The 56,550-nt window shown below is 66.5% G+C and carries 58 protein-coding genes and 1 tRNA gene (1 of these 59 only partly in view); 32 read left to right on the top strand and 27 right to left on the bottom strand.

All coding sequences use genetic code 11. The features are described from left to right. Positions 1-828: the 3' portion of a hypothetical protein gene (locus NS4_RS26845; protein ID WP_063062271.1), read on the top strand. 201 nt of this gene lie to the left of the window's left edge; the window shows 828 of its 1,029 coding nt (coding positions 202-1,029); its start codon lies off the left edge, out of view; the stop codon is at positions 826-828. Between the two features lie 233 nt (positions 829-1,061). Here the strand turns inward: NS4_RS26845 and NS4_RS26840 are convergent, their stop codons facing one another. Both NS4_RS26840 and NS4_RS26835 read right to left on the bottom strand, forming a co-directional pair. Next, positions 1,062-1,478, bottom strand: a complete 417-nt coding sequence (locus NS4_RS26840) for a helix-turn-helix domain-containing protein (protein WP_011207048.1) — start codon at positions 1,476-1,478, stop codon at positions 1,062-1,064. A 435-nt stretch (positions 1,479-1,913) separates the two neighbouring features. Then, a complete protein-coding gene (locus NS4_RS26835; protein ID WP_063062283.1) occupies positions 1,914-3,077 on the bottom strand; it encodes a steroid 3-ketoacyl-CoA thiolase in 1,164 nt (387 codons plus the stop codon). A gap of 158 nt (positions 3,078-3,235) precedes the next feature. Between NS4_RS26835 and NS4_RS26830 the strand changes: the two genes are divergently transcribed. After that, a complete protein-coding gene (locus tag NS4_RS26830) occupies positions 3,236-4,492 on the top strand; it encodes a cytochrome P450 (protein ID WP_063062270.1) in 1,257 nt (418 codons plus the stop codon). A gap of 161 nt (positions 4,493-4,653) precedes the next feature. Here NS4_RS26830 and NS4_RS26825 read toward each other — a convergent pair whose 3' ends face one another. From NS4_RS26825 to NS4_RS26805, 5 genes are read right to left on the bottom strand one after another with little or no spacing between them, the layout of a single operon-like run. After that, entirely contained in the window at positions 4,654-5,070 is a 417-nt protein-coding gene (locus NS4_RS26825) for a nuclear transport factor 2 family protein (protein WP_063062269.1), read from the bottom strand. 26 nt (positions 5,071-5,096) lie between these two features. Further along, positions 5,097-5,972, bottom strand: coding sequence for a TIGR03619 family F420-dependent LLM class oxidoreductase (locus tag NS4_RS26820; RefSeq protein ID WP_063062282.1), 876 nt, complete (start codon positions 5,970-5,972; stop codon positions 5,097-5,099). 2 nt (positions 5,973-5,974) lie between these two features. Next, entirely contained in the window at positions 5,975-7,141 is a 1,167-nt protein-coding gene (locus tag NS4_RS26815; protein ID WP_063062268.1) for a thiolase family protein, read from the bottom strand. Next, a complete protein-coding gene (locus tag NS4_RS26810; RefSeq protein WP_245665754.1) occupies positions 7,138-8,205 on the bottom strand; it encodes a thiolase family protein in 1,068 nt (355 codons plus the stop codon). Before NS4_RS26810 ends, NS4_RS26815 begins: the two co-directional genes overlap by 4 nt. A 13-nt stretch (positions 8,206-8,218) precedes the next feature. Then, on the bottom strand, positions 8,219-9,232 hold the full coding sequence (locus NS4_RS26805) for a Zn-ribbon domain-containing OB-fold protein (protein WP_439955811.1): 1,014 nt from the start codon (positions 9,230-9,232) through the stop codon (positions 8,219-8,221). Between the two features lie 60 nt (positions 9,233-9,292). On the opposite strand from NS4_RS26805, the gene NS4_RS26800 reads away from it, so the two are divergent. The 5 genes from NS4_RS26800 (at position 9,293) to NS4_RS26780 (ending at position 13,951) form a co-directional block, all read left to right on the top strand. Next, positions 9,293-10,333 (top strand): LLM class F420-dependent oxidoreductase, encoded by a 1,041-nt coding sequence (locus NS4_RS26800; RefSeq protein ID WP_063062266.1) that lies wholly within the window; start codon positions 9,293-9,295, stop codon positions 10,331-10,333. Positions 10,334-10,827: 494 nt separating this feature from the next. Then, positions 10,828-11,349, top strand: a complete 522-nt coding sequence (locus NS4_RS26795; protein WP_169811819.1) for a DUF3558 domain-containing protein — start codon at positions 10,828-10,830, stop codon at positions 11,347-11,349. A gap of 69 nt (positions 11,350-11,418) precedes the next feature. After that, positions 11,419-11,847: a hypothetical protein gene (locus NS4_RS26790; protein ID WP_245665752.1), complete on the top strand. Its 429-nt coding sequence runs from the start codon at positions 11,419-11,421 to the stop codon at positions 11,845-11,847. Continuing rightward, positions 11,844-13,010 carry a hypothetical protein gene (locus tag NS4_RS26785; protein ID WP_063062263.1) on the top strand — a complete coding sequence of 389 codons (1,167 nt, stop codon included), beginning with the start codon at positions 11,844-11,846 and terminating at the stop codon, positions 13,008-13,010. Before NS4_RS26790 ends, NS4_RS26785 begins: the two co-directional genes overlap by 4 nt. A gap of 167 nt (positions 13,011-13,177) precedes the next feature. Then, entirely contained in the window at positions 13,178-13,951 is a 774-nt protein-coding gene (locus NS4_RS26780) for an ESX secretion-associated protein EspG (RefSeq protein ID WP_063062262.1), read from the top strand. A gap of 146 nt (positions 13,952-14,097) precedes the next feature. Here NS4_RS26780 and NS4_RS26775 read toward each other — a convergent pair whose 3' ends face one another. Both NS4_RS26775 and NS4_RS32475 read right to left on the bottom strand, forming a co-directional pair. Further along, the gene (locus NS4_RS26775; RefSeq protein ID WP_063062261.1) at positions 14,098-14,553 is read right to left on the bottom strand and encodes a hypothetical protein; all 456 of its coding nucleotides are present in this window, start codon (positions 14,551-14,553) and stop codon (positions 14,098-14,100) included. Continuing rightward, positions 14,543-14,806, bottom strand: a complete 264-nt coding sequence (locus tag NS4_RS32475; protein WP_157106270.1) for a hypothetical protein — start codon at positions 14,804-14,806, stop codon at positions 14,543-14,545. Before NS4_RS32475 ends, NS4_RS26775 begins: the two co-directional genes overlap by 11 nt. A gap of 516 nt (positions 14,807-15,322) precedes the next feature. Here NS4_RS32475 and NS4_RS26765 point away from each other — a divergent pair. After that, on the top strand, positions 15,323-16,201 hold the full coding sequence (locus tag NS4_RS26765) for a helix-turn-helix domain-containing protein (RefSeq protein ID WP_063062259.1): 879 nt from the start codon (positions 15,323-15,325) through the stop codon (positions 16,199-16,201). Beyond that, entirely contained in the window at positions 16,198-16,404 is a 207-nt protein-coding gene (locus tag NS4_RS26760; protein WP_063062258.1) for a DUF397 domain-containing protein, read from the top strand. Before NS4_RS26765 ends, NS4_RS26760 begins: the two co-directional genes overlap by 4 nt. Before the next feature lie 588 nt (positions 16,405-16,992). Here NS4_RS26760 and NS4_RS31755 read toward each other — a convergent pair. Genes NS4_RS31755 through NS4_RS26740 form a run of 5 tightly spaced genes read right to left on the bottom strand, consistent with a single transcriptional unit; the run spans position 16,993 to position 20,868 of the window. Beyond that, positions 16,993-17,655: a pentapeptide repeat-containing protein gene (locus NS4_RS31755; protein WP_084487760.1), complete on the bottom strand. Its 663-nt coding sequence runs from the start codon at positions 17,653-17,655 to the stop codon at positions 16,993-16,995. Beyond that, a complete protein-coding gene (locus NS4_RS26755) occupies positions 17,652-19,154 on the bottom strand; it encodes a hypothetical protein (RefSeq protein WP_063062257.1) in 1,503 nt (500 codons plus the stop codon). Before NS4_RS26755 ends, NS4_RS31755 begins: the two co-directional genes overlap by 4 nt. Beyond that, a complete protein-coding gene (locus NS4_RS26750) occupies positions 19,147-19,452 on the bottom strand; it encodes a WXG100 family type VII secretion target (RefSeq protein ID WP_245665750.1) in 306 nt (101 codons plus the stop codon). The genes NS4_RS26755 and NS4_RS26750 overlap by 8 nt, the downstream gene beginning before the upstream one ends. Beyond that, positions 19,449-19,775, bottom strand: coding sequence for a WXG100 family type VII secretion target (locus NS4_RS26745; RefSeq protein ID WP_063062256.1), 327 nt, complete (start codon positions 19,773-19,775; stop codon positions 19,449-19,451). The genes NS4_RS26750 and NS4_RS26745 overlap by 4 nt, the downstream gene beginning before the upstream one ends. A 58-nt stretch (positions 19,776-19,833) precedes the next feature. After that, positions 19,834-20,868 carry a sigma-70 family RNA polymerase sigma factor gene (locus tag NS4_RS26740; protein WP_281219968.1) on the bottom strand — a complete coding sequence of 345 codons (1,035 nt, stop codon included), beginning with the start codon at positions 20,866-20,868 and terminating at the stop codon, positions 19,834-19,836. A 271-nt stretch (positions 20,869-21,139) separates the two neighbouring features. On the opposite strand from NS4_RS26740, the gene NS4_RS26735 reads away from it, so the two are divergent. Both NS4_RS26735 and NS4_RS26730 read left to right on the top strand, forming a co-directional pair. Beyond that, positions 21,140-21,556, top strand: a complete 417-nt coding sequence (locus NS4_RS26735) for a VOC family protein (RefSeq protein WP_084487758.1) — start codon at positions 21,140-21,142, stop codon at positions 21,554-21,556. A gap of 357 nt (positions 21,557-21,913) precedes the next feature. After that, the gene (locus NS4_RS26730; RefSeq protein ID WP_063062254.1) at positions 21,914-23,299 is read left to right on the top strand and encodes a hypothetical protein; all 1,386 of its coding nucleotides are present in this window, start codon (positions 21,914-21,916) and stop codon (positions 23,297-23,299) included. A 105-nt stretch (positions 23,300-23,404) separates the two neighbouring features. Here NS4_RS26730 and NS4_RS26725 read toward each other — a convergent pair whose 3' ends face one another. Further along, positions 23,405-24,187 (bottom strand): crotonase/enoyl-CoA hydratase family protein, encoded by a 783-nt coding sequence (locus tag NS4_RS26725; RefSeq protein ID WP_063062253.1) that lies wholly within the window; start codon positions 24,185-24,187, stop codon positions 23,405-23,407. A gap of 62 nt (positions 24,188-24,249) precedes the next feature. On the opposite strand from NS4_RS26725, the gene NS4_RS26720 reads away from it, so the two are divergent. Next, positions 24,250-25,896 (top strand): acyl-CoA synthetase, encoded by a 1,647-nt coding sequence (locus NS4_RS26720; RefSeq protein ID WP_063062252.1) that lies wholly within the window; start codon positions 24,250-24,252, stop codon positions 25,894-25,896. Positions 25,897-26,135: 239 nt separating this feature from the next. Here the strand turns inward: NS4_RS26720 and NS4_RS26715 are convergent, their stop codons facing one another. The 4 genes from NS4_RS26715 to NS4_RS26700 form a co-directional block, all read right to left on the bottom strand. Continuing rightward, positions 26,136-26,573, bottom strand: a complete 438-nt coding sequence (locus tag NS4_RS26715) for a type II toxin-antitoxin system VapC family toxin (RefSeq protein ID WP_218020417.1) — start codon at positions 26,571-26,573, stop codon at positions 26,136-26,138. After that, positions 26,563-26,802, bottom strand: a complete 240-nt coding sequence (locus NS4_RS26710; RefSeq protein WP_039821900.1) for an AbrB/MazE/SpoVT family DNA-binding domain-containing protein — start codon at positions 26,800-26,802, stop codon at positions 26,563-26,565. The genes NS4_RS26715 and NS4_RS26710 overlap by 11 nt, the downstream gene beginning before the upstream one ends. Before the next feature lie 73 nt (positions 26,803-26,875). After that, complete coding sequence (locus tag NS4_RS26705) at positions 26,876-27,982, bottom strand: acyl-CoA dehydrogenase family protein (protein WP_063062251.1); 1,107 nt, start codon at positions 27,980-27,982, stop codon at positions 26,876-26,878. A 21-nt stretch (positions 27,983-28,003) separates the two neighbouring features. Next, positions 28,004-29,197 carry an acyl-CoA dehydrogenase family protein gene (locus NS4_RS26700; RefSeq protein WP_063062250.1) on the bottom strand — a complete coding sequence of 398 codons (1,194 nt, stop codon included), beginning with the start codon at positions 29,195-29,197 and terminating at the stop codon, positions 28,004-28,006. 226 nt (positions 29,198-29,423) lie between these two features. Here NS4_RS26700 and NS4_RS26695 point away from each other — a divergent pair, with 226 nt between their 5' ends. From NS4_RS26695 to NS4_RS26640, 12 genes are all read left to right on the top strand, one after another. Next, the gene (locus NS4_RS26695) at positions 29,424-29,612 is read left to right on the top strand and encodes a ferredoxin (protein WP_030522901.1); all 189 of its coding nucleotides are present in this window, start codon (positions 29,424-29,426) and stop codon (positions 29,610-29,612) included. Positions 29,613-29,656: 44 nt separating this feature from the next. Beyond that, entirely contained in the window at positions 29,657-30,562 is a 906-nt protein-coding gene (locus NS4_RS26690; RefSeq protein WP_084487757.1) for a 3-oxoacyl-ACP reductase, read from the top strand. A gap of 299 nt (positions 30,563-30,861) precedes the next feature. Then, the gene (locus NS4_RS26685) at positions 30,862-31,626 is read left to right on the top strand and encodes an MlaE family ABC transporter permease (protein WP_030522899.1); all 765 of its coding nucleotides are present in this window, start codon (positions 30,862-30,864) and stop codon (positions 31,624-31,626) included. Between the two features lies 1 nt (position 31,627). Then, entirely contained in the window at positions 31,628-32,485 is an 858-nt protein-coding gene (locus NS4_RS26680; protein WP_063062248.1) for an MlaE family ABC transporter permease, read from the top strand. 164 nt (positions 32,486-32,649) lie between these two features. Then, positions 32,650-33,783: an MCE family protein gene (locus NS4_RS26675; protein WP_063062277.1), complete on the top strand. Its 1,134-nt coding sequence runs from the start codon at positions 32,650-32,652 to the stop codon at positions 33,781-33,783. Further along, positions 33,780-34,805, top strand: a complete 1,026-nt coding sequence (locus NS4_RS26670) for an MCE family protein (protein ID WP_084487755.1) — start codon at positions 33,780-33,782, stop codon at positions 34,803-34,805. Before NS4_RS26675 ends, NS4_RS26670 begins: the two co-directional genes overlap by 4 nt. Next, a complete protein-coding gene (locus tag NS4_RS26665) occupies positions 34,802-35,863 on the top strand; it encodes an MCE family protein (protein ID WP_063062247.1) in 1,062 nt (353 codons plus the stop codon). Before NS4_RS26670 ends, NS4_RS26665 begins: the two co-directional genes overlap by 4 nt. 132 nt (positions 35,864-35,995) lie before the next feature. Beyond that, the gene (locus NS4_RS26660; protein ID WP_439955810.1) at positions 35,996-37,315 is read left to right on the top strand and encodes an MCE family protein; all 1,320 of its coding nucleotides are present in this window, start codon (positions 35,996-35,998) and stop codon (positions 37,313-37,315) included. Further along, positions 37,312-38,586, top strand: a complete 1,275-nt coding sequence (locus NS4_RS26655; protein ID WP_063062245.1) for an MCE family protein — start codon at positions 37,312-37,314, stop codon at positions 38,584-38,586. Before NS4_RS26660 ends, NS4_RS26655 begins: the two co-directional genes overlap by 4 nt. Beyond that, positions 38,583-40,049 (top strand): MCE family protein, encoded by a 1,467-nt coding sequence (locus NS4_RS26650; RefSeq protein ID WP_063062244.1) that lies wholly within the window; start codon positions 38,583-38,585, stop codon positions 40,047-40,049. Before NS4_RS26655 ends, NS4_RS26650 begins: the two co-directional genes overlap by 4 nt. Next, positions 40,046-41,026 (top strand): Rv1363c family protein, encoded by a 981-nt coding sequence (locus NS4_RS26645; protein ID WP_063062243.1) that lies wholly within the window; start codon positions 40,046-40,048, stop codon positions 41,024-41,026. Before NS4_RS26650 ends, NS4_RS26645 begins: the two co-directional genes overlap by 4 nt. Positions 41,027-41,151: 125 nt before the next feature. Continuing rightward, a complete protein-coding gene (locus tag NS4_RS26640; RefSeq protein WP_063062242.1) occupies positions 41,152-41,637 on the top strand; it encodes a hypothetical protein in 486 nt (161 codons plus the stop codon). Between the two features lie 26 nt (positions 41,638-41,663). Here the strand turns inward: NS4_RS26640 and NS4_RS26635 are convergent, their stop codons facing one another. The 4 genes from NS4_RS26635 to NS4_RS26620 all read right to left on the bottom strand — a co-directional run bounded on the left by NS4_RS26635 (position 41,664) and on the right by NS4_RS26620 (position 43,575). Next, the gene (locus NS4_RS26635; RefSeq protein ID WP_063062241.1) at positions 41,664-42,068 is read right to left on the bottom strand and encodes a hypothetical protein; all 405 of its coding nucleotides are present in this window, start codon (positions 42,066-42,068) and stop codon (positions 41,664-41,666) included. Positions 42,069-42,121: 53 nt separating this feature from the next. Continuing rightward, positions 42,122-42,194: transfer RNA gene (locus tag NS4_RS26630), tRNA-Thr, on the bottom strand. Between the two features lie 168 nt (positions 42,195-42,362). Beyond that, on the bottom strand, positions 42,363-42,593 hold the full coding sequence (locus NS4_RS26625; RefSeq protein WP_030522889.1) for an MbtH family protein: 231 nt from the start codon (positions 42,591-42,593) through the stop codon (positions 42,363-42,365). 148 nt (positions 42,594-42,741) lie between these two features. Continuing rightward, the gene (locus tag NS4_RS26620; RefSeq protein ID WP_063062240.1) at positions 42,742-43,575 is read right to left on the bottom strand and encodes an alpha/beta fold hydrolase; all 834 of its coding nucleotides are present in this window, start codon (positions 43,573-43,575) and stop codon (positions 42,742-42,744) included. Between the two features lie 146 nt (positions 43,576-43,721). On the opposite strand from NS4_RS26620, the gene NS4_RS32720 reads away from it, so the two are divergent. The 4 genes from NS4_RS32720 (at position 43,722) to NS4_RS26605 (ending at position 48,281) form a co-directional block, all read left to right on the top strand. Next, the gene (locus NS4_RS32720; protein ID WP_169333239.1) at positions 43,722-43,892 is read left to right on the top strand and encodes a hypothetical protein; all 171 of its coding nucleotides are present in this window, start codon (positions 43,722-43,724) and stop codon (positions 43,890-43,892) included. A gap of 91 nt (positions 43,893-43,983) precedes the next feature. Continuing rightward, the gene (locus NS4_RS26615) at positions 43,984-45,615 is read left to right on the top strand and encodes an alpha,alpha-trehalose-phosphate synthase (UDP-forming) (protein ID WP_245665756.1); all 1,632 of its coding nucleotides are present in this window, start codon (positions 43,984-43,986) and stop codon (positions 45,613-45,615) included. A gap of 411 nt (positions 45,616-46,026) precedes the next feature. After that, positions 46,027-46,758 (top strand): response regulator transcription factor, encoded by a 732-nt coding sequence (locus NS4_RS26610; protein ID WP_157106269.1) that lies wholly within the window; start codon positions 46,027-46,029, stop codon positions 46,756-46,758. Beyond that, positions 46,755-48,281, top strand: coding sequence for a sensor histidine kinase (locus tag NS4_RS26605; protein ID WP_084487754.1), 1,527 nt, complete (start codon positions 46,755-46,757; stop codon positions 48,279-48,281). The genes NS4_RS26610 and NS4_RS26605 overlap by 4 nt, the downstream gene beginning before the upstream one ends. 1 nt (position 48,282) lies before the next feature. On the opposite strand, the gene NS4_RS26600 is transcribed toward NS4_RS26605, so the two are convergent. Then, complete coding sequence (locus NS4_RS26600) at positions 48,283-48,708, bottom strand: HIT family protein (protein ID WP_039821919.1); 426 nt, start codon at positions 48,706-48,708, stop codon at positions 48,283-48,285. A gap of 37 nt (positions 48,709-48,745) precedes the next feature. After that, a complete protein-coding gene (locus NS4_RS26595; protein ID WP_030522883.1) occupies positions 48,746-49,123 on the bottom strand; it encodes a PH domain-containing protein in 378 nt (125 codons plus the stop codon). 187 nt (positions 49,124-49,310) lie between these two features. Here NS4_RS26595 and purD point away from each other — a divergent pair, with 187 nt between their 5' ends. Beyond that, positions 49,311-50,582, top strand: coding sequence for a phosphoribosylamine--glycine ligase (gene purD / locus NS4_RS26590; RefSeq protein WP_063062238.1), 1,272 nt, complete (start codon positions 49,311-49,313; stop codon positions 50,580-50,582). 68 nt (positions 50,583-50,650) lie between these two features. Here purD and NS4_RS26585 read toward each other — a convergent pair whose 3' ends face one another. Together NS4_RS26585 and NS4_RS33010 are read right to left on the bottom strand one after the other, a co-directional pair. Next, a complete protein-coding gene (locus NS4_RS26585) occupies positions 50,651-51,184 on the bottom strand; it encodes a transglycosylase SLT domain-containing protein (RefSeq protein ID WP_084487753.1) in 534 nt (177 codons plus the stop codon). Between the two features lie 393 nt (positions 51,185-51,577). Then, complete coding sequence (locus tag NS4_RS33010; RefSeq protein WP_218020416.1) at positions 51,578-53,029, bottom strand: peptidoglycan DD-metalloendopeptidase family protein; 1,452 nt, start codon at positions 53,027-53,029, stop codon at positions 51,578-51,580. Positions 53,030-53,083: 54 nt separating this feature from the next. On the opposite strand from NS4_RS33010, the gene NS4_RS26575 reads away from it, so the two are divergent. The 3 genes from NS4_RS26575 to purB all read left to right on the top strand — a co-directional run bounded on the left by NS4_RS26575 (position 53,084) and on the right by purB (position 56,453). Further along, the gene (locus tag NS4_RS26575) at positions 53,084-54,268 is read left to right on the top strand and encodes a pyridoxal phosphate-dependent aminotransferase (protein ID WP_157106268.1); all 1,185 of its coding nucleotides are present in this window, start codon (positions 53,084-53,086) and stop codon (positions 54,266-54,268) included. A gap of 112 nt (positions 54,269-54,380) precedes the next feature. Further along, positions 54,381-55,019 (top strand): TetR/AcrR family transcriptional regulator, encoded by a 639-nt coding sequence (locus NS4_RS26570; RefSeq protein WP_063062236.1) that lies wholly within the window; start codon positions 54,381-54,383, stop codon positions 55,017-55,019. 6 nt (positions 55,020-55,025) lie between these two features. Then, entirely contained in the window at positions 55,026-56,453 is a 1,428-nt protein-coding gene (purB, locus tag NS4_RS26565) for an adenylosuccinate lyase (RefSeq protein WP_174552138.1), read from the top strand. The last annotated feature ends 97 nt before the right edge of the window (positions 56,454-56,550 follow it).

Below are 56,550 nucleotides of genomic sequence, written 5' to 3'. Positions count from 1 at the left end.
CTGTCGGAGGGGCTGGTGGTCTCCGCCTGGCTGCTCTTCGCCGCCGCGACCTCGGTGGTCGCCTCGGCGGCCTGGCCGGTGGTCTCGCGCCGTAACCTGCGCCAGATCGCCGGGGGCATATACGGAACCGGGCTCTTCGCCGTCGCCGCCACCCTCAGCGCTTCGTTCACCGTGGGCTGGGTGGTCACCGCGGCGGCCGGTGTCTTCATCGTGGTGACCGGTCTGCGCAACCTGAGCTGGACCGCGCTCGGCCGGGGTATCGCCGTCTACGTCACGGGGACCGCACTGGTGGTCGCGCTGGCCGTCGGTCAGGTGCAGCGGGGGCTCACCGGAGCTCCCCATTCCGGGCCGGGCGAGCCGGCTTGGGCCTGGCCGCTATGGCAGCTGACCGCATTGCTCATCGCCTTCGGCGCGGTGTGGATCGTGGTGGAGATGTGGGTGCGGGCACGGTTGCTGTTGCGCCGGATACAGACGCTGCACCGGGTCCTGATCGAACGCTTCCCGGAGGTCGTCCAGGAGGAGACCGGGACATCGACCCAGCTCAAAGCGTCGGACCGGGTCGCGCAGATCATGGACGCGCTGTATCTCCAGTCGGGCGGCGGTGTCGAGATCGCCGCTGCCGGAGAACCTCCCGCCGCAGTGTCCGCCCGTGCGGAACGGGTGGCGCAGTGGGTCCGGAATCCGCTTGGCCGGGCCGTGGTGGACGCGCGCTGGATCGCACCGCCGGAGGGCATCAGTCCGCGCGGATGGGTGCAGGCGATCGCCGTGACCTTCGAAGCGCAGCCGCAGCCGGAACCGACCGAGCGCTCAGCGGTCACGGTTACGTAGTTGCCCGAGGTATGCGGTACACCCGTTACGTCACTGTGATTATCCCCGGCGGAGCTCGGTAATCATGCCGAGCGGTCGGTCTTCATTCTTCCGTGCCGCAGAACTTCGAGCGTGCGGAGAGCTTCGCCGAAGGAATTCTTCCCGTCCGCGGGAACATCCCGCGGGGATTTCCACGGCACAGGCGTCGGCGCGGTGCGACCCCGATGGGGATCGCACCGCGCCGACGATGTCTGCTATTCCGTGCCGTCCGGCGGAATTTCGGGCAAGCCCTCGCTCGCGCGGAGTTTTTCCGCCATGGAGGTGAGCAGGTTCTGCGACTCCTCCGACAGGTCGAAGGCCCGGCTGGACAGCCGGCGCAGACCGTAACCCTGTAGCTGCGATAGGAGTTCCAGGTCGTGGTCGATCTTCGCGGCGTAGATGTCGTTGAAGAAGTAGTCGGGCTTCACCTTGAAGAACTTCGCCAGCGCCGCAACCGTCTCATCGGAAGGATTCGTACGCTGGCCCGACCGTAACTGCGACAGATACGGTTTGGAGATCGGATGACCGGATGCCGTCAGGGCGGCCGCTACCTCTGCATTGGTATGCGGCTTTCGCCCCGGGGGATGCACGGTTTCGAACAGCTTGTTCAGCCGCGCCGCGAAATCAGCCATTGTGAGCCGCCCAATTCCCTTCACTGTACTAACAGACGTTATCTCGGATACCTATCATTGATATTAGCGGCTCAGTAACTGAAAACCTACGCCTGGATCAGGATTTCCTTGAAGCTTCCAGGCTCATATCAGGGGAAGTGGACCGTGGTACCGCGTTTGCGGGTTGCCCGCACCGGACTTGTGGACCTCTGATATGGCCAGGTAGCCGCCCGTCGCGGGGGTCTTCCCGGGCGGGCGGCCAGTAGCCTCTGGATAGCTGGTATCCCTTCCGTAGCTGCGCCGCGGCCATTGTGTGGCGTACGACACGTCTACCGAAAGCTGAGATGAACGTTCAACCTACCGGCTGAATTTTGTGATGGACACCGGGCCTGTGCGGGTGGGCCTGTGGTCCGTACGGGCTCGATGTCCTGTCGCAATAGGGAATTCGAGGAACCGCTACAGGCGTTCGATGATCGTTCCTGTCGCGAGTGCGCCACCGGCGCACATGAGAACCATTGCGATGTTCCGATCGGAACGCTCGAGTTCGTGCAGGGCCGTGGTGATCAAACGAGACCCGGTGGAGCCGACCGGATGGCCGAGCGCGATTGCGCCGCCGTTGACATTCACTCGGTCGAAATCGGGCTTGTGTACCTGCGCCCAGGACAATGCTACGGAGGCGAACGCCTCGTTGATCTCGAACAGATCGATGTCGCCGATGCTCATACCGGACCGCTCCAGCAGCCGGCTGCATGCCTGGACCGGACCGTCGAGGTGGAACTCCGGTTCGGAGCCGACCAGGCACTGGGTCACGATGCGGGCCCGCGGCCGCAGGCCTTCACGCTCGGCGGCCTTTTCCTCCATCAGCAGTACCGCCGCCGCGCCGTCGGATATCTGCGAAGACGTTCCGGCGGTGTGTATTCCGCCCTCCAGTACCGGCTTCAGCTTGGCGAGGCTCTCCGCGGAGGTCTCCCGCAGGCCCTGGTCCCGGCTGACTTCCTGCTTCTCTCCGGTCGGGTTGCCTTCCTTGTCGACCACCGGCGCGGTGACGGTGAGGACCTCGCGATCGAACCGGCCCTCCGCCCAGGCCTGTGCGGCCAGTCGCTGGGACCGCACGCCGAGTGCGTCCACATCCTCGCGAGTGATACCGCGCCGCTTCGCGATTCGCTCGGCGGCCTCGAACTGGTTGGGCATATCGATATCCCACGAGGCCGGCCGGCGCGGGCCTGCCTGGTCCCCGACATTGGCGCCCAGCGGTACCTGGCTCATCGCCTCCACGCCGCATGCCACCCCGATATCGATGGAGCCGGCGGCGATCAGGCCGGCGACCAGATGGTTGGCCTGCTGGGCCGAACCGCACTGGGCGTCGATGGTCGTGGCGCCCACCTGCCAGGGCAGACCGGCGGCGAGCCAGGCCGTGCGGGTGATGTTGTTGGACTGCGCACCGGCCTGGGTGACACAGCCGCCGATGATCTGTTCGACCTTGGCGGGGTCGAGGTGGGCGCGATCGAGCAGCCCGCGCTGGGCGAGGCCGAGGATCTCGGCGGCGTGCAGCCCGGACAGCCAGCCGTTGCGTTTGCCGATGGGGGTGCGAGCTGCCTCGACGATAACGGGTGTGCCCATCATGAACCTTTCGTTTCGGACATAAAACTGTAACGTGTTCCGCGCACGGCACGAGGCTTGATCAGTCCACTTTCTTTCCTCGTTCTCCCGCCTGTGCTTCAATGATTGTAGAACGTGTTTCAGTTTGTCGAAGGAGACATCTGGTGGTGGATACGCGCATGGCCCGGCCGAACCTGCCGGACGGGTTCGACGTCACGGACCCCGACATGTACGTGCAGCGGATTCCGGTCGAGGAGTTCGCCGAACTCCGGCGCACCGCCCCGATCTGGTGGCAGGAGAAATCACCGGAGGTCGGCGGATTCCACGACGACGGATTCTGGGTCGTCACCAAGCACGCCGATATCAAGGAGGTATCGCGGCGCAGCGATGTGTTCTCGACCTACGAGAACACGGCGCTGCCGCGCTTCAACGACGATATCGAGCGTGAGCAGATCGAACTGCAGCGTTTCATCCTGCTGAACATGGACCCGCCCGAGCACACGCGGATGCGCAAGATCATCTCGCGCGGCTTCACCCCCCGCGCGATCAACTCGCTGCGCGAAGAGCTGTCCAAGCGCACCGAGGCCATCGTCAAGGCCGCTGCCGAGGCCGGGTCCGGTGATTTCGTCACCCAGATCGCCTGTGAACTGCCCCTGCAGGCGATCGCCGAACTGATCGGCGTCCCGCAGGAGGACCGGATGAAGGTATTCACCTGGTCCAACGAGATGACCGGCTACGACGACCCGGAAATCGATGTGGATCCGGTGCAGGCCTCCACCGAACTGCTCGGATACGCCTACGCGATGGCCGAGGCCCGTAAGGCCTGCCCGGCCGACGATATCGTCACCACCCTGGTCGAGGCCGATATCGACGGTGAATCGCTCAAGTCCGAGGAATTCGGCTTCTTCGTGATGCTGCTGGCCGTCGCGGGGAACGAGACCACCCGCAACGCCATCACCCACGGCATGATCGCCTTCCTGGAGAACCCGGATCAGTGGGAGCTCTACAAGAAGGAACGCCCCAAGACCGCGGCCGACGAGATCATCCGCTGGGCCAGTCCCATCACCACCTTCCAGCGCACCGCGCTCGAGGACACCGAACTGAACGGCGTCCAGATCAAGAAGGGCCAGCGGGTCCTGATGGTCTACCGGTCGGCGAACTTCGACGAGGATGTCTTCGAGAACCCGATGAAGTTCGACATCATGCGCGAGGACAACCAGCATGTGGCCTTCGGCGGTACCGGCGCGCACTACTGCATCGGCGCCAACCTGGCCAAACTGGAGATCGACCTGATCTTCAACGCGATCGCCGACCATATGCCCGACATCACCAAGCTGGGCGACCCGAAGCGGCTCCGGTCGGGGTGGCTGAACGGCGTCAAGGAGTTCCAGGTCGACTACAAGACCTGCCCGGTGACCGGCCATACGGCGAGCTGACCCCCCTGCGCCTTCCGGCCCCGAGCACGAGGTGTTCGGGGCCGGAAGTGTCTATGGGGTCGGTACGAACCGAGCCCCGCACACCACGGTGGTGTGCGGGGCTCGGTTCATACCCCGGTGGTGAGGAGGCCGGACCGGGAGGGAAACCGGCCGGCCGCGACTCAATCGACCGGTGTGGCTGTCGCCATGGCTCGGTCCACTTCCCAGAACGCGCGCAGGGCGGCGATCTTGCCCGCCTCGTCCACCTTGTAGGTGAAAACGCCCTCGGCATCGATGCGGTGACCACCGAGAGTGGTGCGGATCGTCCCGGTGAAGGCGACCTCCGCGCCGCAGGCGAAGGAATCACCGAAAAGGAACTCGATCGAATCCGTCCCCGCGATGGCCTTGTCCCAGAATGCCCCGATGGCCTCCGGCCCCCGGTGTCCCTTGCCCTCCGGGTCGAAACCGGAGGGACCGACGGGATCTTCCACGATGCCGTCCGCGGCGAACAACGCGAGCCAGGCGTCCTTGTCCCGGGCGCGCACGGCGGCCTGGGAAGCCAGCCCGGCCGCGCGGGCCGGATGTTCGCTGCTGCTCATTGTTTTCCTCTCGACGGTCCGGACACTCAGGTGATCGGGTTCTGGATGTGCTCCTCGGCGAACTTGCGCAGCGCGTCCTGCTTCGCTTCGAGTTCACCGTCGAATCCGATCCCGGCGGCCAGCCAGGGCACCACGATCGCGTCGGTGACACCGGCGTCGTATTGCTCCTGGTAGCCGTCGCGCCCGAACTTGTCGATACAGACCGCCTGGATCTCGAAAGGCAGTTCCGCGCGACCGTATTCGGCCCGCAACTCACCAAGCCGGGCGATGGTGGTCTGCAGATCGTCGAACTTCATCATGGCCGAGGTCCAGCCGTCCCCGACCTTCGCGGCGCGGCGCAGTGCCACCTCGGTGTGGCCACCGATGTAGAACGGGACCGGTTCGCTCGGCGCCGGGCTCATCTGCAGTTCGTCGAAATCGAAGAACTCGCCGTGGTATTCGACCATGCCGCCCGCGAGAACCTTCTTGATGACCTCGATCATCTCGTCGACCCGGGCGCCGCGGCGCGCGTAGGGCACGCCGCACCACTCGAATTCCTCGGGCGCCCAGCCGATACCCACCCCGAAACCGAACCGGTTACCGGACAGATTCGCCACCGACCCGACCTGGCGGGCGAGCAGCAGCGGATTACGGGAACCGAGTTTGAGCACATTGGTGTAGAAGCGCAGCCGGGTGGTCACCGCGGCCATGGCGGTCGCCGCGATGAGCGGATCCACCCACGGTGTGTCCGGACCCCAGAAGCGACTGCCGTCCGGTGTGTAGGGGTACTTCGCCGCCTGGGATTTCATGTAGAACAGCGAGTCCGGCAGGGCGATCGAGGTGAACCCGACCTCCTCGGCGGTCCGGGCGAGGGCGGGCAGTTGGTCCAGTGGACTCAGCGCGATCCCGAGGCTGAACTTCAGAGTCATGGGCGTTCCGATCCCACGACCCACATGGAGAAGTACTGCGAGCCACCGCCGTAGGCGTGGCCCAGCGCCTTGCGGGCATTGTCGACCTGGTAGTCACCGGCCCGGCCCATGACCTGTTTGGCGGCCTCGGCGAACCGGATCATGCCGGAGGCACCGATGGGGTTCGAGGAGAGCACCCCGCCGGACGGGTTCACCGGCAGCGCGCCGCCGATCTCGGTTTCGCCTTTGTCGGTGAGCTTCCAGCCGTCGCCGGGGGCGGCGAAACCGAGATTCTCCAGCCACATCGGTTCGAACCAGGAGAACGGGACGTAGATTTCGGCGGCGTCGATCTCGGCCAGCGGATCGGTGATCCCGGCCTGCGCCCACAGGGCTTTCGCGGCCTCCTGGCCGGCCTGGGGGTTCACCTGATCACGGCCGGCGTAGGCCAGCGGTTCGGTGCGCATGGCGGTGGCGTGGATCCAGCCGACCTTCTTACCGGAAGCTTCCACCGCGGCCGCCGATTTCTCGCCGCCGATGACCACGGCGCAGGCGCCGTCGGAGGAGGGGCAGGTCTCGTCGAACCGGATGGGGTCCCAGAGCATCTGGGAGGCGAGCACCTCGTCGGCGGTCTTGTCACCCTGTTTGAGGTGGGCGTGCGGGTTCTTGGCCCCGTTGCGCCGGTCCTTGGCCGCGACCATCGCGCCGATGTGCAGGGGCGCGTTCGAGCGGCGGATATAGGACCGCACATGCGGGGCGAAGTAACCGCCGGCGCCCGCACCGACCGGCATGGTGAATGGAACCGGAATCGACAACGCCCACATGGCATTCGATTCCGACTGCTTCTCCCAGGCGATGGCGAGCACCTTCTCGTGCACACCGCCCTGCACCATGCTGGCGGCCACACAGGCGGTGGAACCGCCGACCGAGCCCGCGGTGTGCACACGCAACAGCGGTTTCCCGGGGGCGCCCAGCGCGTCGGCCAGGTACAGCTCGGGCATCATCATGCCCTCGAACATGTCCGGCGCCTTGCCGATGACGATGGCGTCGATATCGGCCATGGTCAGGTCGGCGTCGGCCAGTGCCCGGTCGATCGCCTCGCGGCACATCCCGGCCATCGAGACATCGCTGCGCTTGGCAACGTGATGGGTCTGTCCGGTGCCCAGCACCGCGGCGGGGAAACTCATCGGCCGGCCTCCGAATCCAAAACGGTCACAAGGTTCTGCTGCAGGGCCGGGCCGCTGGTGGCATGTGCCAGGGTGCGGCCCGCGGTGCCCGCCAGGATGGGCAGCGCGGCGTAGCCGATGCGCTCCAGCCCGGTGGCGAACATGGGATTGCCGGCCAGCGCGCCGCCGGACGGATTGACCTTCGTCTCCGGTTTCAGGCCGAGCGCCTCGGTCAGGATGAGCTGCTGATGGCTGAACGGCGCGTGCAGTTCGGCGACGTCGATACCGCTGGTGTCGCCGGTGGTCACCGCCTGTCCCGCGGCGGCGGCCGACGGCGAGGTGGTCAGGTCGCGGGCGCCCAGCACACTGGAATCGATCCGGTGCGCCATTCCGGTGATCCACGCGGGACGTTCGGTCAGCTCGCGGGCGCGGTCGCCGACCGCGAGCACGATGGCCGCGGCGCCGTCGGTGACGGGTGCGCAGTCGTGTTCCCGCAGCGGGTCGGCGACATAGGGGCCGGCGAGCAGCTCGTCGACCGATTTCCCGTCGACGGTGTGCGCGGCCGAGACCGCGGCCATATCGCGCTCGGTCCAGCGGCCGGCGTCCAGTCCCGCCCGGGCCTGCAGCCCGGCGATGGCCAGCGAATCCGGCCACAGGGGCGTGACGAGGTAGGGGTCGAGCTGAGTGGACAGCACCTGGCGCAGCGTGCTGGCGGAAGATTTCCCGAAACCGTAGACCAGGGCGGTCTGCGCCTGACCGGTGCGCAGTTTCACCCACGCCTCGTACAGGGCCCAGGCCGCGTCCATCTCCACGTGGGATTCGTTGATCGGCGGTACGGCGCCGATCGAATCGATGGCGGAGATGAACGAGAAGGACCGCCCGGCCAGGTAGTCCGACGATCCCGAGCACCAGAAGTCGATATCGGACTTGGTGATGCCGAGCTGGTCGTAGAGCTGCTGGAAACAGGGCACCAGCATCTCCACGCCGTTGGTGGTGCCGTAGGTCTCCGACACATGCGGTGCGTGCGCGAAGCCCACGACGGCGATCTCGGTGGCGTTGTCGATGGAACGCTCGGTGATGGTCACGCGGGGAGCCCTCTCACAGGTGATGCTTGTAGGTGTCGTAGTCGGCATCCGGCTCGCCGGTCGGCTCGAAGTGGCTGATATTGGCCATGGTGTAGCCCCACTCCTCGCGCGGCTTCCACACCGCCTTGACCCGCATACCCATCCGCACCTCACTGGCGTCGCAGCCGAGTACGAGATGAAGGAACGGGATATCGGCGCCGTCGATCAGCACGTACGCCGCCACATAGGGCGGCTTGATCCGCTGGCCGAGGAACGGCACGTTCACGATGCAGAAAGTGGTGACGGTGGCGGTATCGGCGAGCTCGACGGTATCCGAGGTGGACCGCCCGTCCACCGGGTCGACACCGCGCGGCGGGAAGTACACCTTGCTGTTCGCATCGGCCCGCGCGCCGATGAGTTTGCCCTCTTTCAGGCCGCGCAGGAAGGTGCTCTCCTCCGGGGAGGCGGTGTGCTTGTAGTCCATCCCGATCGGTGTCGTGATGATGGTGACCGGGTCGGCATCGGAGGCCGGCGCCGGCTCCGCGGTCGGGGTCTCACCGGGCTCGAAACAGACGATGTCGTGGATGGTCCCGGTGAGTTCGGCGGCCCAGCGGGCGGTCACCCGCATACCGGTGCCGATCTGTTCCGGGCTCTCGACATCGACCGCGTGCAGCAGTGCGGTGTCGGCACCGTCGAGCTGGATCAACGCGTAGGCGAACGGCCGGTCGAAGGGCTGGCCGGGCAGCGGATCGCGGACCCAGGTCCAGGACTTCACCGTGCCCGTCGGGGCGACCTCGACGAACTCCGACAGCGGTTCGGCGGTGACCGGGTCGAATTCGGCCGGTGGCACGAGCACCCGGCCGTCCGAACCACGGATACCGAAGACGCGCCGTTCGCGCAGGCCGGTAAGGAACTTGCCGATGATGGGTCCCACGGAGCGCGTGTAGTCGAACTCCATCCGCAGGGGCGCACTGAGCACATCGCTCGGTTTCAGTCCCGGCGGGCGTTCCTGCGTAATTACCGTGGGTGCAGTATTCCCCTGATTCACGATATCGAGTAGAACAGGTTCTTATTCTGCTGGCAAGCAGTAGGCCGGAAGGGGTCGGATATGAAGTTCGGATTGCAACTCGGGTACTGGAGCGCGGGGCCGCCGGAACATGCCGCCGAGGTCGTTGTGGCGGCCGAAGAGGCCGGGTTCGACGCGGTGTTCGCGGCCGAATCCTGGGGGTCGGACGCCTTCACTCCCTTGGCCTGGTGGGGTTCGGCGACCGAGCGGGTGCGGCTGGGCACCTCGGTGGTGCAACTATCCGCCCGGACCCCCACCGCCACCGCGATGCACGCGCTGACCCTCGACCATCTCAGTGGCGGGCGGGCGATTCTCGGCCTCGGCGTCTCCGGCCCGCAGGTGGTGGAGGGCTGGTATGGGCAGCCGTTCGCCAAACCGTTGCAGCGGACCCGCGAATACGTCGATATCGTGCGCAAGGTGCTGGCCCGGCAGGGCCCGGTCACCAACGACGGGCCGAACTACCCGCTGCCCTACAGCGGCGCGGGCGCGACCGGTCTGGGTAAACCGCTCAAACCGATAACTCATCCCCTACGTGCGGATCTGCCCATCTGGTTGGGCGCGGAAGGGCCGAAGAACGTGGCGCTGACCGCGGAGATCGCCGACGGCTGGCTCGCGATCTACTACACGCCGCGGATGGCCGGCGTATACAACGAATGGCTCGACGAGGGCTTCGCGCGGCCGGGTGCCCGGCGTTCGCGGGAGGACTTCGAGATAGCCGCCACCGCCCAGGTGATCATCACCGACGACCCTGCCGCCGAGATCGAACGGATGCGCTGGATCACCTCGCTCTACATCGGCGGCATGGGCGCACCGGAGCTGAACTTCCACGCCCAGGTGTATCGCCGGATGGGCTACGAGAAGGAAGTCGAGGAGATCGGCACGCTCTTCCAGGCGGGCAAGAAGGCCGAGGCCGCGGCGGCGGTACCGGACGAACTGGTGCTGGAGACCGCGATCATCGGCAACGAGGCCCAGGTACGTGAGCAGATCGCGGTATGGGAGGCCGCCGGCGTCACCATGCTGCTGGTCTCGGTGCCCGATGTGGAGCAGCTGAAGCGTTTGGCGCCGCTGGTCGGCAGCCGGTGAACTTGTTGCAGAAAATGCTCGTTGCCGATACCCGCAGGATGCGCCCGGCGGGTATCGGGCCGTACCCGTGGTGTGGCCGCGCGGTGCGGTAGGAGTCGCCCCGGGGCCCCCACGTCGCCGAGCCGGTCCGGTGTTGTCCGGTTGCCGGTACCGCGCCGTAGACCTCTCTCGCAACCGCACTCCTGGCCGGTGCCGATTCTTTCGGTCCGGTCGACTTCGACTGCTCTCGCGCGATCGCGCTTCCGAGTCACACGGCGCCGGCCCGCGCCCAACGCGGTCCGACGGGTTGTAGGTGGTTCGGACGCGGGTGGTTCGGTGCGTGCGATGCGGTGGTTTCGCTTGCGGACGTGGACAAACGTTCGATACGGTCGCTGCAAGCTCGCGGGGGCGGAGGAGCCGGTCCGTCCTGCGGTACCAGTTCCGGGATCGGCGCGCAGGGGAACGAATTGGGCATCATGCGAAGGTCGGCGTGTGCCGTGGTGGCCGGGGCGAGTGTGGTCCTGGTGGCGGCGGGGTGCGGGACGTCCACTGGTGGTTCCGCGGAGCCTTCTACGTCGGCTGAGCAGGCGGCGGCGCCGCAGGTGCCGAGTGGGTTCGATCCGTGTACCGATATCCCGCAGGAGGTACTGGATTCGGAGGGGTTGCATTCGACGAACAGCTCGACCTCCACGGACGATATGCGGCGCGGTGATATCGCCTGGAGTGGTTGCCGTTGGGTGGTGTCGGACGGTTACTCCGCCAGTATCAGTGCGACGAACCTGACGCTCGATATGGTTCGTGAGAAGGATGTTCCTGGGGCGCGGGAAGCCGTAGTTGATGGTCGCCCGGTCACTATCGCGCAGCATAATGGGACGACATCGACCGACTGCACGTTGAACGCGGAGATGGTAGGGGGAAGTCTCGAATTCCTGATCGATAACCCGGCGTCCGGTCGTCTTACCGGTAATCAGCACCCGTGCGATATCGCGACGCGGCTGGCGGAGAGGGTGTTACCGCTGATTCCGGCGGGAGTATGACGGTAGTGAGAGTGACGAAGTCGGTGGCAGGAAGAGGGGTGGGTCATGGCAGATGAGAGAAAGCGTCCTATGCAGGACGTGATCGACGCGGCCAACGATGGTCAGTTATCGGTGTCGTTCAACAGCGATGTCCGGGTGAATGCGGAGGAGTTCGTCTATATCGACCGGGACTGTCAAGCCATGAAGGACCAGATCCGTGACTTGCAAGGTGTGGCAAAGGGGATATCGAGCCGCGATAACTGGGGTTTGGGCGAAGATCCCGGGAGCTGGATACAGACCGGTAAGGTGCTTGTCTCGCGGTTCCGGAGTAAAGCGGAGGGCGATGAGTCGGGGAACAGCGTCCACGCCATCCTGGAACGCCACTACCAGATAGTGGACAGTATCCAGGAGTTGCATCGGGTGATCGCGCAACGCTATCTGGATACCGATAGCGCGTTCGCGTCGCGGTACAACGAGGTCATGGCATCCGCTCCGCAGGGATTGCAGGTGCCGAAATGAGCGAGTTCGGCTACGAAGAATCGCTGATCCTGAAGAACGGTGCGCGGGAGAACCCCGCCGCACATTCGCATACCGAGATAAAAGCGGTCTTCGATGCGATGGATCCGATGGAGGCGACCTACGCCCGCGACGATTACGCCGCGATCGCCACCGCTTGGGAAGAGACCGTCACCGTGTTCGCCGCCCGGATCCGCCGGTCCAGTGAATCGGCGTGGTCGGGCCCGGCGGCGGAGACGGCACGGCAGGCGATCGCCGACTACGCCACCGACGCAACGAATCTGACGCCGGCACTGTGGGGACTGGCCTACCGGGTCGACAATATGGTCGCTGCTGTCCTGTCGACGAAGAACGGCATGCCGGAGGTTGTGGACGACCCGCAGAGCTGGTGGGTCCCCGGGGACTGGTTCGACGGCGACGGGGGAGTGGCGGCGGCGGAACAGGGGGCCCAGCAGCATATGGCCACCAACTATGTGACCCCGGCGGTTTCCGCGGATGCCCAGGTCCCGGTGTTGCCGCAGCCGCGGGACCCGATTGCGGTGGACGACGGTGGTAACCCGGGTGGCCCCACCACCGGTGACGACGGGCCCTCCCCGGGGGGCACCTCGCCCACGCCCGGTACGCCGGGGCAGGAAACACCCGGGGCGGAACAGCCCGGTGAGCAGCAGCCGACCGGCGAGGACACCGGTACCGCCCCGGAGGATACGCAATCGGCGACAACCGAAACCCCGAGTACCACACCGCAGGCCACGGTGCCGAGCAACACCGGTAGCCCCGCCGTGACTCCCGCGTCGACCACCACCGGCATGCCTACCGGCACACCGGGCAGTCCCGGTGGTCCCGCGGGGACCCCGGGCCCGGCTGCGCCCGGACCGGGCCGGACCGTATCGGGTTCGCCGTCGACCGGGGTGCCTGCGACCACCGCCGGCACCAGGACCGCCTCTGGTTCGCCCGCGACGCGTAGCGGTATGCCGATGATGGGCGCGCCCGGTGCGGGCCGCGGCGGTTCCGGGGACGACGAACGCGACCGGCAGACTCCCGACTACCTGATCAACGAGGAGAACACCCGCGAACTCCTCGGAGAGGAACCGCGGACCCTTCCCGGCGGTGTGCTCGGTGCCGACGCCCCCGCCACCGGTCCCGCCGAACGACCTCCCAGTTTCTGATCGGCCGCCGGACCTCACAGCCGCACCCCGGCCACGACACATCGTGCCCGACCGGGCGTGCGGCCCGTCGACCTCGGTTGCGCTGTTCACCCCGCGACCACCCGCCCTCGGCCGCCGCTGCTCGGATCGCGGAGCCGAATCGCTCGATTGGAACGGATACCACCCGTATGGCCTGGACCTGGGAACCGGATACCTTCGCCGCGCATTGGTTCGACGAGGGCAACGACCGTATGCCCACACCCCTGCGCTACCGGAGCCGCTTCGCCACGATCGACGAGTTCGAGGCGCACCGCGCCGCCGTCCGCGCCGTCGGCGATATCGACGAACAGGAGAGGATCCGCTTGCTCGTGCAGACGCTCGCGCAGTGCGATATGCGGATCGAGATCCTGTTCGGCTCGGTGAAGCATCGGGGCGGCGACGGCCGCACCCGCAAAGATCTGCGTGTGGTCGGCGCCCGTACCTACGCACACGCCGTGGTACTCAGCCAGACCGCGATACGGGGTGAGGACAGCGATATCCGGGCCCAGCTGCTGCGCGCCGACCAGCTTCCCGCCGCCCTCGCCGCCGCCGTCCCGCCCTGCGAACCCGGCCGCGACAAGCCCGCCACCTTCGACCTCGCGGACGTGAAACCGGCCGAGGACTCCCGGTACGCCGCCGACCTCACAAGCGCGCGCCGCCGTTTCGAACAGCTGGCCCGCCGATCGGCCGACGGCGGTGGGCACGCCATCCTCCGGCTCGGTAATTTCCATGCCGCCCACAACCGCCATCGCGCACTGCAGTGGTGCGATATCACCGGCGACGGCCGCTATGTCGAACAACGCAACCGTACCCACCTCGAGCTGCGTCCCGCGAGCACGAAGGGTTTCGGCGCTGTGTTCGCCGCGTGGATCGAACAGGCCGAACGCACACTCCGCGAAAACGCGGACGACGCCTACTTCTGACGGGTTACCGGGATGCGCCGGTGTCATCGTGTATCGGACGCGATCCGCGCCCTGCCGACCGCATCTCGCACGCATTGCCCGACCGTGTCTCGCACGCGTTGCCCGAACGTGTGTCGCCTGCGCAGTAGCTCGAGGGAACGCCGCGTTCACCGGTGGTCCTGGGCGGTGAGCAGTGGTGGATACAAACCCTTCTCGATCACCCGGATACCGGTCCAGGGGCACGGGCGATGGCCGTGCGGACCGATGCGGCCGCTCTGGACCGGTGCGAATTCCCGGCATCCACCGGGGCAGCCGATCGAGGCGATCGGCCCCCACGGTGTCCTGCCGTGATGGGTGACTATGCGAAGTTGCCGTGTGGTGATGAACGGCTCGCAACCGCACGGAGGCGCGGTGTGGCGTACTCCCACCCCGATCCATGGACACAGACCGGCGACGTTACGGAAATGCGGCGCGATCTGCCCACCGGTGACCAGTGCGCCGCGCAGGCAGAACAGCGATTCGGGACACCGGATAACGAGTTCCTCCGTGTCGTGGCGGTCAATGGCGAGCGCGACCAGCGGGACCCAGGGTCCGGTGTGCAGATCGCAGGTGTCAACGGTCATGCCGAGCCTCGGGATGGGCCGCGCGGTATCGGGCGATGACTCCATCGATCTCGTGCTGGGTACGGGTCTGGTATCCGCTACCGGTGTCGAGGTCGCGCAGGCTGCGGGCAACTCGTTCGAGCACGCCGAGGTCGTGGCGCTCGGCCGCCCGCCAGAGTCGCGCCGCCGCCTCTTTCGTCCGGTGGCTGGGCGGCGTTCGCTGCGGTAGCGCGGGTGCCCACGTCTCGGGCCGCTCGGTGTGGGTCCCAGGCATGGTTGCCTCCGATCGTCGATCGATTCTCATTGGGGCCGTGCTTTCTGCCGGGCCCCAGTAGAGCGGATCCACCGTCGATCCAGAGGCGCAGCGAGTGATCCGAGGGATTTGCGCCAAAGGCCGAGAACGCAATCCGCTACTCGCCTGGCGCTCATCCATGGATCGAAACGAACGCATCCAAAGAAAACGGATCCCGGTTGTGGATATCGGCTCGAGCCAGAACAGGTGGGTTACCGGAAGCTCTGCCGGGTTCCCGCCAACTTCTGTGCCCGACGACAACTGAGGTCGCGAGGACACCGGGTGTGGTGGAATTGCCGCGATAGATATGGTCGTCCGGCGGCCAGCTGTTCCAGGGTGGAAGTGTCCTTCCGGGAAGGAACGGTTCTCGTTGGGGTAGTTGTATTCCGGCCCGAACCGGTGCGACTATCGGCGGGCGCCGGGGCGGCATGGGGGATGACACGACCGGACCGGTCAGAACGAATTCAAGGGCGTGATCGAGGGAAAGCAGGTTGTGTCATGGCAGATATCGGCTCGACCCTTCCGCGTCGCCAAGTGGGGCGATATCTGCGGGACCTACGGCAGGGCGCCGGGCTCACAATCGCGGAACTGGCGCGGCGTATCGAACGCGGCGCCACCACTGTGCAACGCCTGGAAACAGGAGCGGCGGACCGGATTCGGCTCTGGGATATCGAAGCGATCTGCCGTGTATGCGGCGCCGACGAAACCACGATCGACGCTCTGAAAGGTCTCGCCCAACAGGGCAACACCAAGAGCTGGTGGCACCAGTACGGCGATCTGATTCCGCTGAACTTCGATGTGTACATGGGGCTGGAAGCAGCGGCGGTGAAGTTGACTTCCTTCGCGGAAATCGTCCCTGGACTGCTGCAGACACCAGACTACGCGCGAACCGTGACCCGGCTCGCGCACCCGTCCGAGCCGGACAGTGAGATCGTCCGACGGGTTGAGATGCGGATACGGCGTCAGATTCAAATAACCAAGAAGTCGGATCCATTGCCGATAGACGTGCTTCTGGACGAGTCTGCGCTGCACAGGGTCGTTGGGAGCCGCCGCATCATGGCAACGCAACTCAGGCATTTGGCGGACGTGGGGACATGTACGAATGTCTCGATCCGGGTTCTCCCGTTCACCAGGGGACTCCCGCTGGGAGACTTGACCGGGCCATTCATCATTCTCGAGTTCGAAGCGGTGTCGACAGGGGAGTCCGGCGAGCCACCTGTGGTGTACGCCGAGGGCTACACCGGGGCGATGTACTTCGATGATCCAGTAGTGGTGGATCGCTATCGCCAAGCGCACATGGGGCTGCGACGGGTAGCGTTGGATCTTCCGGACAGCAGGAAGCTGCTTCGCGAGAAGGCAAGGGAGTTCGCAGGGTGAGCGCTTATCTATCCGAAGCTCGGTGGTTCAAGAGCAGCTACAGCGGTGGCAGCCAGGAGTGTGTCGAGGTCGCGTTCATCAAGGGAGGCGTGGTGGGTGTGCGCGACTCCAAGGATCGCGGCGGCCCAGCTCTCGCCTTCACCTCCGAGGCCTGGAACGCCTTTGCCGCCGGTGCCCGTTCCGGCCGGTTCGACCGGCCGTAGCCCACAACTCGGAGATTCGGCCCTGTGGCCCCGGCTTGTATTCGGGCCGGTGAGACACAGCCATAGAGCGAGCCGCCAGAGGGCGTCCATCGGGTCCGCCCGTAGCTTGGGCCCTATGGCAGGGTCTGTTCGCCGGTGTAGAGGATGTAACCCGCGACCAACTTGTCGTACAGTTTCTGTGCGAGGTTGCGCAGACCGGTGAGGTCCCCGGTCCGGACGGTTGCCCGGCCTTGACCTCCACGCCGACGACACGGCGTCGGGAGTCTCCAGCGCCACATCGACTTCGGACTTGTCCTCGGAAAACCCATTACAGCAACCCGATATAGCCCACCACCGTGCTCCGAGAAAGGCTCGACTGACCGGCCAAGGCGCCTGGTACAAGCAGACTGCCCACCCGCCCCCGGCAGCTTCATTATTTCGCCGTGCCGCTCGAGGGCGGCGAGTTGAAGCACATCACGCTCGACATCGGCCAGCGCATCCAGATATTTCGCCAGGGTTCGCCCGCGCGCGGGTATCGGACAAACCGGCGGGATCGACTTCCACGCCGGTACCGAGTAGGCACGTCAGGTCCGAGATTTCTATCAGTCGTTATCGGTAAACATGGACCTCATGGGCACCCTGATCGGCGAGCCAGGAATCCAGGGATGGCCCGGAAATCAGATTCGGTTCGGTCACTCCGATGTCTACCGGTCCAAATATTTTCCCACGTGCATTGCTCAGTAGTGCATCTGCAAGCCTGCAGCCATCGAAATCTGTCGAACCTAGGTTGCAGTCCCGTAGATCTGCGCCGGTCAGGTTTGCGCCCGAAAAACTGGCAGAATGAAGATTTGCACCACGCAATAATGCATGGTGTAAATCGGCATCATCGAAAGACGCTCCCTGTAACTGAGCTCCATTTAAAACAACTCCGACCCCCGAGCATCCGGTCGCCTGTACCTTCCGGAGATCCGACCGGGACAGGTCGGCTCCATCCAGGTTTGCGTATCTGAGCCAGGACTGGTACAAGTCGGCCTCGATTACCCGAACGCCCCGAAAATTCGCCTCGTTCAGCGCGGCGCCCTGCAAGAACAACCCGGAGAGGTCAGCGCCGGTGAAATCGCATTCGTCTGCGGCTAGCAAAATGTCTACTGTCAGGTCTCTCGAAGGGTGGTCGGCCAGCGCATCCAAGTATTCCACCAGCGTTTGCCGCGCACGAGCATTTTCAGGCCAAATTCGCACACGCGCATCAGAGTGATCGCTCTTACTGTTCATCGACCCCAAACCACCTTTCCTTGCCACTCAGGTCGATTCGATACCAGTTGTTCCAAATGAATCTTCCTCGCAGGTGTCATTCCATCTGGATCGATAAGAACATTTTCTCCTGTTGCGAGGTCCTTTTCGATCATCTTGACAAACTTATCATCAGTTTGAGGGTTAGGAATCTCCTTGCCGGCGTCAGGTCGATAGCTGGGCTGATGGTCAGGTGAGCTCTTGACATCCCAGCGTTGGCCGTTGGCATCTACGAATTCGCCCTGGTCTTCTCCATTCGGACCGGGCTGAGCTCTGGTAATAGGACCAACGAGTTGGCCGTCATGCTCCGCTGCGAGGCCAACCTCGGCCTCTCGTTGAGACTGGGGATTGACGTTCCCGTTCTTCGCGGGATCTTTCGCCAGTTCATCGAGGCGGCGTTGATAGTCACTGCTTCCGGGTGTATTGCTGGAATTTCCGGGGCTGTGGCCCGTCCCGTCATCGTCGATGAGGACTTTCATGGCGATGATGGCGCCGAGGGAGGTGAGGGTGCTGCCGAGGTCGGGAACTCCGTCGAAGGCTTTGACGGTGCCGACGGCTCCGGCGACCGCGGTCGCGAGTCCGACTGCTTTGAACAGTCGGCTGGCTTGGTAGGCGGAGCGGATCGCGTTGATGCAATGGCCTACCATCACGGTCACTCCACCGCCGGCCGCGGCAGCCGACGCTCCCCAGGTGAAGAATGCTGCTGCGGCGGCGGCGACTACCGTGATACCCACTGCCCATTCGGTGTTGGTGATCTGCCTGCCGATCTCCTCCCGGACTTCGACCATTCCGGAGTGATAGTCGCCGACAGGTGTGGCGAGGTTCTGGGTAGCGGCGACCAATTGGTCGGCGCCGCCGCGGAGAGTTTCTAGATGGTCGAGGATCGGCTGGAGGTTGGTTTTATCCTGGACGGGGTCGAACAGCGCCACGATCGCGCTGATCCGCCCCGCGGCCCCGGTGACCGTGTCGTGTCCGGCGAATGTCTGCCAGGTCTGGGCGGCCTTGGCGAGACCCTCCACATCACCGTTGGGTAGTTTGCCGAACTCGTTCATGATGCGGGCGATGAGTGCGTCGAAGAGTTCCTGGACGCCGCCGTGGTGATCGATGCCGAGGCCGTTGTCCCGCACCGAGGTCGGGATGCTGACCTTGTGCTCGGTCATTTCCTGGATCTGCGGGCGCGGTGGTGCGGGATTCGCCTTGGCGTTGATGCCGTAGTTGTATCCGGTCGCGTACAGCACGTACCCGAAGTTCGAGAGCGCGTCCGCCAGGTTCGTGCACGCCTGCATCGTTCTCTGCGCGGACTGATCGTAGGCTTGGCCCCACTCCTTGCAGCCGGGCGCGTCTCCGGCCATACCGGCGCACTGGCCCTTGACCGCATCGTGGACCGGTTTGTCGGCGGCACGTAGCGCGGTGGCCAGGTCATGGCATTTCTTCGCGGCGTCGTAGTAGATTTGCCAGTCGATCCGGAGCGGGTCACCCACGCAGCATCCTGCTGTTCAGATCGATCGCGCGGGTGTACCGGTCGTGGGCCGCCTGCGCTGCCTCGGCGACTGTGCGGACCCCGTCGGCGAACTCGCGGGCGCCGGACGACCATTGGCGATGTGCATCGGCATACGCCTGTGCCGCAAGACCTTCCCAGCCGGTGCCCTGCAAGGCCGCCACTTTGTCGTCGATATCGTCGAGGTTGTCGCTGAGAAAGCCGGCCAAACCGTTCAGTTTGCCGACGATGTGGTCGAGATGGTCGAGATCGACCTGGAACTCCGAGGGCACGGTGCTCACAACCTCAAGCTGCTGATACCGTCGGCGGTACCGTCGTCGGTGGCCTCGAAGGTGTCGGCGTTGACACCCAGCGTTTCGGCCATGCCGGTCAGTGCGTCGATGATCCGCGCCCCGCCGTCGCGCACATCGGACCATCCCGTCGCGAACTCGGCGGCGTCGTCGCCGACCCAAGAACCGTCGGTCAGCGAATCGACCTCGGAAGCAGCGGACGTCAATGCCTGACGTAACGCATCCGCCAGACCGAACACATATTTACCGACATTACGAACCTCCTCGGGCACAACCGACACATCCGGCAGGCCGGGAGTCCCCCCCAGGGTCACTCATGAGTTCGGACTATAACGGTGCGGTCCCTCGGCGTCGACCGCGTCGGTCCGAAGCTCAGGCCGATTCGCCTACCGGTTCCTCCGTCCATTCCGGTGGCAGGTCGAACAGCGGGAACAGGCGCTCGGTGTCGAGGAAGAAATTGAGGCCGGCGATCACGCCGTCGCGCATTTCCAGCACCGTGATCGACCACGGTGTCCACCGGCCCGGCTCGCCGCTCGGCTTGTAGTGGCCGAACGCGGGATGGCCGTTGGCTCCGGCCAGCGGGACCAACCGCGAATTCCGGCAGGCCGCACCGGTGCCGAGCATGAAGGCGGCCACGTTCTCGGGCCCGGAAATCCAGAGATCGAAGGGCGGCATGGACAGCGCCACATCGCTCTTCAGCAGCGAGGTGAGGGCGTCCATATCGTAGGACTCGAACGCCGTTACGAAATCCTCGACCATTTTGCGCTGGTCTTCGTCGGTTTCGTCGTAGGTATCGGTATCGGCCGGCTTGACCTTGCTCAAGGTGGCGCGGGCCCGCTGCAGGGCACTGTTCACCGAGGCGGTGCTCATGGTGAGCGCCTCGGCGGTCTCGTTGGCGGAGAAGCGCAGGACCTCGCGCATGATCAGGATGGCGCGCTGCGTGGCGGGCAGATGCTGGCAGGCGGCGACGAATGCCAGCCGCAGGCTGTCCTTGGCGGTGGCGTGCTCGGCGGGGTCCGCGCCGAACGCGAGCGAGTTGGGGATGGGCTCGACCCAGACGTAGTCCGGCTGGGGGGCCGGCAGGGGCCGGTCCGGTGTCGACGGGCCGGACAGATCCATCGGCCGCGCCCGGCGCTGCGGGCCGTCGAGCATATCCAGGCAGATATTGGTGGTGATCTTGTAGAGCCAGGAACGCAGGCTGGCCCGGCCCTCGAAGGAGTCGTAGGACTTCCAGGCTCGGGTGAATGCGTCCTGGACGGCGTCCTCGGCTTCGAAGGACGAGCCCAGCATGCGGTAGGCGTAGGCGCACAATTCCCGCCTGTGCACCTCGAAGGATCTCATGACATCGGCGTCGACAGTGCCGGTCTGCTCGCTCATGGGTGCCACTGTGGCACAGTGCACCGACATGTGAACAGAGGATGAAACGCGCCTTTTTCGCTCGGTTTCACGGAGGCGTCCCCAGGCCCGGTTGTCACAGTCCGCCACGCCCCGGTCGACTGCGCCGCCGGCTTCGGCCGGGTCGGCTCCGCTGCGCGGGGGGTCGAGACCGCCGGCGAGCGTCGCTCGGTGGGATCGGTCCGGCACCGATTATTTTCCGGGTCGGTCCGCGTCTGAACCTCTGCAGCCGGCGAAAGGCAGCCGGCGAAACGCAGACCACCCTTCCGAAAGGACCGAAACCGTGAGCAGCAAGATGATTTTCGTGAACCTACCCGTCACCGACCTGGGACGGTCCAAGAACTTCTACGAGGCGCTCGGGTGGAAGGTCAACGACGATTTCACCGACGACAATGCCGCCTGCATCGTGGTCGACGACAACATCTGCCTGATGCTGCTCACCCACCGGCATTTCGCCACCTTCAGCCGGCGTCCGATCGCCGATACCCGGGCCGCGGCCGGTGCCGCGTACGCGCTGTCTCTGAGCAGTGCCGAAGAGGTCGACCGGCTGACCGCGGCCGCGGTGGCCGCGGGGGGTACCGAGGAGATCAATACGGACAAGCAGGCCCAGGAGGCGCAGGTCGGGATGCACGGCCGGACCTTCCTGGACCCCGATGGTCACCAGTGGGAGCCGTTCTACATGAACTATCCCGGCGCGTAGAGGAGAGGGGCGACGGCCCCGATCGGGGATACGGCCGCGCACGGAAGCGTTGGCGAGGAATGCGGTTACGGCCGGCCGCGGTGTATCCGAAGGGATTACACCGCGGAAATTTTTTGCCGACTGTTGGTCGATCGGCAATAATTTCGTGTCGGCCGACGATGCACCCCGAAGAGCCCGGAGAAGTTGATCGAGTTCCCAGTTTCGCCCATCCGCCGACGGGCTTGCAGCAGCCGGCCCGGCGCCCACGCCATCGACAGTTCGAAGCGCCGGCCCGAGCTGTTCGGCCCGGCGTCTGCCCCGGTCGACATCTCCACACCGGTCCTCGCCGCCTGACAGGCGCAGGCGACGGTAGATCTCATGACCGGGTCGGGCGGCGGTGAATCCGTCGCGAAGATGCTGCAGGTGGCCAAACAGATAGCCGCCGCGCTCGAGAGCGGAGTCGCCCCGCTCATCTACAAGACCCACCGTATCTACCCGGAGACGTTACGGGACGGTGCCGAACAGTTCGAACGCATAAACAAGCAGTTCGCACCCGAGCTCGACAAGTCCGCTCCGGCTCGGAGCCGCGTTCGCGGGGCCGCCGTCGCCCCGCCATCCGGTGCGAGCGCCCGAGGAACGGACCACTTACCGGACCCGACCGCCGACGAGAACTTCTTGGACCTGCCCATCGAGGTGCAGATACGCCGGCTGGAGGAAGCGCACGGTATCCGAACCGATGCACAACGAGCACTCGAGCTCAGCTTGTTCATGGAGGACAAGTTCCGCGACATAGCCCTTATCTCACGGCAGGCACGGCCGGAAACGATCTTCGACGGGCCCGAGGGGTGGGCGAGTTGGCTCGATGCCCGGCTGTTTGCTCGGCGGAACCTCCATCGTGAGATGTCGGTGGATCTCCTGCAGGAGTTCCACCGGAGGTTGCGAATCCGGCACGACCCGGAAACCGCTGGGCGGATGCAGGGGGCGCGGCGCAGCGCTTTCGGTACTTTGAGCCGGCCGTTGTCGCGCAGCGCACGGGCTGCCATCGAGGAGAACCCGCTACTCACCTATGCGCCGGGGCCGTTCCGTACCGAACCCTATGGAGTCGTTTTCCACCCCAGCGTCGAGGGTCGGCTCGGTGCGCGGGAGATGCGTCCCCTGGACGCTCCCCCTACAGCAGAGGAGTTGGCAACATTCCGTGACGATCCTCTACAGGCATATATCGGCCCGGACTTCGCTATCCGGGGAGGGATGTCCGAAGGCGGTGTGATCATCTACCCGAATTTCGGCAGTGTGGAGGGTACGCGTGTATTCCACCAATCACTCTGCGACGATTACAACGCCGCCAGGGAGCAGAGCGGGTACCGGCCCTATCAGGCTGCTGCCCACTTCCAGCGGCAGCTTATTTCCGGGCACAGCTGGGAGGGGCCTTTCCACGGGCGGCATTCGAGAGTCGCGCTGAATTTCTTGTTGGAGCAGGCGGGGAAGCCGCCGAGCGCCATCGCCGATTTCAACGACGATCTGTACGTGTCATCGTCGCAGTGGGTCGAGAAGGTCGAGGAGGGAAGTAGCCGCTACCAACGGTGGCAGAACAAGCTCGAACAAGCCGGCGGGGATATGGATCCGGTGGACCTGTTCGACGACCTCAGGCCGATGATGCGGCAATATCAGGAGATGGGCGGTGAATCCTCCCCGTTCGAACCAGGCCAGTGGCACGATTCGGGCAAGTACGAGCAGTTGCACGGGCAATTGCGCTCGGGTTCGTAGCGACGGAATCGCGGTGTGGCGTCTGCGGTACGAGGTGCGCGCCCCGGCGTATCGGGGTGCCGGGGCGCGCGGTGGCAGTCGGCGACGTGGCTGCCGGAAAGGCCTTTATTTACCGCTGAAGTTCGGCTTGCGCTTCTCCTTGAAGGCCCTCGGGCCTTCTTTCGCGTCGGCCGACTGGAAGACCGCCATGCCGAGTTTGGCGTCGATCTGGAAGGCCTCTTCCTCGGGGACGCATTCGCTGTCGCGGATGGTCTGCAGGATCGCCTGGACCGCGAGTGGACCGTTGGCCGCGATCAGGTCGGCGAGTTCGAGTGCTTTGTCGAGCGCCTGCCCGTCCGGCACCACATGGCCGATGAGGCCGATGTCCTTGGCCTCGGCGGCGCTCAGGTGCCGGCCGGTGAGCAGAATATCGGCGGCGACCGTGTAGGGGACCTGACGGACGAGCCGGACCGCGGAGCCACCCAGCGGGAACAGGCCCCAGCGAGCCTCGGACACCCCGAACTTCGCGCTCTCACCCGCGACCCGGATATCGGTGCCCTGCAGGATCTCGGTTCCACCGGCGATGGCCGCGCCCTCGACCGCCGCGATCAGCGGTTTGGTGAGCCGGCGGCCCTTCAGCAGCGCCTCGATCTTCGACAGGTCCCAGCCCCCGCCCGCGAACGAATCACCAGGATGCTGCTGGGTCATGCCCTTGAGGTCGGCGCCCGCGCAGAAGGCCCCGCCCGCGCCGGTCAGGATCGCCACGCGGATGTCCGGATCGCTGTCGACCTGATCCCAGGCGTCCCGCATGATCGCCATCATCTCGGTCGAGAGCGCGTTGCGCGCCTCGGGGCGGTTCATGGTGACGATGAGGACATGGCCGCGCTTCTCGACGAGGCATTGAGGCATCGTTGTTTCTCCTGTTACTCGGACCCTTGCCAGAAACAGTAACACGTTCTATTTTTGACCTTGTGACGTACAACATAGCCGACCTCGTCGAACACACCATCGACCTTGTGCCGGACCGGGTTGCGCTGGCTGACGACCACCGCTCGGTGACCTTCGCCCAATTGGAGGACCGCGCGAACCGGCTGGCGCACTACCTGCTGGAACACGGTGTCCAGCCGGGCGACAAGGTCGGCATCTACTCGCGCAACACCATCGAGGCCGTGGAGTCGATGCTGGCGGTGTTCAAGGCGCGGGCGGTGATGGTCAACGTCAACTTCCGTTACGTCGAGAACGAGTTGCAGTACATCTTCGAGAATTCGGACATGGTCGCGCTCATCCATGAGCGGCGCTACACCGACAAGGTGGTGAACGTCCGGTCGAAGGTCCCGCATCTGAAAGCGGTCCTGATCGTCGACGACGGCACGGACGCTGCCACGCCCGCGGACGCGGTGGAATACGAAGCGGCACTGGCGGAATCGTCGGGCGAGCGCGATTTCGGCGATCGCTCCAACGACGACATCTTCATGATCTACACCGGCGGCACCACCGGTATGCCCAAGGGCGTCATGTGGCGGCACGAGGACTGGTGGCGGGTGCTCGGCGGTGGTATCAACTTCATGACCGGTGAGTACGTCCAGGACGAGTGGCAGCAGGCCAAGACCGGTGCGGCCGGCGGCCAGATGGTGCGCTACCCGATCCCACCGCTCATCCACGGTGGGTCGCAGACCGCGGTCTTCCACGGACTGTTCGACGGTGGCAAGACCATCATGATCCCGGAGTTCGACGCGCACACCGTCTGGCAGGCCGTGGACGCGCACGGCATCAACATGATCTTCATAACCGGTGACGCCATGGCCCGTCCGATGCTGGACGCGCTGAAGGCCGGTCATCCGGAAACCGGTGAGCCCTACCAGCACGCCAACCTGTGGGCCATGGCCAGCAGTGCCGCCCTGTTCTCGCCTGCCCTCAAGGACGAGTACATCGACCTGCTCCCGAACACCGTGATCACCGATTCGATCGGCTCCTCGGAAACCGGTTTCGGCGGCATTTCCATCGCCGCCAAGGGCGCGACCCACACGGGCGGCCCGCGGGTGAAGATCGACGCCTCCACCGCGGTGATCGACGAGAACGGCAAACCCGTCGTCCCCGGGTCCGGGCAGACCGGTGTGCTGGCGCGCAAAGGTCATATCCCGATCGGGTACTACAACGACCCGGTGAAAACCGCGGCGACGTTCAAGGAGTACGACGGCGTCCGCTACTCCATCCCCGGCGACTGGGCCCGGGTCGAGGAGGACGGCACCGTCACCATGCTCGGCCGTGGCTCGGTCAGCATCAACAGCGGTGGCGAGAAGATCTACCCCGAAGAAGTCGAGGGCGCGCTGAAATGCCATCCCGAGATCTTCGACGCGCTGGTGGTCGGCGTCCCGGACGAGCGCTGGGGACAGCGGGTGGCGGCCGTGGTGCAGTGTCGCGGCGACAAACGCCCCACCCTGGAGGAATTGCGCCCGGTGCTGACCCGGGAGATCTCCTCCTACAAGCTGCCCCGCAGCCTGTGGTTCGTCGACGAGATCAAGCGGTCGCCGGCGGGTAAGCCCGACTACAAATGGGCCAAGGCGCAGACCGAGGAGCGTGACGCCGACGAGCACGGGTCGGCGGGTAACGCTTCCTGAGAGCGATCGGGCGCAGAAGGGCCGATGGACGATCAGCGGCCCTTCTGCGTGTGTCCGGCGATCTGTGCTGGTTCGGAAACGATTCGGAACTGGAGGTCGCCGTATGGAGCAAAACACCGACGACGCGCGGGTGAATGTTTCCGATGAGCGTTCGCGGTTGTTCGATCGCGCTGCCGATCATGTCTTGGCTGTCAGCGCCGAGCTCAATCGGCGGCTCACATGAGCAGCGTGCCGACTTCTCACCGTGCTGGAACAATCAGGTCCACGGTCGGGAAGTAGCCCTTGAAGCGTTGTCCGTCTCGGGTGAGCAGCCGGTATCCGGCCACCGCGGCGTGCGCGCCGATATAGAAGTCGGGCATGGGTGAGCGTTTCGTCCCGTCATTGCGCCTATAGCGTTGATAGGCCTTGCCGGCCAGGAATCCGGCTCGGAAGGGCAGCGGTTCCCGGACGAAATCCTCGGCCGGAAGCAGCCTGTCCAGCACTTCGACCGTTTCGTAGCCGACCGATACTTCCGCGTAAACGATCGGATTGATGACCACACGGCCGAAGTCGACTGCTTCGGCCAGCCTTTCGGCCGACCACTGCGCCCAGTTCTTGTCGTCGGTCAGTACGTCCAGAAGAACGCAGGAGTCGACCAGGGTCGTCGGACCACCGATCGGCCGCAGGTTAGTCACCACGGAGCAGTTCCATGATCTCGTCGGTGCTCATACCCTCGATCTCTTTGCTGTCTGCGGTACCGCGCATCCGGTCGACCAGCCGCTGACCACGTGTGGGGGTGTTATCGCTCCGGACGATTCGCAGCGCGCCGTCGACCTCGATCACCTCCACTTCATCTCCTTCATGAAGGTTGAACCTTGCGCGTAAGGCGGAGGGGATAGTGACCTGGCCCTTGCTGTTGAGTATCACCGCGCGCTCCTGTCATAGGTAATACGTGTAATACGTAATACTACGCGCGGTGATATCACTCGGCAGTGGCAGCTCAGGCGGATTCGGGGACGAACTGCGCCAGGGGGAGCAGGTGGTTGGTGGCCCCGCCCAGGGCGAACTCGTTGCGGGTGGCGGCGGTGAAGTAGTTGTGCGCGATGTGGTCGCGGTCGATACCGACACCGCCGTGTACGTGGACCAGGGTGTGGGCGACCTGATGGCCCGCCTCGGCGGCCCAGAACTTCGCGGTGTGCACGGCCCCGGTGGCGTCCAGGCCCTCCGCGAGCTGCCAGGCGGCCTGGGTGACGGTCAGGCGCAGGCCCTGGAGGCCGATGTAGCTGTCGGACAGACGCTGGGCCACGGCCTGGAAGCTGCCGATGGCGCGGCCGAACTGTTCGCGTTCGCGGGCGTAGTCGGCGACCAGTTCCAGGGAGCGTTCCAGGGTGCCCAGCTGCTGGGCGGCCAGGCCGAGCCAGGCGCGGTTGAGCAGCCAGTCCAGGATCCGGGCGCCGTCCTCGACCGTGCCGAGCAGTTCGGCGGGCGCGTCGGTGAACTCGACGAGCGATTCGGCGCTGCGGTCGGTCACCTGCTGGGCGGTCACAGTGACGGAGTCGGCCGTGGGGTCGACCAGGAAGACCGCGGCGACTCCGGACACCGCCGCGGGAACCAGGATCCGGGCCGCGCGGTCGGCGACCGGGACGGTGGTCTTGGTGCCGGTGACGCGCCAGCCGCCGTCGGTTTCGGTGGCGGTCGTGGTGGGGCGGGCCGGTTCCCAGTTGTGCTCCTCGGCCAGTGCCACGGTCAGGATCGCGGTGCCCGCGCCGGCGTCGGTGGCGAGCTGCTTCTGCGCGGCGGACCCGAACTCGGCCAGCGTGCCCGCGCCCAGGACGACCGACCACAGGTAGGGGACCGCGGCGACGGCTTTACCGAGCTCGCGCAGGATCGCGGTCTGTTCGAGTGCGCCGAAGCCGCTGCCGCCCACCTCCTCGGGCAGGGCGGCGGCGAGTACGCCGGTCTCGGCGAGCGATTTCCACAGCGGCTCGTCGAATTTGGCGGTCCCGCGGTCCAATTCGCGCAGGCGGTCGGCGGTGACCAGTTTGTCGCAGACCTCGCCGGTGAGCCGGGCCAGATCCGACTGGGCTTCGGTGGGGGTGAAATCCATGGTGAACTCCTGAATCGGGTGTCAGCGGCCGGAGGCGGGCTGCTTCAGAGCGGTCATGGCGATGATGTCGCGCTGCACCTCGTTGGTGCCGCCGCCGAAGGTGAGGATCAGGGCGGCGCGATGCATCCGCTCGAGCCGACCGCGCAGGACCGAACCGGGGGAGTCCTGCCGCAGCGATGCCTGCGGGCCGAGCACCTCCATGAGCAGCCGGTAGGCCTCGGTGGACAGTTCGGTGCCGTAGACCTTGCAGGCCGAGGCGTCCCATGGGCGCGGCGCGGCATCCCCGCCCGCGTCCGCCCGGCTGGCGATCTCCCAGTTCATCAACTTCAGGTATTCGACCTTGGCGTGCACCCGGGCCAGATTGAGCTGCACCCATTCGCGGTCGAAGACGCGGGAGCCGTCCGCGGCCTTCGTCTCCTTGGCCCACGCGGTCGTCTGGGCCAGGGCCAGCTGCAGCGCGGCGGCGGAGGTCAGGGCGACCCGCTCGTGGTTGAGCTGATTGGTGACCAGCGGCCAACCGCCGTTCTCCGGACCGACCAGTGAGGTGACCGGGACGCGCACATCCTGGTAGTAGGTCGCGCTGGTATCGGGGCCGGCCATGGTGTGCACCGGGGTCCAGGAGAAGCCCTCGGCGTCGGTGGGCACGATCAGCATGCTGATGCCCTTGTGTTTCTTGGCGGTGGGGTCGGTACGCACGGCCAGCCAGATGTAGTCGGCGTAGGCGATGAGGCTGGTCCACATCTTCTGGCCGTTGATCACGTAGTCGTCGCCGTCGCGCACCGCGGTGGTGCGCAGACTCGCCAGGTCGGTGCCCGCGCCGGGCTCGGAGTAGCCGATGGCGAAATGCAACTCACCGGCGGCGATCTTGGGCAGGAAGAACTTCTTCTGCTCGTCGCTGCCGTAGTGCATGATCGTCGGCGCGACGGAGTTGATGGTCAGGAACGGGACCGGGGCGCCCGCGATGGCGGCCTCGTCGGTGAAGATCAGCTGATCCAGCATGGGCCGGTTCTGGCCGCCGAACTCCTCGGGCCAGCCCAGGGCCAGCCAGCCGTCGCGGCCCATCTCCGCGACGACCTCGCGGTACACATTGCCCTGGCCGTACTCGCCGGTCTGGGAGCTGAGCGCGGCCCGCCGTTCGGGGGTGATCAGCCGCGCGAAGTATTCGCGCAGCTCGGCGCGTAGCTGTTCATGTTCCGGGGTATACGCGATGCGCATAGCGGTACCTCGAGCCTTCGTTCTACGGGATGGGAGATGGGCCGGGATGTGGGATCGCGCCGCGCTCAGCCTCTCCAGAGCGCGGAATGGATCTCCGATACCTTGCTCCGATCATTGCATATGCACTGAAACATGTTCCAGTATTGAAGGGTAATCAGCCCATGTAGCCAGTCTCGTCGGCCATCGCTTGTTAGGCTTCGGTCATAGGGCGGGAAAAGGAGTTTCGATGAAGGTCAGCGTTGACTTCGATCAGTGCGAAGCGAATGGAATCTGCGCGGGAATCGCTCCCGACGTCTTTGAACTCGATGACGAGGACATGCTGCACGTCGCCGAGGGTGAGGTCGCGCCCGATCAGGAGTCGCAAGTGGCCGAAGCGGTCGCGCAATGCCCGAAAGCGGCGTTGCGGTTGCTGTGAATCGGCTCTTGCCGTGAATAAGAACACGTTCTAGAGTCGGCCCGGTGAGCGATACAGATACCAGCCTTGCCGGGCGAGTTGCGATCGTGACCGGAGCGGGTGCGGGCCTCGGTAAGGCCGAAGCGCTCGCCCTGGCCGCAGCCGGGGCCTCGGTCGTGGTCAATGACCTGGCCGAGTCCGACGCCGTGTCCGAGACGCTGGAGCAGGTGCGGGCACTCGGCGCCAAGGCCGAGTTCGTCCCCGGCAGTGTCGCCGAGCGGTCCACCGCCGACGCCTTGATCGCCGCGGCCACCGAGTCCTTCGGTGGCCTGGACGTCGTGGTCAACAACGCGGGTATCACCCGCGACAAGATGCTGTTCAACATGTCCGACGAGGACTGGGACGCGGTCCTCGCGGTACATCTGCGCGGGCATTTCCTGTTGACCCGCAATGCCGGCGCCTATTGGCGGGCGAAGTCGAAGGAAGCCGGTGCGCCCGTCTACGGCCGGATCGTCAACACCTCTTCCGAAGCCGGTCTGCTCGGTCCGGAGGGGCAGGCCAACTACGCGGCCGCCAAGGCCGGTATCACCGCGCTCACGCTGTCCGCCTCGCGTGCGCTGAATCGCTTCGGTGTCCGGGCCAATGCCATCTGCCCGCGGGCGCGCACCGCTATGACCGAACAGGTCTTCAGCGCGGCTCCCGAGGGCGAAGTCGATCCGCTCTCGCCCGAGCATGTGGCGCGATTGGTGGCCTACCTGGCCGCACCCGCGGCCGACGCGGTCAACGGACAGGTGTTCGTCGTGTACGGACCCATGGTCGCGTTGATGGCCGCGCCGACAGTGGAGCAGCGGTTCGACGCCGCGGGCGCGCAGTGGTCAGGTGACGATCTGGCCACCACGCTGACCGGTTACTTCGCCGGGCGCGAAGAAGGTCGTACGTTCTCTGCAACGGCTCTGCACGAACTGGGTTGAGTGTCGGCACCGGAGCGGGTCACGGGGTTTCGGCCCGGAACCCGGCCAGAAAGAGTTGAACAACCGTCCAGTCATTGGTAAACAGAGTGGGCGTACTGTGCCCGGCCTCACACAATGATGCTCAAGGCGCATGAATCTTGTTTCAGTCCCGCTGTCTGGGATTGAGACAAGTTTCCAGTTCAGAAGCCTCAAAATGGCCCCAATCAGGAAATGAACATGTTCTACTTAGCGGGGCGTGCGCCGGGTTGTACTCCGAGCTGCCGCCAGCGGGACCAGTAGTCGGGCAAGGAGGATCATCAGTGACCGAGGTCCTTACCGTGCCATTGCGGGCCGTCGGCGGATTTTTCGAACTCGCCGCGGCTGTGGCCCGGGCCAGTCTGCGCCGGCCGTTCCAGATGCGCGAGTTCATCGACCAGTCGTGGTTCGTCGCGCGAGTGTCGATCATCCCGACACTCCTCGTGGCCATACCTTTCACCGTGCTGGTGAGTTTCACCCTGAACATCCTGCTGCGCGAGATCGGCGCCGCCGATCTCAGCGGCGCGGGCGCGGCCTTCGGCGCGGTCACCCAGGTCGGCCCGATCGTCACTGTGCTCATCGTGGCGGGAGCCGGTGCCACCGCCATCTGCGCGGACCTCGGGGCCCGCACCATCCGCGAAGAGATCGACGCCATGAAGGTGCTCGGTATCGACCCCATCCACCGCCTGGTGGTCCCACGGGTACTGGCGTCGATGTTCGTGGCACTGCTGCTGAACAGCCTGGTGTGCACCATCGGCATCGTGGGCGGATTCCTCTTCTCGGTGTATCTGCAGGATGTGAACCCCGGCGCGTTCGTCAACGGCATCACCCTGCTGACCCATCTCCCCGAATTGCTCATTTCCGCGGTCAAGGCCGGTCTTTTCGGCTTGATCGCCGGCCTGGTGGCCTGCTATCTGGGTTTGAATGTCAAAGGTGGTCCCAAAAGTGTCGGTGATGCGGTGAACCAGACAGTGGTTTTCGCCTTCATGGCGCTGTTCGTGGTGAATGTCGTGGTCACCGCCGTCGGCCTGAAATTCGCGGTGCGGTGATATGTCGGCCTCGGTGATAATCCAGTCCCGCTTCCCGAAATTCGTCCGCCGCGTCCGTCGCTGGTCCACCTCCCTCGACAACCTCGGCAAGCAGGCGGTGTTCTACGGCAAGGCGATCGGCTCGATGCCGCGCGCGCTGGTGCACTACCGCACCGAGACGATCCGGCTCATCGCCGAGATCAGCATGGGCAGCGGTGCGCTCGCGGTGATCGGCGGCACCGTGGTGATCGTCGGCTTCCTCACCCTCTTCTCCGGTGGCACCATCGCCGTGCAGGGCTACAGCTCGCTCGGAAACATTGGTGTCGAGGCGCTGACCGGCTTCTTCGCGGCGTTCCTCAATGTCCGCATCGCCGCGCCGGTGATCTCCGGAATCGGCCTGGCGGCCACCATCGGGGCGGGTTCCACCGCTCAGCTGGGGGCCATGCGGGTGGCCGAGGAGATCGACGCCCTGGAATCCATGGCGATCCGGCCGGTGCCGTACCTGGTGGGCACCCGGGTGCTCGCCGGAATGATCGCGATCGTGCCGCTCTACGCGCTGGCCGTGATCGCGTCGTTCATCGCCAGCCGATTCGCCACCGTCGTCATCTACGGTCAGTCGGCCGGTGTGTACGACCACTATTTCTCCACATTCCTTATTCCGAGCGACATTCTGTGGTCGTTCGCCCAAGCCATTTTCATGGCGCTGGCGGTGATGATGATCCATACCTATTACGGCTACAACGCGGCCGGGGGCCCGGTGGGGGTGGGCGTCGCGGTGGGTAACGCGGTGCGCAGCTCGCTGGTCGCCGTGGTCACGGTGACCCTGCTGATCTCCCTGGCCGTCTACGGCACCTCCGGCAACTTCAACCTTTCCGGATAACAGCCATGACGGAATTGATGCGAGCGAACAACAAGGGAGCAGGAATGGCGAACGCAACCGCGGGTGGGTCGTCCCGCGGTGGTGAAGATCCCTGGGCTCCCGTCGGCGCGAATCGCTGGACGGCGGTCCGGGAGAAGGCCGGGCTGAAACTGGCCGGGGTGGGGATGGTGCTGGCCGCGGTGGCGGCCGTGACCGTCTCCCTGACCATGTTCTTCGGTGGCTTCACCCCGAGCGTCGAGGTGACCGTGTCCGCGCCGCGCAGCGGACTGGTACTCGATCCGGACGCCAAGGTGAAGGTACGGGGGGTGCAGATCGGGCGGGTCGCCGGGATCGACCGCACACCCGACGGTACGAACCTGCGACTGGCTTTGAACCCGGACCTGCTGCACCTGGTCCCGGCCAACTCCACTGTCGATATTCGTTCGACCACGGTCTTCGGGGCCAAGTACATCAACTTCGTGATCCCGCAGGAGCCCGCCGCCAAATCCTTGCAACCGGGCGCGCTCCTGGCGGCCGACCAGGTGACCGTCGAGTTCAACACACTCTTCCAGCATCTCAGCGATGTCCTCGCCGATGTGCAGCCGGAGAAACTGAGCGCCACGCTGACCGCCCTGGGCACGGCATTGCAGGGACGGGGCGAAAGCCTCGGGCAGCTGCTCGCCGACAGTGACGCCTACCTGCGCGAGTTCAACCCGATGCTGCCCACCCTGCAGCGGGACCTGAACACCACGGCCGCGGTGAGCAACCTGTACGCCGATGTCTCGGGTGATCTACTGCGCACCATGGACGGCGCGACGGTCAGCAGCCGCACCCTCGCCGAATCCGAATCCGATGTCGACTCGCTGCTCGCGAACATCACCGGCCTCGCCGACACGACAGGTGCGGTGCTGCGCGACAACGAGGGGCAGATCAACACCGCCCTGGATCTGCTGCGTCCGACCGGTGAGCTGCTGAACGGATACAAGGAAGCGCTGTTCTGCCTGATCGGCGGTAGCGCCAAGGCGCTGCCGCTCGGTGAGGCGGTCTTCGGCGGCGGACAGGAAGGTGTCGCCCTGAATACGGGATTCATGTACGGGTCTCCGCCCTACACCTATCCGAACGATCTGCCGAAGGTGAACGCCACCGGCGGGCCGCGGTGCGCGGGTCTGCTCGACCGGGTGCCGGACAGCCATTCCGACTACGTCGTCACCGACACTTCGGAAGGGCATCCCTACACGCCGTCGACGAAGTTGCAGACGAACGCGCCGAAGGTTTTCCAGGTACTGTTCGCCGGACTCCCGGGGGTGGGCCAGCCGTGAGGAACACCGGTACCACTGTCAAGCTCGCCATTTTCACACTGGTGATGACCCTGATCTTCGCCGGTCTGGCGGTGGTCTTCTCCCAGATGCGTTTCTCCCGGGAAACCGGCTACAACGCGGTCTTCACGAGCGCCTCGGGCATGCTGCCCGGCGACAAGGTCCGGATCGCCGGTGTCCCGGTCGGGTCGATCTCCTCGGTGAAGGTCGACGACGAATACCACGCGCATGTGGAGTTCGATGTCGACACCAAATACAAGCTGCTGACCAGTACCCGCGCGACCATCCGGTACGAGAACCTCGTCGGTGACCGCTATCTGGAACTGCTGGAAGGTCCCGGTGAGGCGACCACCCTGCACAAGGGCGGCACCATCGGACTGGACAAGACCGCACCCGCACTCGATTTGGACATGCTGCTCGGCGGGTTCAAACCGCTACTGCGCGGGCTGAACCCGGCACAGGTCAACGATCTGACCAACGCGCTGCTGCAGATCTTCCAGGGACAGGGCGGCACCCTGGTCGAACTGCTCAACAGTGGCGGGTCGTTCACCCGGACCCTCGCCGACCGGGACGCGCTCATCGGCAGCGTCATCGACAATCTGAACTCGGTGCTCAAAACCATCGACGACCGCGGCGACCAGTTCGCCACCACCATCGACGAACTGCGCCGTCTGGTGAGCGGGCTGGCCGCCGACCGCGACCCGATCGGTGCCGCGCTGCCGCGCATCGCCGACGCCACCGCCGCCACCACCGATCTGCTGGCGCAGGCCCGTCCCGATCTCGCGGCGACCGTCGCGCAGACCGGGCGGCTGGCCACCAATCTCGACAACGGTTCGGACACTGTGCAGTGGGTGCTGGACAAACTGCCGGCCACCTACCGCAAGCTGATCCGCATCGGTTCCTACGGTTCGTTCCTGCAGCTGTACGTATGCCGGACGAACTTCCTGATCGACGGTCCGGACGGGAAACCGCTGCTGCTCGAACTACCCGGTGAGCAGACGACCGGAAGGTGTGCCAGCGAATGAGAGAGCAATCGCGCGCGGTGACCATCGGCGTCGTCGGCCTGGTGCTGGCCGCGGCGGTCGCCCTGTCGGCCCTGCAATTCGAACGACTGCCCTTCATCCGCGGCGGTGCCACCTTCACCGCCTACTTCGCCGACGCCGGTGGCCTGGTGACCGGTGACGATGTGGAGGTCGCGGGGGTGCGTTCGGGCAAGGTCGAGGATGTGAGCCTGGACGGCGCGCAGGTGCTGGTGCGGTTCAGCCTCGACGAATCCATCGTGCTCGGCGACAAGACCTCGGCCGCCATCAAGACCAATACGGTGCTGGGCCGTAAATCGCTGGCCGTCGCCCCGGCCGGCGACGGGTCCCTGAAGGTCACCGACACCATTCCGCTCGGCCGCACCACCTCGCCGTACTCGCTCAACGAAGCACTCAGCGATCTGGCCGGCACGGTAGGCGACCTGGACCTGGAGAAGGTGAATCAGACCCTGGACACGCTGTCGGCCGCGTTCGCCGATACGCCGGCGCCGCTGCGGTCCGCGCTGGACGGGGTCACCGCGCTCTCGCGCAGTATCAATGCCCGCGATCAGGCGCTGTCGGATCTGCTGACCCGCGCCCAGGATGTCACCAAGATCCTGGCCGACCGGGCCGATTCCATCAACGCCCTGCTGGTGGACGGTAATCAGCTGCTCGGCGAACTGGACCGGCGGCGTACCGCGATCAGCCAGATGATCGTCTACGTGAACGCGCTCGCCCAGCAGCTCTCCGGGCTGGTGCACGACAACGAGGCTCAGCTGCAGCCGGCGCTGGACAAACTCAACTCGGTACTGGACCTGCTGGAACGCAACCGGGACAACATCAACGGCGCGCTCGACGGCCTGGGTCCGTTCGCCGCGGCGCTCGGTGAACAGGTCGGCAGCGGGCCGTACTTCAACGCCTACGTCGTCAATGCCAGCAGCGAGACGCTGCATCCGCTGGTGGACGCGCTGGTGTGGCCGCAGCATCTGCCCGAATCGCTGCGCGCGTATCTGCTCGAACCCGGTCCCAAGATCGGCCCGTCCGTTCAGGAGCCGCCCCGATGATGCGCTACCCGGGCCGACGCTTCGGTCTTCGCGGACTGTATGAATCCGCTCCGAGGAGGACCCTGTGATGCGATACCTCCGCCTTCGCTCCGGTTTCCGCGGGCCGCACGAACCTGCTCCTAGGAGGACTCTGTGACGACTCTGACGGACAAGGTTCGGGCCATTCCACGTAAGTGGGTGGCGATCGTTGCCGGTGTCGTGGTGGTGGCGCTGGTCGCCTTCGGTGGGTACACGGCCTACCAGCGGATCACCAAGAACGAGATCACCGCCTACTTCACCTCCACCAGCGGCCTGTACGCGGGCGACGAGGTGCGGGTGCTCGGCGTGCCGATCGGCCGGATCGACAGCATCGAACCGGGCAAAGAGCAGGTGAAGGTCACGATGTCGGTGGACGGCGGTGTCGACCTGCCCGCCGACGCGCGGGCGGTGATCATCGCGCCGTCGCTGGTCTCGGCCCGGTTCATCCAGATCGCGCCCGCCTACACCGGTGGCGACACCCTCGGTGACGGCGCTGTGATCCCGCTCGACCGCACCGCGGTCCCGGTCGAATGGGACGACATCAAGACCGAACTGAACAAACTGTCCACCGCCCTCGGCCCGGTCGGCGACGACCCGCAGGGTTCCTTCGGCCGGTTCGTCGATACCGCGGCCGACAACCTGGACGGTAACGGTGACCGGTTCCGAACCACCCTGCACGAACTCTCGGCCACCCTGACCACCCTGTCCGACGGCCGCACCGATCTGTTCGGCACCATCCAGAACCTGCAGAAATTCGTCGACGTGCTCTCCAAGAGCAACGACCAGATCGTGGAGTTCGGTGGCCGGCTCGCCTCGGTTTCCTCGGTGCTGGCCGGGGTGTCCCAGGATCTCGGCGCCGGTCTGGACAACCTGGACCTGGCGCTCGGCGATGTGCACCGGTTCCTGGACGGCAGCGGCAGCGAACTCACCGAGGGCGTGCAGCGGCTGGCCGATGTCACCCAGATCCTGGTCGACAAACGGCCGCAACTGGAACAGGCACTGCATTCGGGCCCGACCGCGCTGGTGAACTTCTACCAGATCTACAAACCTGCCCAGGGCACGCTGACCGGCGCCATCTCACTGAACAACTTCGCCGACCCGCTGAGCTTCCTGTGCGGTTCGGTACGCGCGCTGGAGCAGAACGAATCCGATACCAGCGCCGACCTGTGCGCCCAGTACCTCGCCCCGGTGCTCAGTTCGCTGGCCATGAACTACCTGCCCATCATGACCAACCCCGCGACCGGTGTCACAGCGTTCCCGAATCAGTTGCAGTACACGACACCGGATCTGGCCGGGAAGGTGGATCCGCAGAAGGTGGGCCCGCCGGCCGCGCCCGAACCGGCGCCGATCACCGTGCCCGCCGGGATCGCGGGGCTGGCCATCCCCGGTGTGCAGCTGCCCGGGATTGCCGGTCTGCCCGGAGGAGGACGATGATGCGCCGGCTCGAATTGCGAACATCCGGCGCCCGGCGCCGGATCGCCGCGGTGGCCGCGGGGCTGGCGCTGGCGCTGCCGGCCACGGGCTGCCAGTACGACGGACTCAACTCGCTGCCCATGCCCGGCACCGAGGGCACCGGCGAAGGTTCCTACAAGGTCCGGATCCAGATGCCGAACGTGACGACACTGACCCGGAATTCACCGGTGCGCGTCGACGATGTCGCGGTCGGTACGGTGACCGATATCGAGGTCGAGGACTGGCACGCGCTGGTCACGGTCTCGCTGAACCCCGGCGTGGTGCTGCCGGCCAATTCCACCGCCAAGATCGGGCAGACCAGCCTGCTCGGCAGCAACCATGTGGAGTTGGCGCCGCCGACCGGGGTGCCGCCGGAGGGGCGCCTGGCCGACGGCGATGTGATCCCGCTGGACCGGGCCGGGGTCTACCCGACCACCGAACAGGTGCTGTCCTCGCTGTCGGTGGTGCTCAACGGCGGCGGTATCTCGCAACTGGAGAACATCACCACCGAACTCAACAAGGCGCTCGTCGGCAACGAGGACGAAGTGCGCGACCTGATCCCGCAGATGAACGATCTGATCCGCAATCTCGATGCGCAGCGGGGCGACATCATCGCCGCGATGGAGGGTCTGGACCGGGTCAGCGGGCAGTTCGTCCAGCAGACCGATGTGGTGGCCGCGGCCATCGAAGAGATCCATCCGGCGCTCACCGTGCTCGCCGACCGGCGGCAGAACATCACCACCACGATCACCAAGCTCGGTGAGCTCAGTGACGTGGTGAACCGGCTGATCGCCGCCAGCGGCGACAACCTGAAAGCGAACCTGGCCAACCTGGCCCCGGTACTGCAGACCCTCGCCGACACCGGCGCCGATCTCACCGAATCGCTGAAGATCATCGCCTCCTTCCCGTTCCCGCTGAAGAACCTGGACAAGGCGATCAAGGGCGACTATCTGAACCTGTTCATGACCGTCGACCTCACCGGTGCGCGACTGGATTCCAATTTCCTCACCGGCACCGGCCTCGGCGGTATGTTCGGCGGCGTCGAGGTCGCGCTCGGTCAGGTCGCCGGGCCCGCCGGACAGCAGGGCAACCCGCTGACGACACCGCTGGCACCGCCGCCGCCCGCGCCGGCTGCCGGGGAGCAGCCGCAACCGACCATTCCAGGGCTGCCGCCGATTCCCGGCCTGCCCGCCATCCCCGGGCTCACGGTGCCGGTGCCCGGGCCGCAGCCGCAAGGGGGCGAGGGCCCGTGACACTCACCCGTTTCGTTCGGATCCAGCTGACGATCTTCGCGATCCTCACCGTGGTCGGTCTGGCGATCATGGGCGGCACCTATGTGGGCGTGCCCGCGCTGCTCGGGATCGGCCGCTACGAGGTCACGATGGAACTGGCGGCCACCGGCGGGCTCTACCAGAACGCCAATGTGGCCTACCGCGGCACGAATGTCGGGGTGGTTCGTGAGGTCCGGCTCACCAGTGAAGGAGTCGAGGCGAAGCTGTCGGTCGACAGCGACTACAAGATCCCCGCCGACTCCTCGGCGCTGGTGCGTAGTGTCTCCGCGATCGGCGAACAGTATGTGGACCTGGTGCCGCCGCCGGATCCCGGCAGCGCCAACCTCTACGACGGCAGCGTGATCCCGGTGGACCGCACCGAACTCCCACAGGATGTGGGGGCGCTGCTGGACCAGGCCGACCGCCTGCTGGCCAGCGTCGCCGACACCCGGCTGCGGCAGGTCATCGACGAGGCATTCCGGGCGTTCAACGGCGCCGGGCCGGATCTGCAGCGCTTCATCGACTCCGCGTCGCTGCTGGTGCAGGAGGCCAACGACAATGTGGGCCCGACCAAACAGCTGATCGAGCAGATCGGGCCGCTGCTGGACACCCAGGTGAACTCCGATGCCGCGATCCGTTCCTGGACCCGCGATCTGGCGACCGTCACCGACACCCTGCGCGCCCACGATCCGGCGCTGCGCAACATCCTCGCGAGCGGTCCGGCCGCGCTGCAGCGGGTGACCCGGCAGTTCGACGATCTGCGGCCCACCCTGCCGCTGCTGCTGAACAATCTGGTGAGTGTGGGCCAGGTGGGCGTCACCTACCACTCCGGTCTGGAACAGATCCTGGTGGTATATCCGCCGCTGATCGCTGCCCTGCTCACCGCGGTTCGCGGGCCGATGGAATACGGCGCGCTGGTCGACTTCATGACCGTGCTCAACGATCCGCCGCCGTGCACCACCGGCTTCCTGCCGCCCGATCAGCGCCGCGATCCGAGCGAACTCGACACCATCGACACGCCGGAAGGCCTTTACTGCAAGGTGCCGCAGGACGACAAAACCGCGGTCCGCGGTATCCGCAATACGCCGTGCATGGAATATCCGGGCCGCCGCGCACCGAGCCCCGAATTGTGCCGCACCGGCTATGTTCCGCTCGGTACCAATCCACCCTTCGGACCGCCCCAGCCGGTCGCCCCGACCGAACCGCCGGCGCCGGTGGCGCCCGCGGCAGCCCCCGACACGGCGCCGGGGGTTGCGGGAGTACCCCCGGCACCTGCTAGTTTCTCGGGCGCAAGCACCCCCGCCGCCGCACTCTCCTACGATCCGGCCACCGGGGTCTACACCAGCAGCGATGGACGCAGCTACCGTCAGGGCGATATCGCTCCCGGCGGTTCGGGCACCGTACCCGCGGATTGGCAGGCAATGTTCGAGGAGCAGCAACGATGAGCGAAACCAAGGACCCCCGCCGCACCCGCCGGCGGGCCAGCCGTACCGCGGGCCCACCTCCGGCCGAGAACGCGGCGACCGAGAAGCTCGAGACCGGAGCTGCCGATCCCGGAGCGGGGGAGAAAGCGACGGCGGCCGCGGAGACGATCGCCACCGGGAAAGCCGCGGGTTCGGCCGAGCAGACCGGAACCGTGATCCCGAAGGCCGGAGCAGCTTCCGCGAAGACCGCGAAAACGGAGCCCGCGACCGCGGCTACCGAGGCCGCGACCGAGAAGGAGACGGTCGGGGTCGGCGAGAAATCCACTGCCGTGCCCGTCACCGAAAAGGTGACCCTCGGTGAAGCCACCGAAGGGGCGACGGGCTCCGCCACGTCAGCGGAGAGTCCGGCGGAAACCGTACAGCTGGTGAAAGCCGGCGCCGAGACAGAGCAGGCCGGCGACGACTCCGCGGCGGAGGAGACGGGAACCACCGAGGCTCTGGCCTCCGGCCTGTCGTGGAAACGGATCGCGGCCCTCACCGCGGCGGCCGTGCTGGTGATCGGGCTGGTCGCCGCCGCCGTGGTCTCGGTGTTCGCCGTGCAGTCCACCCAGCAGCGCGACGAACGCCGCGCCGAATATGTGGCCACCGCGCGGCAGACGGTGCTCAACCTGACGACGATTCGCGCCGATACCGCCAAAGAGGATATCGACCGCATCCTCACCATGGCCTCCGGTGAATTCAAAACCGAATTCGACGGCCGGGTGGATCCGTTCACCGAAATCGTGAAACAGGCCAAGGTCGTCTCCACCGGAGAGGTGGTGGAGGCCGCGGTCGAACGCGACGACGAGAACTCGGCGGTGATCCTGGTGGCGGCGAAGCAGACGCTCACCAACGCGGGATCGCAGGAACAGCAGCAGCGGTTCTATCGATTCCGGGTGACCGTGCAGCGGGCCGACGACGGCACACTGACCGCCTCGGACGTCGAGTTCGTGGCCTGACCAGGCGGCGCCCGGAGGAGGCAGCGTGCACAACCACCGAGGGCGTCGTGCGGTCGTGCCGAACCGACACAGCATGAGACGGACAGCATGAACGGGTCGATCCTGCATGCCGAGAGGAACCGAGAATGAGCGTGCGTAACAAGATCCTGGTCGGTGTGACCGCGGTGGTCGTGGTGGCGGCCGCGGTGGTGGCCGGTATCGGTGGCTACCGTTACTGGGATTACCGGCAGTCGGAGCAGTCCCGCACCGATGCCGTGGCCGCGGCGACCCGCACGGTATCGGCCATGTTCAGTTACGAATTCCAGACCGTGGACACGGAACTACCCAAAACCGCCGAGGATCTGGCCCCGGAGTTCAAGGCCGACTACCTCGAACTGATAGACAAGGCCATCGTGCCCGGGGCCAAGGAGAAGGAACTGACCGTCAAGGCCAGCACACAGGCCGGGGGAGTGGTCTCCGCCGACCGGGCACACGCCGTGGTGCTGCTGTTCCTCAATCAAGTCACCACCAGCAAGGAAAGCCCACAGGGCACCACCACCGGCAGCCGGGTGCGGGTCGCGCTCGACAAATCCGACGATCGCTGGCTGGTCGCCTCCGTCACCCCGATCTGAACGGCGTCCGCGCCGGCTCGGTCCGATCAGTACGACTGGCCGCGCGCATAGCGGGTGCGCCGCACATGTCGGCCCCGGCCACGATTGCGGCTTTTGAACGTGGGTAACTGCGAATCGCAGTTCGGGCAGATGAGACGCAGGTTCTCGCGCTGGTTGGCGGTCGGATCGCCGTCGATATGGTCCAAGACGAATGCGAGCGGTTCGCCCTGCCATTCGTCTCCGATCCCACAGATCGCACAGCGGCCATCTTGGTCTTTTGCGAGATGGTCACGTATGTAGTGCCCCTGATAACTACCCACATCGGCCTCGCCGGTCGCCAGCCAGAGCCGGGTTTTCTCCGCGCGCTGCGCCGCCTGTTGGCATTTTGTTGTGCAATACAGCTTCTGGCTGCGCTTGACCAGCAGCGCAGAACACCCCCGGCAATGCCTCATCGCCGCAAAATAACCCGGCCCACCGACATGTCGGTGGGCCGGGAAGTAAGCGGAGCCGCCTGTGGGACTCGAACCCACAACCTACGCATTACAAGTACGTTGCGCTGCCAGTTGCGCCAAGGCGGCGGAGCGGCCCGCGAACGGTCGCTCGGCAGCCGATCATACGGTGCGGTTCGAGAGTTCGCGAAATGTAAAAGCCCGGCCATCGGGCTCACACCTGTCTCGCACGTCATCCGCGAAGGGCGTCGTGTGGGAAGGCGGAGCCCGCGCCGGCCGGGCCCGTGGCGATTCGGCCTACTTGCGGGCCGCCTCGTCCGCTGCCATGGCGTCACGCAGGCTCTTGGGCCGCATATCGGTCCAGTTCTGCTCCACGTACTCCACGCAGGCGGCGCGGCTGTCCTCACCGAAGACCACCCGCCAGCCGGCCGGGACTTCGGCGAAGGCGGGCCACAGGGAGTGCTGCTCTTCGTCGTTGACCAGTACGAAGAAGCGGCCGTCCTCGTCGTCGAACGGGTTGGTGCTCATTTCACCTCACTGGGGTGCTTGTGGGTTTGGCTTCGGATCTGTGTTGGGTCCGCCCCGGGCGGCCCGGGTCTGATCTCCGGCTGCCGCGTCGCGAACCCAAACGATGTGTCGACACTAGCAAGCTCGGCGTTAGCTTTGGGTCCTCCCCTCACGCGGCGAAGAATTCCAGCAAGATCTTGTTCACCGCGTCCGGGCGTTCCAGATAGCCGTAGTGACCGGCATCGGGAACCTCCTGGTAGCGGCCGCCCGGTATGGCGTCGGCGACCTCTCTGGCCAGGTACGGCGGGATCATCCGGTCGTCCGCGAAGCCGACGGCCAGGCACGGCACCCGGATATCGCGGTAGGCGTGCAGCCGGTCGAACTCGTGGTCCATCCGGCGCTGCGCCCGGATCCCGGGCGAGACCGGACCGCCGGTGAACTCGAACAGATCCAGCCAGTCGCGGGCCTTGTTCGTATCGGCCATGGTGGCCGGCGAGAGATTCATCACCGCGGTCAGCGCCGCCTCGTACTTGGCCGGCAAGCGCACCCCGTTCGCGTCCAGCTCGTGCTCGCCCAGCGACAGAGTCTTCTGGAACTGGTCCAGCCGGCCGTGGCCGGCGAGGAACACCGCCTTGCGCACCAGTTCGGGCCGTGCGAGCGCGAGCTCCTGCGCCACCCTCGCTCCCATCGAGGTACCGGCCACGAGCGCGGGACCCTCGTCGAGGAACTCGATGAGAGCCGCTGTATCGGCCACCATCTCGTGGATGGTCATCCCGCCGGCGGCCTCGTAGGAGGGCGCGATACCCCGGTTGTCGAAAGTGCAGACCCGATATCCGCCGGCGAGCAGCGCCGGCACCTGGTGCAGTTCCCACACCCGGCCGGGGCTACCGGTGCCCATGATGAGCACCACCAGCGGACCGCCACCTTTGACATCGGTGCCCTTGGCGCGGTCTCCCTTGACCTGATAGTTGAGCGATATTCCGTTCACCGTGGCCAACGGCATGCTGCGGGCCCCTTCCTCATCGTTTCTGCTGCCAACGGTATAGCCCCGACCGCCCCTGTCGTGTTACCCCGCGGCGAGAGCGGGCACTTCCCCCGACAGATACCATTGACATTTCACATACAAGCGCACCTGCCGGAAGGACTGAGATGGCCGCGAAGAGCAGCGCCAACGGTATCGCCGACGAAGATCTGGAACCCCTCGCCGACGAGACCGCTCGTCAGGCGCAGCGGGTCGTGGCCGCCTATGCCGCCGATGCCGACGAATGCCGGATGCTCCTGTCGATGCTCGGTATCGGCCCCGGAGCCCGCACCGAGTAAACAGCCGCCGGCGCCAACGGCGACGTCGGCGGATCCCCACACACAACTACATGGCGTTCAGCGCCGCGCAAAGGATGCGTGAGTGGACCAGATGACCGATCAGCCGTCCAGCGATTCCACCCCCGAGGATGAAACCGCCGTGTCCGTGGACCGGCCCGGAGACCGTAACGGCTCCGGGCCGACCGGCAGCCAGATCGACCCGGCGGAGGCTCTCCCCGAGGCGGTGGACGCCGAACCCCTGCGCGAACGCGGGGCCGGTTCCGGCTTCGTGGTGGTGGCCAACCGGCTACCGGTCGACCTGGAGAAACTGCCGGACGGCAGCAGTCGCTGGAAACGCAGCCCCGGCGGTCTGGTGACGGCGCTGGAGCCGGTGCTGCGCAGCAATCGGGGCGCCTGGGTCGGCTGGGCCGGTGTCCCCGATGTGGAGGTCGACCCCATTGTCGAGGACGGGCTGGAACTGCATCCGGTACCGCTGTCCGCGCAGGAGGTCGCCGACTACTACGAGGGCTTCTCCAACGCCACCCTGTGGCCGCTGTACCACGATGTCATCGTCCGCCCCGTCTACAACCGCACCTGGTGGTCGGCCTACGTCCAGGTGAACCGGCGTTTCGCCGAGGAGACCGCGAAGGTCGCCGCCGAGGGCGCCACCGTGTGGGTGCAGGACTATCAGCTGCAACTCGTGCCCAAGATGTTGCGGATGCTGCGGCCGGATCTGACCATCGGATTCTTCCTGCACATCCCGTTTCCGCCGGTGGAACTGTTCATGCAGATGCCGTGGCGCACCGAGATCGTGGAGGGGCTGCTCGGCGCCGACCTGATCGGCTTCCATCTGCCCGGCGGCGCCCAGAACTTCCTCTACCTGGCCCGGCGCCTGGCCGGTCAGCCCACCTCGCGCGGCACCGTCGGCGTCCGGTCGAAGATGGGCGTGGTCCAGGTCGGGTTCCGGACGGTACGAGTCGGGGCCTTCCCGATCTCGATCGACTCCGCCGGCCTCGACGAACACTCGCGCCGGCGCTCGGTGCGCGAACGTGCCGCCCGCATCCGCGCCGAACTCGGCAGTCCCAAGAACATCCTGCTCGGTGTCGACCGCCTCGACTACACAAAAGGTATCGACATCAGGCTCAACGCCCTCGAGGAACTGCTGGCCGAAGGCCGGGTCGACCCGGCGGAAACCGTGATGGTGCAGCTGGCCACCCCCAGCCGGGAGCGGGTCGAGAGCTATATCCAGATGCGCGGCGATATCGAACGGCAGGTGGGCCGCATCAACGGCGAGTTCGCCCGGGTCGGCTACCCCGTCGTCCACTACCTGCACCGTCCGATCGCCCGCGAAGAACTCATCTCCTTCTTCGTGGCCGCCGACGTCATGCTGGTGACACCCCTGCGCGACGGTATGAACCTGGTCGCCAAGGAGTACGTCGCCTGCCACTCCGGCCTCAACGGCACGCTGGTGCTCAGCGAGTTCACCGGAGCCGCGGCCGAACTCCGCCAGTCCTATCTGTGCAACCCGCACGACCTGGACAGCGTCAAGGATTCCATCGTCGCCGCCCTCACCGACGACCGCGAAACCCGCCGCCGCCGGATGCGTTCCCTGCGCCGCCAGGTCTTGGCCCACGACGTGGACCGCTGGGCCCGGGCGTTCCTGGACGCACTGGCCCAGGGACAGGTCGCGGGGAAGGCCCTGATGGCCGACGGCAACCACGACGATGAGGACTACCGGGACTAGGACCCCGAGGTCGGCTCGTGTACTCGGTGGAGGTCGGCATTCGATGTCCTGATCGGATGCCGACCCGACCACCCGGGAGACCTGGTGTCTGATCACCTTCCCGAATAGCAACACTCTCTCGGTGCCACTGTCTTACGACGGGTCAGGACACCAGCGTTGCGGGGCCACACCCATCCTCACTGTCTTACGAGGCCCTGAAAGGGTCGAGGCCCGTCCCGCCCTTTGCCGAAGGTGCTCAACGGTTGCGCTCCATGGACGGCCCACCGCACATCGCATGAGCCGAAGGCTCGAGTCTCGAGGCCTGAACGGCGGGACCGAGGGGGCCTCGACCCCGCGGCGCCGCAGGCGCCGCAATTCAACACAGCTTGTTCACAGCGAGTGCGCAGGGAGATGCCAGCGGAGTGGACCAGTATGGGGGGCATGAGTGGGGCGCAGGGCGGAGTACCCGAGGCGCGGGTGCTCGTCGTCGACGACGAGGCGATGATCGTCGAACTGCTGACCGTGAGTTTGCGGTTCCAGGGGTTCGAGGTGGCGTCCGCCGCTGATGGGGCGCAGGCGCTCGATGTGGCGCGTGGATTCCGGCCCGACGCGTTGATCGTCGATGTGATGATGCCGGGGATGGACGGGTTCGGGCTGCTGCGGCGGTTGCGGGCCGACGGTGTCGATGCGCCGGTGTTGTTCCTGACCGCCCGCGACGATATCCAGGACAAGGTGACCGGTTTGACGCTGGGCGCCGACGACTACGTGACCAAGCCGTTCAGTTTGGAGGAGGTCGTCGCGCGGCTGCGGGTGATCCTGCGCCGGGCCGGGGCCACCGCACCTGCCCGGGAGCAGTCGCGTATCCGGTTCGCCGATATCGAGTTGGACGACGATACGCACGAGGTGTTCAAGGCGGGGGAGCCGGTGGCGTTGTCACCGACCGAGTTCACGCTGCTGCGGTATTTCATGGTGAACGCGGGCACGGTGCTGAGCAAGCCACGGATTCTGGATCATGTGTGGCGTTACGACTTCGGTGGGGAGGTCGGGGTGGTGGAGACCTATGTGTCGTATCTGCGCAAGAAGGTCGATACCGGCCCGCAGCGGCTGATCCACACGTTGCGCGGGGTCGGGTATGTGATGCGCGAATCCGCCGGCCGGTCGTGACAGCCGAGGCCGCGCCGGCCCCCTCGGTATCAGCGCCGGACCGGCGGCAGGGGATCGCCGGTCGCCTCGCCGCCGTCCCGTTACGGGTGACGCTGGTGCTGGCGCTGGTCGCGCTCGCCGCCGCGGGCTTGCTGGCGTCCGGTGCGGCGGTGACCTCGGCGCTGCGCGCCGCGTTGATCGATCGAGTGGATCAGCAGCTGCAGGAGCAGGCCCAGACCTGGGCGCGGCCCGGGAGCCGTCCGCCGATACCGCTACCAGGGGAGCCGGGGCGGGAACGGCCGCCTGTGCCGTACTACGCGCGGGTCGAGGACGAGTCGGGCAAGTTGTATCTGCAGTCCGATATCGGTAACGGGGCGCCGGAGCTACCGCAGGAGATGCGGCCGGGGTTCTTCACCACTGGATCGGCCGGGGGTGAGTCCGGGCAGTGGCGGGTCCGCTACACCGTGAACGCCCGGGGCAGCAGTGTGGTGGCGCAGCGGCTGGACGAGACGGAGGAGATCGTCGAACGGCTGGTGGTGCTGCAGCTGGTGATCGGGGCACTGGTGCTCGCGGTGCTGGCGGTGGCCGCGTACTTCGTCATAAGGCGTAGCCTGCGCCGGCTGGTGCAGGTGGAGGAGACCGCCGCCGATATCGCGGCGGGGGATCTGCACCGGCGGGTGCCGATGCGCGGGACCAACACCGAGGTCGATCGACTGGCGCAATCGTTGAACTCGATGCTGGCCCAGATCCAGCGCGGGTTCGCCGCGACCGAGGCCTCGGAGGAGGCCGCGCGGCGGTCGGAGGAGAAGATGCGCCGTTTCGTCGCCGACGCCAGCCATGAGCTGCGGACACCGCTGACCACGATCAAGGGTTTCGCCGAGTTGTACCGGCAGGGCGCCACCGGGGATACGGATATGCTGCTCGACCGGATCGAACGCGAATCGAAACGGATGGGCCTACTGGTCGAGGATCTGCTCATGCTGGCCCGGCTCGACGCCGAGCGTCCGGTGGAACACGCGCCGGTCGACCTGCTGACCTTGACCAGCGACGCCGTGCACAGTGCGCGTGCGGTCGCGACCGCACAGGGCCGCCGGGACCCGGAGCGCACGATCCGATTCGAAGTGCGGCCCGGTTCCGGCACTGCGGAAATACCGGGCGATGCGGCTCGGCTGCGTCAGGTCCTGGCGAACCTGCTGAACAACGCGCTTGTGCACACGCCACCGGAGGCCGTGGTGACCGTCCGGCTGACGCCCGACCGGGACGAGGTCCGGCTCGAGGTGGCCGATACCGGGCCGGGGATGTCTCCGGAGCAGGCCGCGCGGGTTTTCGAACGGTTCTATCGCGCCGACGATTCGCGCAGCCGGGGCAGCGGTGGCACAGGGCTCGGCCTGTCGATCGTGCAGGCACTGGTCGCCGCGCACGGCGGCACCGTGGAAGTGCACAGCGCATCCGGGGTGGGCACCACCTTCACGGTGCGGCTACCGCGCAACCGGCCGGAGCCGGCCGGCCCCGCCGCCGCGAACGACAGCGGGGACCGGGCCTGACTCAGGCGGGAACGTTCGCGCCGTGGCCGAGATCGCGCAGCGCCTGCTTGATCCGCGCCTGGGCGTCGTCGAGGGACTCCGGCTCCGGGTTCGGATCGGCGCCGGAGATATCGAAATTCCCCATGGTGAATGCCGGGAAGACGTGCACATGCAGATGCGGGACCTCGAGGCCCGCGATCAGCAGACCCGCCCGCGGCGCGTCCCAGGCCGCGCGTACGGCCTGGCCGATCTTCTGCGCGACCCCGTTGAGGCGCGCGAAGACCTCGGGCTCGATGTCCTGCCACTGATCGATCTCTTTGCGGGGCACCACGAGGGTGTGTCCCGGCGTCACCGGAGCGATGGTGAGGAACCCGACGAATTCGTCGTCCTCCCAGACGAACCGGCCCGGCAGGTCACCGGCGATGATCGCACTGAAAACAGATGCCATGGGGGCGAGACTAGTGTCGCCGCGCCGAAGAACGCACTCACGCTCCGACGAAGTGCGACAGAATTCCCTGCACCTCGTAGATGTCGACCTGGCGGTTGAACTTCTTCTGCAGCGGCGTGTCGGTACCCGAGATCCACAGCACCAGCTCCGCGTCGAGGTCGAAGGTGCCCGCTGTCTCCACCGCGAAATGGGTGATCGAGCGATAGGGGATGCTGTGGTAGCTCACCTTGCGGCCGGACAGGCCCTGTTTGTCGATGAGGATGAGCCGCCGGTTGGTGAACAGCATGGCGTCGCGGACCAGGATGTAGGCGGAGTAGACCTGTTCGCCGTTGCCGAGTAGCCGCTGGTATTCCTGCTGGGCCCGGGCCGGCTCCACCTGTCCGGCGTTTCCCATGATTCCGTCCATCAGACCCATTGCGCACGTCCTCCCGTATACGCGCACCGGGGTCGCTGGGCCCGGCACGCGGGTTGTCCACCCGTTCAAGGTGTTTCCTCCATCATCCACAGATGGCCGTCGGCGGGGTGAAGTCGCTGGTACCGGGCGGGGACCGGCGGTGAGCCTGCCCCGCCGGGGGTCGATACCGCACCTATAAGCTGTCCGGGTGCGAGTACTCGTCATCGGTTCAGGAGCCCGTGAACACGCCCTCGTCCTTGCGCTGCGCCGTGATCCGGCGGTGAGCGCGATCGTCGCCGCGCCCGGTAACGCCGGTATCGCCCAGCACGCGCAGGTGCGGCCGGTGGACGCGGGTTCCGCGGAATCGGTGGTCGCGCTGGCTCGGGAGGTGGCCGCGGATCTGGTGGTGATCGGTCCGGAGGTACCGCTGGTCCTGGGTGTGGCCGATGCGGTGCGTGCGGCCGGAATCTCCTGTTTCGGTCCGTCGGCCGCGGCGGCCCGGATCGAGGGATCGAAGGCGTTCGCCAAAGACGTGATGGCGGCTGCCGGAGTGCGTACCGCGCACAGCGAAGTCGTGGACTCGCCCGCCGAATTGGATGCGGCGCTGGACCGTTTCGGCCCGACCTGGGTGGTCAAGGACGACGGGCTCGCCGCGGGTAAGGGTGTGGTCGTCACACCCGACCGTTCGGCGGCCCGTGGGCATGCCGCCGAACTGCTCGAACAGGGCCACCCGGTGTTGCTGGAATCGTTTCTGGACGGCCCGGAGGTTTCGCTGTTCTGCCTGGTAGACGGGGAGACGGTGGTGCCGCTGCTGCCCGCGCAGGATCACAAGCGGGTGGGGGACGGCGATACCGGGCCCAATACGGGCGGGATGGGTGCCTACACCCCGCTGCCGTGGCTGCCCGACGGGACGGTCGAGCAGATCGTCGACGAGGTGGTGGCGCCGGTGGCCGCCGAATTGGTCCGTCGCGGCGCCGCTTTCAGCGGACTGCTGTACGCGGGGCTGGCGATGGGCGCGGCCGGGCCCGCGGTGGTGGAGTTCAACTGCCGGTTCGGTGACCCCGAGACACAGGCGGTGCTCGCCCTGCTGGACAGTCCGCTCGGAGAATTGCTGTACGCCACCGCGACCGGCACCCTGGCCGAGACGCCCGCGCCGCGCTGGCGTGACGGCGCCGCGATCACCGTGGTGCTGGCCGCGGAGAACTATCCGGGCCGGCCGCGGTCCGGCGATGTGATCAGTGGCGCCGGTGACGCGGCGACCGACGACGCGGCGACGGTGCTGCACGCCGGGACGGCGCAGCGTGCGGACGGCGCGCTGGTCTCCGCGGGTGGGCGGGTGCTCAATATCGTCGGCACCGGGGTCGATCTGGCGGCGGCCCGGGAGGCGGCCTACGACCGTTTGGCCGGTATCAAACTGACCGGGAGCCACTACCGCTCCGATATCGGACTGGCCGCTGTCGAGGACCGTATCTCTCTCTGAGGCCCGGCGGTGCGGGCGGCGCCGCGGCGTGCGCTCGCCCGCACCGGGCCGGCCTTCCGGCCGACCGGTCAGTACGCCCCGAAGACGTTGTCGATGGAGCCGTACCGGTGGGCGGCGTAGTTGCAGGCCGCGGCGATATTGGCGACCGGGTCGTAGATATCCCATGAGGTGCCGTCCACGTGGTAGGCCTGGAAGGTGGGATCGATGACCTGCATGAGCCCCTTCGACGGGGTGCCCGCCGCGGCATTCGAGTCGTAGGTGTTGATCGCCTGGGGGTCACCGCCGGACTCGCGCATGGCATTTCGGTGGATACCGTCGTAGCTGGCCGGGATACCGTGCCGGCCGAGGACGTGCAGGGCGTTGCGGATCCAGCCGTCCAGGTTGTTGGAGTAGGACACCGGTTGGATGGTCTCCGGTAGCGACTGCTGCAGCCCGCCCTGTCGCACCTGCTGCTGCCATTGGTTGAGCTGCTGCTGTGCCTGCTGGGCGGGAGCCTGCAGTGCTGAGGGCACACCGGTGACGGGTGCGTCGGCGTGTGCCTGGGTGGGTACCACGACGGCAGTGGCGACGGCGACGAGCGGTAACAGGTTTCGTAAACGCATGGGGACGGCTCTCCGACAGCGCGCGGGTTTCCGCCGCCGGGTGTCATGGCCGTCGGCGCGGTCGTTGCGCTGCTTCTCGATTACTTGTGATGGGAAATGGGAGATTCAGTTGTCCGCGCCGATGGCATACTGCACCCGCCGGGGCGACCGGTCGCTCGGAATGTTCGGACTCGAGTCGATAACCGTGCGACAAACGAACTTGCGATTCGTTATCTGGCAAATCACAGATTGATTGCGGTAGATTAACAGAAGTTGAACACAAACATAACTGTTGGTTTTATTCTCCTGAGAGAAATCGATGTACCAGGACTTACATCCGTGTAAGTCGTGCGGACAGTCGTTATCCGATGATCGACTTTTCGGATTCTGTGAATTTGCCCTGGCGCCCCGGGCTCATTGGTACGAGAGCCCGTGCACTGCGAGCCAGCGCTGCGGATCGACATGTCGACCGTCCAAGATGATCTCGAAATGCAGATGCGGTCCGGTGGAATCGCCGCGGTTGCCCATTCGCGCGATCTGCATACCGGCCGGGACCCGTTCCCCGACCGAGACGAAGAAATCGTACATATGGCCGTAGACGGAGATGGCGCCGTCGTCGTGCCGGATCCGCACCCACAGGCCGAAACCGGCGGCGGGACCCGCATCGATCACGGTGCCGCTCGCGACGGCGTAGATCGGGGTGCCGATCGGGCCGGCGATATCGATACCGCGATGGAACGTGCCCCACCGGCTGCCGAAACCGGAGGTGAAGGTGCCCGGCGCGGGCAGGACGTAACCACCGGCGCCGGGCGGCACGGCGCCGGGCGGGATCAGCCCGCCCTCGAGTCCGCCGGGCACCGGCGCGGTGTTGATCCAGGGCTGCTCGTGGCCGGCGACCGCGGCCGCGGCCTCGGCCTTGGCGCGTTCCAGGGTGGCCCGGGCGGCCGCGGCCACCACCGCCTGTTCGCGCAGGCGTTCCCCGTTGTCGATGGCATCGAGATAGCGGCGTACCGACGGCACCGGCGCGGACAGTTGCAGCGGATGGGCGAGAGCCACGCGGTAGGCGATTCCCGGAACCGGGCTCCGGTCGGTGACCGCGATACCCGCGGATCCGTCGCCCGCCGTCAGCAGCAGGGCGAGCAGCAGGACCCCGATGAGTACACGGTGGCGCCGGGCCACGGAGGCGATGTCCTCGGCGGACGGCCTGCGCGCGACGAGGTCGGCGAGTTCGGCCCGGGTGGGACGGCGGGACCAGAGGTCCACGGCGGGTCGCCGCAGCCACCGGTGGGCGGCGACCACCCGGGGACCCGGCGTCCGGGCCTGCGCGGCGGCACGCTCCCGCCAGCCGGGGGCGATGACCAGGCCACCACCGGTCGCTGCCGCGCGGTCCAGGGATATGGATCGCTCTCCGGTGCCGGGTTCGGGATCGTCGGGACCGGGGGCGGGATCGTGACCTGTGGTTTCCGGCCGGCTGGCACCGCCGCGGCCCGGGTCCGTGGTTTCCGGTGCGTCGCCGCGCCCCGGACCCGTTGCCGCCGATCCGGTGTCGACCGCGCCGGGGTCGTGCTCAGCGGAGTCCTGCTCCGATCCGGTGTCGACCGCGCCGGAGTGGTGCTCGGCGGAGTCCTGCTCCGAGTCGTGCGGGACCTGCGGCCTCCGGCCGGAGTAGGTGGCGAGTTCGTGGCCGGCAGGCTCGGGCGTCGCGGCCGACGCGCCCGGGCGCGCGTCCCGGCGCGGCGCCCCGGAAAGCGGGTGCACGGCCCGGTTCCAGCGTCGGCGCAGAGCCCCGGTCCCGCGACCGGGCGCGGTGGAGTCGGGGTCCTGTGTTGGCGGGCCGTCGGCCCGCCGGCCGGCCTTGTCGAGCATCAGAGCAGACCATAGCTGTCGAACCGCCCGAAGCGGTGTTCTACCGTCGGTCGGGTGTCCACTGAATCCCGGCGCTCGACCATCCCCCCTTTCTACGTGATGGATGTCTGGAAAGCCGCCGCCGAACGCGCCCGAACGCACGGCGACGTACTGAGTCTCGCGGCCGGGCAGCCCTCGACACCGGCACCGGCTCCGGTGCTACGTGCGACGAAGACCGCCATCGATGCCGAATTGCTCGGCTACACGGAGACTTTCGGCATCCTGCCACTACGTCAGGCGATCGCCGGGCACCATCACCGGACCTACGGTTATCCGGTGGATCCCGACGACGTCGTGGTCACCACCGGGTCCTCCGGCGCGTTCACCCTCATCTTCCTGGCAGCGTTCGATCCCGGTGACACCGTGGTGGTCGCGCGCCCCGGCTACCCGGCCTACCGCAATACGCTGGCCGCGCTCGGCTGCCGGGTGGTCGAACTGGACTGTCGCGCCGAGACCAGGTTCCAGCCGACCGTGGCCATGCTCGAAGAACTTCCGGAACCGCCGCGGGGCCTGATCGTGGCCAGTCCCGCCAACCCGACCGGCACCATGATCGATCCGGACGAACTCGCGGCGCTGGCCCGCTGGTGCGATACGCACGGCACGCTGCTGATCTCCGACGAGATCTATCACGGCATCACCTACGGAGGTGAGCGGACAGCCTCGGCGTGGGAGACCTCTCGCTCGGGAGTGGTCATCGGATCGGTGTCGAAGTATTTCTCGATGACCGGCTGGCGGCTGGGCTGGATGCTGGCACCGCCCGTATTGCTTCCGGCGCTCCAGCGGCTGGCCTCGAATATGACCGTCTGCCCGCCCGCGATCTCGCAGTACGCGGCATTGCACGCGTTCGGTGACGAAGCGCGGACCGAACTCGACGCGCATGTGCACCGGTACGCGATCAACCGCGCCATCCTGCTGGAAGGGCTGGCCGAGCTCGGTATCACCGACCTCGCACCCGCCGACGGCGCGTTCTACGCCTACGCCGATATCGGCCACCTCACCGACGATTCCATGGCCTGGTGCGCGGACGTACTGGCCAACACCGGAGTGGCGCTGGCGCCGGGTCTGGATTTCGACACCGTCAACGGGCATCGCACCATCCGCCTCTCCTTCGCCGGAGCGACGGCGGAGATCGAAGCGGCGCTCACCCGGCTCCGGGACTACTTGCGGCACAGCACAGGACAACCCCGTGCACGGCAATGATTTTCCACAGTACGACAACATCGCCGCATGGATGCGGTAGAAACATCGATGGTTGTTTCCCCTTTCCCTCATTTCGCACGGATGTATTGATGACGACTGGCACGATGGCACGGTGATAACCGCGACGACTCCGAAGGGTGAACGGCGTCGCCAGGCGCTGGTGGCTGCCGCTGCCGAGTTACTGCTCGAAGGCGGTTTCGACGCGGTGCGGCATCGCTCGGTCGCGACCCGCGCCGAACTTCCACTGGCCTCCACGACCTATTACTTCGAATCGCTCGAGGATCTGATCGCGCGGGCGGTCGAGTTCAGCGGCAACGCCGAACTCGAGGCCATGCGGCGGCGGATCGGCGAGGTGACCCACCGCCGTCGTGGTGCGGAGGCGACCGTCGACCTGGTTCTCGATCTGCTTATCGGTCCCGAAGGCGTGGACGAGGGCGCGCGCGGGCGGTTGATCGCCCGCTACGAACGCACCGTCGCCTCGGCCCGGCACCCCGAGCTACGCGAGGTCCAGCTCCGACTACGCGGGCAGCTGGACGAGCTGCTCTCCGATGTGCTGCGCCGATCCGACCGGATGGTGCGGCCCGAACAACTGCGCCGACTGGTCGCGGTGGTGGACGGCGCGGTGGTCGCCGCCCTCAGCGAATCCGACCCGCAACCCCGCCGGACGGCCCGGGGCGCGCTGCTGGAGGTCATCGATATCGTCGCTCCGGCGACGCACCAGCCGATCGACCGCTACCGGTCATTAGACTGACCGGACGTGACCTCAGACCTGATCCCCAACGTCCTCGCCACCCGCTACGCCAGTCCGCAGCTGGTGCATCTGTGGTCTCCCGAGCAGAAGATCGTGCTCGAGCGGCGGCTGTGGCTGGAGGTGCTGCGCGCCCAGGCCGAACTGGGTGTCGACGTCCCGCCCGGTGTGGTGGAGGACTACGAGCGGGTCGTCGAACAGGTCGACCTGGCCTCCATCGCCGAACGGGAACGGGTGACCCGCCACGATGTGAAGGCCCGTATCGAGGAGTTCAACGCCCTCGCCGGGCACGAGCATGTGCACAAGGGGATGACCAGCCGCGATCTCACCGAGAACGTGGAGCAGTTGCAGATCCGGCTGTCGCTGGAACATATCCACTCCCACGGCGTCGCGGTGGCCGCCCGGCTGGCCGAACGGGCTGCCGAATATCAAACGCTGGTGATGGCGGGGCGTTCCCACAATGTTGCCGCGCAGGCCACCACCCTCGGTAAACGTTTCGCCTCGGCCGCCGACGAGCTGCTCATCGGACTCACCCGGCTGCGTGAACTCGTCGACCGCTATCCGCTGCGCGGGATCAAGGGCCCGATGGGCACCGCGCAGGACATGCTGGATCTGCTCGGCGGTGACGCCGCGAAACTGACCGCGCTCGAACAGCAGGTATCCCGGCACCTGGGCTTCACCAGCGTGCTGACCAGCGTCGGACAGGTCTACCCGCGTTCCCTGGACCACGATGTGCTGTCCGCGCTGGTGCAGATCGGTGCCGCGCAGTCCTCGCTGGCCCACACCATCCGGCTGATGGCCGGCCACGAACTGGTGACCGAGGGTTTCCAGCCGGGTCAGGTCGGCAGCTCGGCCATGCCGCACAAGATGAACACCCGCTCGTGCGAACGGGTCAACGGCCTGCAGGTGGTGTTGCGCGGATACGGCTCGATGGCCGCCGAACTGGCCGGCGCGCAGTGGAACGAAGGCGATGTCTTCTGCTCGGTAGTCCGCCGGGTCGCGCTGCCGGACGCCTTCTTCGCGATCGACGGCATGATGGAGACCTTCCTGACCGTGCTGGCCGAATTCGGCGCCTACCCAGCCGTGATAGCTCGCGAACTGGATCGCTATCTCCCGTTCCTGGCGACCACGCGCATCCTCATGGCCGCGGTCCGGGCCGGGGTCGGCCGGGAGGCCGCGCACGAAGTGATCAAGGAGCACGCGGTGGCGGTCGCGCTGGCGATGCGGGAACAGGGCCGCGAACCCGACCTGCTGGACCGGCTGGCCGCCGACGACCGGCTGCCCCTGGACCGGGCGGCCCTGGATACGGCGCTGGCGGAGAAGTCGGCGTTCATCGGCGCGGCCGACGCGCAGGTCGCGGAGGTGGTGGCGCAGGTGGGCAAGCTGATCTCGGCTTACCCGGAAGCGGCTCGATATACGCCGTCACCGATCCTCTGAGAGTCACCGCTCGCGACGGCGGTACTCGAGGGGCGGTCGGGCAACAGCGTAATCGTCGCGGGTCAGCTGAAGCTCGCTCGTGAAGGTGAGGGGGTGG

The sequence above is a fragment of the Nocardia sienata NBRC 100364 genome (genome assembly GCF_001613205.1).
In the GTDB taxonomy this organism is placed as follows: domain Bacteria; phylum Actinomycetota; class Actinomycetes; order Mycobacteriales; family Mycobacteriaceae; genus Nocardia; species Nocardia sienata.
This window is presented reverse-complemented; position numbering and strand designations above follow the sequence as displayed.

What these genes read in the sequence shown, in the direction of transcription:
- NS4_RS26730 (WP_063062254.1), top strand. Translation starts at nt 21,914, where the DNA reads ATGACCGGGTCGGGCGGCGGTGAATCCGTCGCGAAGATGCTGCAGGTG.
- NS4_RS26680 (WP_063062248.1), top strand. Translation starts at nt 31,628, where the DNA reads ATGTCGGCCTCGGTGATAATCCAGTCCCGCTTCCCGAAATTCGTCCGC.
- NS4_RS26585 (WP_084487753.1), bottom strand. Translation starts at nt 51,184, where the DNA reads ATGCGTTTACGAAACCTGTTACCGCTCGTCGCCGTCGCCACTGCCGTC.
- NS4_RS26785 (WP_063062263.1), top strand. Translation starts at nt 11,844, where the DNA reads ATGAGCGAGTTCGGCTACGAAGAATCGCTGATCCTGAAGAACGGTGCG.
- NS4_RS26610 (WP_157106269.1), top strand. Translation starts at nt 46,027, where the DNA reads ATGGGGGGCATGAGTGGGGCGCAGGGCGGAGTACCCGAGGCGCGGGTG.
- NS4_RS26840 (WP_011207048.1), bottom strand. Translation starts at nt 1,478, where the DNA reads ATGGCTGATTTCGCGGCGCGGCTGAACAAGCTGTTCGAAACCGTGCAT.
- NS4_RS26705 (WP_063062251.1), bottom strand. Translation starts at nt 27,982, where the DNA reads ATGGATTTCACCCCCACCGAAGCCCAGTCGGATCTGGCCCGGCTCACC.
- NS4_RS26620 (WP_063062240.1), bottom strand. Translation starts at nt 43,575, where the DNA reads ATGCCGTTGGCCACGGTGAACGGAATATCGCTCAACTATCAGGTCAAG.
- NS4_RS26655 (WP_063062245.1), top strand. Translation starts at nt 37,312, where the DNA reads ATGATGCGCCGGCTCGAATTGCGAACATCCGGCGCCCGGCGCCGGATC.
- NS4_RS26775 (WP_063062261.1), bottom strand. Translation starts at nt 14,553, where the DNA reads ATGACCGTTGACACCTGCGATCTGCACACCGGACCCTGGGTCCCGCTG.
- NS4_RS26700 (WP_063062250.1), bottom strand. Translation starts at nt 29,197, where the DNA reads ATGCGCATCGCGTATACCCCGGAACATGAACAGCTACGCGCCGAGCTG.
- NS4_RS26615 (WP_245665756.1), top strand. Translation starts at nt 43,984, where the DNA reads ATGACCGATCAGCCGTCCAGCGATTCCACCCCCGAGGATGAAACCGCC.
- NS4_RS26645 (WP_063062243.1), top strand. Translation starts at nt 40,046, where the DNA reads ATGAGCGAAACCAAGGACCCCCGCCGCACCCGCCGGCGGGCCAGCCGT.
- NS4_RS26725 (WP_063062253.1), bottom strand. Translation starts at nt 24,187, where the DNA reads ATGCCTCAATGCCTCGTCGAGAAGCGCGGCCATGTCCTCATCGTCACC.
- NS4_RS26640 (WP_063062242.1), top strand. Translation starts at nt 41,152, where the DNA reads ATGAGCGTGCGTAACAAGATCCTGGTCGGTGTGACCGCGGTGGTCGTG.
- NS4_RS33010 (WP_218020416.1), bottom strand. Translation starts at nt 53,029, where the DNA reads ATGCTCGACAAGGCCGGCCGGCGGGCCGACGGCCCGCCAACACAGGAC.
- NS4_RS26740 (WP_281219968.1), bottom strand. Translation starts at nt 20,868, where the DNA reads ATGTCGGTGCACTGTGCCACAGTGGCACCCATGAGCGAGCAGACCGGC.
- NS4_RS26625 (WP_030522889.1), bottom strand. Translation starts at nt 42,593, where the DNA reads ATGAGCACCAACCCGTTCGACGACGAGGACGGCCGCTTCTTCGTACTG.
- NS4_RS26765 (WP_063062259.1), top strand. Translation starts at nt 15,323, where the DNA reads ATGGCAGATATCGGCTCGACCCTTCCGCGTCGCCAAGTGGGGCGATAT.
- NS4_RS31755 (WP_084487760.1), bottom strand. Translation starts at nt 17,655, where the DNA reads ATGAACAGTAAGAGCGATCACTCTGATGCGCGTGTGCGAATTTGGCCT.
- NS4_RS26830 (WP_063062270.1), top strand. Translation starts at nt 3,236, where the DNA reads ATGGCCCGGCCGAACCTGCCGGACGGGTTCGACGTCACGGACCCCGAC.
- NS4_RS26695 (WP_030522901.1), top strand. Translation starts at nt 29,424, where the DNA reads ATGAAGGTCAGCGTTGACTTCGATCAGTGCGAAGCGAATGGAATCTGC.
- NS4_RS26815 (WP_063062268.1), bottom strand. Translation starts at nt 7,141, where the DNA reads ATGAGTTTCCCCGCCGCGGTGCTGGGCACCGGACAGACCCATCACGTT.
- NS4_RS26825 (WP_063062269.1), bottom strand. Translation starts at nt 5,070, where the DNA reads ATGAGCAGCAGCGAACATCCGGCCCGCGCGGCCGGGCTGGCTTCCCAG.
- NS4_RS26675 (WP_063062277.1), top strand. Translation starts at nt 32,650, where the DNA reads ATGGTGCTGGCCGCGGTGGCGGCCGTGACCGTCTCCCTGACCATGTTC.
- NS4_RS26595 (WP_030522883.1), bottom strand. Translation starts at nt 49,123, where the DNA reads ATGGGTCTGATGGACGGAATCATGGGAAACGCCGGACAGGTGGAGCCG.
- NS4_RS26780 (WP_063062262.1), top strand. Translation starts at nt 13,178, where the DNA reads ATGGCCTGGACCTGGGAACCGGATACCTTCGCCGCGCATTGGTTCGAC.
- NS4_RS26665 (WP_063062247.1), top strand. Translation starts at nt 34,802, where the DNA reads ATGAGAGAGCAATCGCGCGCGGTGACCATCGGCGTCGTCGGCCTGGTG.
- NS4_RS26800 (WP_063062266.1), top strand. Translation starts at nt 9,293, where the DNA reads ATGAAGTTCGGATTGCAACTCGGGTACTGGAGCGCGGGGCCGCCGGAA.
- NS4_RS32720 (WP_169333239.1), top strand. Translation starts at nt 43,722, where the DNA reads ATGGCCGCGAAGAGCAGCGCCAACGGTATCGCCGACGAAGATCTGGAA.
- NS4_RS32475 (WP_157106270.1), bottom strand. Translation starts at nt 14,806, where the DNA reads ATGCCTGGGACCCACACCGAGCGGCCCGAGACGTGGGCACCCGCGCTA.
- NS4_RS26635 (WP_063062241.1), bottom strand. Translation starts at nt 42,068, where the DNA reads ATGAGGCATTGCCGGGGGTGTTCTGCGCTGCTGGTCAAGCGCAGCCAG.
- NS4_RS26600 (WP_039821919.1), bottom strand. Translation starts at nt 48,708, where the DNA reads ATGGCATCTGTTTTCAGTGCGATCATCGCCGGTGACCTGCCGGGCCGG.
- NS4_RS26835 (WP_063062283.1), bottom strand. Translation starts at nt 3,077, where the DNA reads ATGGGCACACCCGTTATCGTCGAGGCAGCTCGCACCCCCATCGGCAAA.
- NS4_RS26790 (WP_245665752.1), top strand. Translation starts at nt 11,419, where the DNA reads ATGCAGGACGTGATCGACGCGGCCAACGATGGTCAGTTATCGGTGTCG.